Annotated in this window: 49 protein-coding genes (1 of these 49 running past the window's edge); 35 read left to right on the top strand and 14 right to left on the bottom strand. The window is 60.6% G+C overall.

Going from position 1 to position 57,671, the window contains the following annotated elements; genetic code table 11:
* Positions 1-991: the 5' portion of a succinyl-diaminopimelate desuccinylase gene (gene dapE / locus HX821_RS27715; RefSeq protein WP_008430488.1), read on the bottom strand. The gene continues 161 nt to the left of window position 1, outside the view; only the first 991 of its 1,152 coding nucleotides appear in the window; it begins with the start codon at positions 989-991; the stop codon falls past the left edge of the window.
* A 237-nt stretch (positions 992-1,228) separates the two neighbouring features.
* Complete coding sequence (locus HX821_RS27710) at positions 1,229-3,820, bottom strand: glycosyltransferase (RefSeq protein ID WP_003219347.1); 2,592 nt, start codon at positions 3,818-3,820, stop codon at positions 1,229-1,231.
* Positions 3,821-4,039: 219 nt separating this feature from the next.
* On the opposite strand from HX821_RS27710, the gene tcdA reads away from it, so the two are divergent.
* Positions 4,040-4,849: a tRNA cyclic N6-threonylcarbamoyladenosine(37) synthase TcdA gene (gene tcdA / locus HX821_RS27705; RefSeq protein ID WP_003219345.1), complete on the top strand. Its 810-nt coding sequence runs from the start codon at positions 4,040-4,042 to the stop codon at positions 4,847-4,849.
* A gap of 117 nt (positions 4,850-4,966) precedes the next feature.
* Here tcdA and HX821_RS27700 read toward each other — a convergent pair whose 3' ends face one another.
* The 4 genes from HX821_RS27700 to HX821_RS27685 all read right to left on the bottom strand — a co-directional run bounded on the left by HX821_RS27700 (position 4,967) and on the right by HX821_RS27685 (position 8,082).
* A complete protein-coding gene (locus HX821_RS27700) occupies positions 4,967-5,380 on the bottom strand; it encodes a SufE family protein (RefSeq protein ID WP_177036987.1) in 414 nt (137 codons plus the stop codon).
* Entirely contained in the window at positions 5,377-6,582 is a 1,206-nt protein-coding gene (locus HX821_RS27695) for an aminotransferase class V-fold PLP-dependent enzyme (RefSeq protein ID WP_008432246.1), read from the bottom strand. The genes HX821_RS27700 and HX821_RS27695 overlap by 4 nt, the downstream gene beginning before the upstream one ends.
* Before the next feature lie 69 nt (positions 6,583-6,651).
* The gene (gene dapD / locus HX821_RS27690; protein ID WP_003219342.1) at positions 6,652-7,686 is read right to left on the bottom strand and encodes a 2,3,4,5-tetrahydropyridine-2,6-dicarboxylate N-succinyltransferase; all 1,035 of its coding nucleotides are present in this window, start codon (positions 7,684-7,686) and stop codon (positions 6,652-6,654) included.
* 33 nt (positions 7,687-7,719) lie between these two features.
* Positions 7,720-8,082: an ArsC family reductase gene (locus HX821_RS27685; RefSeq protein ID WP_003219341.1), complete on the bottom strand. Its 363-nt coding sequence runs from the start codon at positions 8,080-8,082 to the stop codon at positions 7,720-7,722.
* A 213-nt stretch (positions 8,083-8,295) separates the two neighbouring features.
* Between HX821_RS27685 and HX821_RS27680 the strand changes: the two genes are divergently transcribed.
* The gene (locus HX821_RS27680) at positions 8,296-9,939 is read left to right on the top strand and encodes a Na+/H+ antiporter (protein WP_177036985.1); all 1,644 of its coding nucleotides are present in this window, start codon (positions 8,296-8,298) and stop codon (positions 9,937-9,939) included.
* A 138-nt stretch (positions 9,940-10,077) separates the two neighbouring features.
* On the opposite strand, the gene dapC is transcribed toward HX821_RS27680, so the two are convergent.
* The 3 genes from dapC to map all read right to left on the bottom strand — a co-directional run bounded on the left by dapC (position 10,078) and on the right by map (position 14,870).
* Positions 10,078-11,277, bottom strand: a complete 1,200-nt coding sequence (gene dapC, locus HX821_RS27675) for a succinyldiaminopimelate transaminase (protein ID WP_087694928.1) — start codon at positions 11,275-11,277, stop codon at positions 10,078-10,080.
* A 46-nt stretch (positions 11,278-11,323) separates the two neighbouring features.
* On the bottom strand, positions 11,324-14,026 hold the full coding sequence (locus HX821_RS27670) for a [protein-PII] uridylyltransferase (RefSeq protein WP_003219334.1): 2,703 nt from the start codon (positions 14,024-14,026) through the stop codon (positions 11,324-11,326).
* A 61-nt stretch (positions 14,027-14,087) separates the two neighbouring features.
* On the bottom strand, positions 14,088-14,870 hold the full coding sequence (gene map, locus HX821_RS27665; RefSeq protein WP_003219332.1) for a type I methionyl aminopeptidase: 783 nt from the start codon (positions 14,868-14,870) through the stop codon (positions 14,088-14,090).
* 385 nt (positions 14,871-15,255) lie between these two features.
* On the opposite strand from map, the gene rpsB reads away from it, so the two are divergent.
* The 23 genes from rpsB to ispD all read left to right on the top strand — a co-directional run bounded on the left by rpsB (position 15,256) and on the right by ispD (position 41,434).
* Positions 15,256-15,993, top strand: coding sequence for a 30S ribosomal protein S2 (gene rpsB / locus HX821_RS27660; protein ID WP_003219330.1), 738 nt, complete (start codon positions 15,256-15,258; stop codon positions 15,991-15,993).
* A 192-nt stretch (positions 15,994-16,185) separates the two neighbouring features.
* A complete protein-coding gene (gene tsf / locus HX821_RS27655) occupies positions 16,186-17,049 on the top strand; it encodes a translation elongation factor Ts (RefSeq protein WP_008432237.1) in 864 nt (287 codons plus the stop codon).
* Between the two features lie 211 nt (positions 17,050-17,260).
* The gene (gene pyrH / locus HX821_RS27650) at positions 17,261-18,004 is read left to right on the top strand and encodes a UMP kinase (protein WP_003219327.1); all 744 of its coding nucleotides are present in this window, start codon (positions 17,261-17,263) and stop codon (positions 18,002-18,004) included.
* The gene (frr, locus tag HX821_RS27645; protein ID WP_003219325.1) at positions 18,001-18,558 is read left to right on the top strand and encodes a ribosome recycling factor; all 558 of its coding nucleotides are present in this window, start codon (positions 18,001-18,003) and stop codon (positions 18,556-18,558) included. The genes pyrH and frr overlap by 4 nt, the downstream gene beginning before the upstream one ends.
* A gap of 17 nt (positions 18,559-18,575) precedes the next feature.
* The gene (uppS, locus tag HX821_RS27640; RefSeq protein ID WP_003219323.1) at positions 18,576-19,331 is read left to right on the top strand and encodes a polyprenyl diphosphate synthase; all 756 of its coding nucleotides are present in this window, start codon (positions 18,576-18,578) and stop codon (positions 19,329-19,331) included.
* Positions 19,331-20,137, top strand: a complete 807-nt coding sequence (locus HX821_RS27635; protein WP_008432232.1) for a phosphatidate cytidylyltransferase — start codon at positions 19,331-19,333, stop codon at positions 20,135-20,137. Before uppS ends, HX821_RS27635 begins: the two co-directional genes overlap by 1 nt.
* Entirely contained in the window at positions 20,134-21,324 is a 1,191-nt protein-coding gene (ispC, locus tag HX821_RS27630; protein WP_087694925.1) for a 1-deoxy-D-xylulose-5-phosphate reductoisomerase, read from the top strand. Before HX821_RS27635 ends, ispC begins: the two co-directional genes overlap by 4 nt.
* A gap of 53 nt (positions 21,325-21,377) precedes the next feature.
* On the top strand, positions 21,378-22,730 hold the full coding sequence (rseP, locus tag HX821_RS27625) for a sigma E protease regulator RseP (RefSeq protein WP_177036983.1): 1,353 nt from the start codon (positions 21,378-21,380) through the stop codon (positions 22,728-22,730).
* Positions 22,731-22,804: 74 nt separating this feature from the next.
* Entirely contained in the window at positions 22,805-25,192 is a 2,388-nt protein-coding gene (gene bamA, locus HX821_RS27620; RefSeq protein ID WP_008432225.1) for an outer membrane protein assembly factor BamA, read from the top strand.
* A 45-nt stretch (positions 25,193-25,237) separates the two neighbouring features.
* Positions 25,238-25,741 carry an OmpH family outer membrane protein gene (locus HX821_RS27615; protein ID WP_003219314.1) on the top strand — a complete coding sequence of 168 codons (504 nt, stop codon included), beginning with the start codon at positions 25,238-25,240 and terminating at the stop codon, positions 25,739-25,741.
* Between the two features lie 3 nt (positions 25,742-25,744).
* Positions 25,745-26,800: a UDP-3-O-(3-hydroxymyristoyl)glucosamine N-acyltransferase gene (gene lpxD, locus HX821_RS27610; RefSeq protein ID WP_102368229.1), complete on the top strand. Its 1,056-nt coding sequence runs from the start codon at positions 25,745-25,747 to the stop codon at positions 26,798-26,800.
* A 110-nt stretch (positions 26,801-26,910) separates the two neighbouring features.
* Positions 26,911-27,351, top strand: coding sequence for a 3-hydroxyacyl-ACP dehydratase FabZ (gene fabZ, locus HX821_RS27605; protein ID WP_003219309.1), 441 nt, complete (start codon positions 26,911-26,913; stop codon positions 27,349-27,351).
* A complete protein-coding gene (gene lpxA, locus HX821_RS27600; protein WP_003219308.1) occupies positions 27,348-28,124 on the top strand; it encodes an acyl-ACP--UDP-N-acetylglucosamine O-acyltransferase in 777 nt (258 codons plus the stop codon). The genes fabZ and lpxA overlap by 4 nt, the downstream gene beginning before the upstream one ends.
* Before the next feature lie 2 nt (positions 28,125-28,126).
* Entirely contained in the window at positions 28,127-29,266 is a 1,140-nt protein-coding gene (gene lpxB, locus HX821_RS27595; protein ID WP_218168064.1) for a lipid-A-disaccharide synthase, read from the top strand.
* The gene (rnhB, locus tag HX821_RS27590; RefSeq protein WP_177008895.1) at positions 29,263-29,895 is read left to right on the top strand and encodes a ribonuclease HII; all 633 of its coding nucleotides are present in this window, start codon (positions 29,263-29,265) and stop codon (positions 29,893-29,895) included. The genes lpxB and rnhB overlap by 4 nt, the downstream gene beginning before the upstream one ends.
* Before the next feature lie 75 nt (positions 29,896-29,970).
* Positions 29,971-33,492, top strand: coding sequence for a DNA polymerase III subunit alpha (gene dnaE / locus HX821_RS27585; RefSeq protein ID WP_177036980.1), 3,522 nt, complete (start codon positions 29,971-29,973; stop codon positions 33,490-33,492).
* A gap of 139 nt (positions 33,493-33,631) precedes the next feature.
* A complete protein-coding gene (locus tag HX821_RS27580; RefSeq protein WP_003219302.1) occupies positions 33,632-34,579 on the top strand; it encodes an acetyl-CoA carboxylase carboxyltransferase subunit alpha in 948 nt (315 codons plus the stop codon).
* Positions 34,580-34,755: 176 nt separating this feature from the next.
* The gene (gene tilS / locus HX821_RS27575) at positions 34,756-36,075 is read left to right on the top strand and encodes a tRNA lysidine(34) synthetase TilS (protein ID WP_177036978.1); all 1,320 of its coding nucleotides are present in this window, start codon (positions 34,756-34,758) and stop codon (positions 36,073-36,075) included.
* A gap of 273 nt (positions 36,076-36,348) precedes the next feature.
* Positions 36,349-37,980 carry a CTP synthase gene (locus HX821_RS27570; protein ID WP_003219298.1) on the top strand — a complete coding sequence of 544 codons (1,632 nt, stop codon included), beginning with the start codon at positions 36,349-36,351 and terminating at the stop codon, positions 37,978-37,980.
* A gap of 5 nt (positions 37,981-37,985) precedes the next feature.
* On the top strand, positions 37,986-38,831 hold the full coding sequence (gene kdsA / locus HX821_RS27565; protein WP_003219295.1) for a 3-deoxy-8-phosphooctulonate synthase: 846 nt from the start codon (positions 37,986-37,988) through the stop codon (positions 38,829-38,831).
* Between the two features lie 156 nt (positions 38,832-38,987).
* The gene (gene eno / locus HX821_RS27560; protein ID WP_003219294.1) at positions 38,988-40,277 is read left to right on the top strand and encodes a phosphopyruvate hydratase; all 1,290 of its coding nucleotides are present in this window, start codon (positions 38,988-38,990) and stop codon (positions 40,275-40,277) included.
* A gap of 171 nt (positions 40,278-40,448) precedes the next feature.
* Positions 40,449-40,727, top strand: a complete 279-nt coding sequence (gene ftsB, locus HX821_RS27555; RefSeq protein WP_003219292.1) for a cell division protein FtsB — start codon at positions 40,449-40,451, stop codon at positions 40,725-40,727.
* Positions 40,724-41,434, top strand: coding sequence for a 2-C-methyl-D-erythritol 4-phosphate cytidylyltransferase (gene ispD / locus HX821_RS27550; protein WP_177020599.1), 711 nt, complete (start codon positions 40,724-40,726; stop codon positions 41,432-41,434). The genes ftsB and ispD overlap by 4 nt, the downstream gene beginning before the upstream one ends.
* 3 nt (positions 41,435-41,437) lie before the next feature.
* Here the strand turns inward: ispD and HX821_RS27545 are convergent, their stop codons facing one another.
* Both HX821_RS27545 and HX821_RS27540 read right to left on the bottom strand, forming a co-directional pair.
* Positions 41,438-44,476, bottom strand: coding sequence for a dermonecrotic toxin domain-containing protein (locus HX821_RS27545; RefSeq protein WP_177036976.1), 3,039 nt, complete (start codon positions 44,474-44,476; stop codon positions 41,438-41,440).
* Between the two features lie 69 nt (positions 44,477-44,545).
* Positions 44,546-45,442, bottom strand: a complete 897-nt coding sequence (locus HX821_RS27540) for a LysR substrate-binding domain-containing protein (RefSeq protein ID WP_003219287.1) — start codon at positions 45,440-45,442, stop codon at positions 44,546-44,548.
* A 109-nt stretch (positions 45,443-45,551) separates the two neighbouring features.
* On the opposite strand from HX821_RS27540, the gene HX821_RS27535 reads away from it, so the two are divergent.
* The 8 genes from HX821_RS27535 to rpoS all read left to right on the top strand — a co-directional run bounded on the left by HX821_RS27535 (position 45,552) and on the right by rpoS (position 52,672).
* The gene (locus HX821_RS27535; RefSeq protein WP_008432216.1) at positions 45,552-46,664 is read left to right on the top strand and encodes an S-(hydroxymethyl)glutathione dehydrogenase/class III alcohol dehydrogenase; all 1,113 of its coding nucleotides are present in this window, start codon (positions 45,552-45,554) and stop codon (positions 46,662-46,664) included.
* Between the two features lie 8 nt (positions 46,665-46,672).
* Positions 46,673-47,518 (top strand): S-formylglutathione hydrolase, encoded by an 846-nt coding sequence (fghA, locus tag HX821_RS27530; protein WP_003219284.1) that lies wholly within the window; start codon positions 46,673-46,675, stop codon positions 47,516-47,518.
* Positions 47,519-47,572: 54 nt separating this feature from the next.
* Positions 47,573-48,046, top strand: a complete 474-nt coding sequence (ispF, locus tag HX821_RS27525; protein WP_003219282.1) for a 2-C-methyl-D-erythritol 2,4-cyclodiphosphate synthase — start codon at positions 47,573-47,575, stop codon at positions 48,044-48,046.
* Positions 48,043-49,101, top strand: a complete 1,059-nt coding sequence (gene truD / locus HX821_RS27520) for a tRNA pseudouridine(13) synthase TruD (protein ID WP_177036974.1) — start codon at positions 48,043-48,045, stop codon at positions 49,099-49,101. Before ispF ends, truD begins: the two co-directional genes overlap by 4 nt.
* Complete coding sequence (gene surE / locus HX821_RS27515; RefSeq protein ID WP_003219278.1) at positions 49,089-49,838, top strand: 5'/3'-nucleotidase SurE; 750 nt, start codon at positions 49,089-49,091, stop codon at positions 49,836-49,838. The genes truD and surE overlap by 13 nt, the downstream gene beginning before the upstream one ends.
* 41 nt (positions 49,839-49,879) lie before the next feature.
* A complete protein-coding gene (locus HX821_RS27510; protein ID WP_010176736.1) occupies positions 49,880-50,515 on the top strand; it encodes a protein-L-isoaspartate(D-aspartate) O-methyltransferase in 636 nt (211 codons plus the stop codon).
* Between the two features lie 210 nt (positions 50,516-50,725).
* Positions 50,726-51,562, top strand: coding sequence for a peptidoglycan DD-metalloendopeptidase family protein (locus tag HX821_RS27505; RefSeq protein ID WP_032898924.1), 837 nt, complete (start codon positions 50,726-50,728; stop codon positions 51,560-51,562).
* Between the two features lie 105 nt (positions 51,563-51,667).
* Positions 51,668-52,672, top strand: a complete 1,005-nt coding sequence (gene rpoS / locus HX821_RS27500) for an RNA polymerase sigma factor RpoS (RefSeq protein ID WP_003219274.1) — start codon at positions 51,668-51,670, stop codon at positions 52,670-52,672.
* Positions 52,673-52,877: 205 nt separating this feature from the next.
* Here the strand turns inward: rpoS and HX821_RS27495 are convergent, their stop codons facing one another.
* Complete coding sequence (locus HX821_RS27495; RefSeq protein WP_002554837.1) at positions 52,878-53,087, bottom strand: cold-shock protein; 210 nt, start codon at positions 53,085-53,087, stop codon at positions 52,878-52,880.
* A 378-nt stretch (positions 53,088-53,465) separates the two neighbouring features.
* On the opposite strand from HX821_RS27495, the gene dcd reads away from it, so the two are divergent.
* Positions 53,466-54,032, top strand: coding sequence for a dCTP deaminase (gene dcd / locus HX821_RS27490; RefSeq protein ID WP_003219273.1), 567 nt, complete (start codon positions 53,466-53,468; stop codon positions 54,030-54,032).
* A 107-nt stretch (positions 54,033-54,139) separates the two neighbouring features.
* Entirely contained in the window at positions 54,140-54,343 is a 204-nt protein-coding gene (locus HX821_RS27485; protein WP_003219272.1) for a hypothetical protein, read from the top strand.
* A gap of 31 nt (positions 54,344-54,374) precedes the next feature.
* Here HX821_RS27485 and pdeM read toward each other — a convergent pair whose 3' ends face one another.
* Together pdeM and HX821_RS27475 are read right to left on the bottom strand one after the other, a co-directional pair.
* The gene (gene pdeM, locus HX821_RS27480) at positions 54,375-55,031 is read right to left on the bottom strand and encodes a ligase-associated DNA damage response endonuclease PdeM (protein WP_177036972.1); all 657 of its coding nucleotides are present in this window, start codon (positions 55,029-55,031) and stop codon (positions 54,375-54,377) included.
* On the bottom strand, positions 55,031-57,508 hold the full coding sequence (locus HX821_RS27475; protein ID WP_177036970.1) for a ligase-associated DNA damage response DEXH box helicase: 2,478 nt from the start codon (positions 57,506-57,508) through the stop codon (positions 55,031-55,033). The genes pdeM and HX821_RS27475 overlap by 1 nt, the downstream gene beginning before the upstream one ends.
* Positions 57,509-57,671 lie beyond the last annotated feature (163 nt).

The raw sequence follows: 57,671 nt of genomic DNA, 5'->3' as shown, positions 1-57,671 counted from the left end.
CGCCGCTGGTGGACGCCTGGGTCTCGCGACCGGTGACGGCCTTGATGCTGGCGGAGACCGCATCGAGCAACGCGCCCGGTTCGGTGAGGAACGGCAGGCCCGACAGCGCCCACTCCACATGCCAGTCCAGGCCATGCTTGTCGAGAATCGCCGCGACCCGCTGCTGCAGGCCTTCGACGGTGGACTCGGTGGAGAAGCGGAAGTTGAACACCGCCGTCAGGTCGCCCGGGATCACGTTGGTGGCGCCGGTGCCGGAGTTGAGGTTGGAAATCTGGAAGCTGGTAGGCGGGAAGAAGGTGTTGCCATCGTCCCAGTGCTCGGCGGCCAGTTCGGCCAGGGCCGGAGCCGCCAGGTGGATTGGGTTCTTCGCCAGGTGCGGGTAGGCCACATGGCCTTGCACGCCGCGCACGGTCAGGGTGGCGCCGAGGGAGCCGCGACGGCCGTTCTTGACCACGTCGCCCACCAGGGTGGTGCTCGACGGTTCGCCGACGATGCACCAGTCCAGGCGCTCCTTGCGGGCTGCCAGGCGTTCGATCACGGCCTTGGTGCCGTGGTGCGCCGGGCCTTCTTCGTCACTGGTGATCAGGAATGCGACCGAACCCTTGTGGTCCGGGTAGTCGGTCACAAAGCGCTCGGAAGCGACCAGCATCGCCGCCAGGCTGCCTTTCATGTCGGCTGCGCCACGGCCGCAGAGCATGCCGTTTTCATCGATCAGCGCGTCGAACGGGTCGTTCTGCCAGGCCTTGACCGGGCCGGTCGGCACCACGTCGGTGTGGCCGGCGAAGCACAATACCGGGCCTTCGTGTTTGCCGTGGGTGGCCCAGAAGTTATCCACATCCTCGATGCGCATCGGCTCAAGCGCAAAACCGGCGTCGCCCAGGCGCTGCATCATCAGCTTCTGGCAATCGGCGTCGACCGGCGTCACCGACGGGCGGCGGATCAGGTCGATAGCGAGTTGGAGGGTCGGCGAAAGGTCGGCGTGGGCCGTCATGTAAAAACTCCAGAAGCATGTCAGGGCGCAAGGCTTATGTGGGAGGGGGGCTTGTGTGGGAGCGGGCTTGCTCGCGAATACGGAGTGTCAGTCAACAATGTATGAACTGACCCGGCGCATTCGCGAGCAAGCCCGCTCCCACACAAAGCAATGGCCTGGGCCAAGTCTCACAAAATGGCCGTTATCTTATAGCAAAACGGCGGCCAGAGGCCGCCGTTTAGTGCATTGCGCAGGATTTTAAGCAGCGGCCACAGGCTCTTGCTTCGGTGCCGGTTTCGGCAGCGACGACAGGAACGCCATGATCAGCGCCGCCACATACGGCAGCGACTGCACCAGCAACATCACCACCCAGAAGCGCATGTCATTGCTCGGCAGGCCCTGCACCAGGTAAATCCCCAGTGCCGCACCCCACAACAGCAGCATGATGAACATCTCTTCCCGGGCTTCGGAGATCGCCACCCAGAAACCGTGGTTATCGGCGTTCTTCGGTGTACGGAAGAACGGAATGCTGGTGGTGAAGAACCCGTACAGCACCGCCTTGGCGATGGTGTGCGACAACGCCAGCCCGGCCAGTGCCGCGCAGAACGCATCTTTCAGGTTCACACCCACCGCACGACGGTAGAGGAAGATGATCTTGCCGACCTTGAACACGAACAACGCCAGTGGCGGGATCGCGAAAATCAGCAGCGGCGGGTCAACCCGCGTCGGCACGATAATCATCGCCGCCGACCACAACAAGGCGCCCACGGTGAAGAAGATGTTCATGCCGTCGGCCACCCACGGCAACCACCCCGCGAGGAAGTGGTAGCGCTGGCCACGGGTCAGCTCGGTGTCCTTGCCGCGCAAGAGGCTCGCAGTGTGGCGCTTGATGATCTGGATCGCGCCGTAGGCCCAGCGGAAACGCTGTTTCTTGAAGTCGATAAAGGTATCGGGCATCAGGCCCTTGCCGTAGCTGTCGTGGTAGTACGCCGCCGACAGGCCCTTCTCGAAGACCCGCAGGCCCAGCTCGGCATCCTCACAGATGCACCAGTCGGCCCAGCCCAGCTCTTCCAGCACCGAGCGACGGGTCATGGTCATGGTGCCGTGCTGGATGATCGCGTCACGGTCGTTGCGGGTGACCATGCCGATATGGAAGAAGCCTTTGTATTCCGCGTAGCAGAGCTTCTTGAAGGTGCTTTCGTTCTGGTCGCGATAATCCTGTGGCGACTGCACCACGGCGATTTTCGGGTCGGCGAAGTGCGGCACCATGTGCTTGAGCCAGTTTGGCGACACGCAGTAATCGGAGTCGATCACCGCGATCACTTCGGCATCCTTAGCGGTGTGCGGGATCAGGTAGTTCAGTGCGCCGCCCTTGAAACCGGCCAGGGGCGAGACGTGGAAGAACTTGAAGCGCGGGCCGAGGGTTTCGCAGTAGTCGCGCACCGGCTCCCACACGGCCGGGTCCTTGGTGTTGTTGTCGATGATCAGGACTTCGTAGTCCGGATAATCGAGGGCGGCCAGGGCGTCGAGGGTCTGTTTGACCATCTCCGGCGGCTCGTTGTAGCACGGCACGTGGATCGAGACTTTCGGGCGGTAGTCCGAATCCCCTTCAACCGGCAGGAATTCACGCCGGCGTTTGTGGGTCCAGACTGCTTCGGCCAGCTCATGGGCTTCGGTCAGCAACACGATAAATACGCCCAGGGCGCCGAGTGCCAGCAGGAAGCCCACCGTCAAGCTGAACCAGGTGCTGTATTGCTGACTGTAGTCATAACCGATCCACACCAATACCGACCCGCACAGGAACGCGATAAAGGTCAGGAACGTACGGCCGCGCTGGCGCAGGGCCGAGCCGTCGATCATCAGCAGGGTCAGGGACAGCAGCGCAAGCACCACCGAGCCGATCGCCAGCACTCGCCATTGCGGAATCGCGACCACCGGGCCATCAAAGTTGAATTTCTGCTGGCGTGCGGCGTTGAACACGCCCCAATAGGCCCCTACAGAGCCTTCGTCGCTGGCTTTCCATGGCTGGTCAAACGCTTCGATCACGAAGTAGTTGTAGCCCTGGCGGTTCAGCGTGTTAACCAGCGTGCGCAGGTAAATCGCCTGGTCGGCGGGGGAGGCGTCAGCACCGCCACGCATCCGGCCGTTGCTCGGCCAGCCAACCTCCGACAGCAACAGCGGCTTTTTCGGGAAGGTCTTCTTCAGGTCCCGTGCGCGATCGAGTACGAACTGGCCGGCCTTGTCCACCGGGATATGTTCCCAGTACGGCAGGATGTGCGCGGCGATCAGGTCGACGTGCTTGGCCAGTTGCGGGTTGTGTTCCCAGATGTGCCATTGCTCGGAGGTGGTTACGGGCACCTTGACGGCGGCCCGTACCCGATCCAGCAGCACGATCAGCGCTTCCGGGGTGATTTCCTCGCGGAACAGCGCCTCGTTGCCCACCACTACCCGCACTACGCTGCGGGAGCTGTTGGCGATTTCGATGGCGCGCTGGATCTCGCGCTCGTTGCGCTCAAGGTCCGGACTGATCCAGATCCCCAGGGTCACCCGCAGGCCGAATTCTTCCGCCAGCTTGGGGATATCCCCCAGGGTGCCGTCGACCGAGTAGGTACGGATGTTGTCCGTCAGCTTGCTCATGATCGCAAGGTCCTGACGCATTTGATCGTCGGTCGGATACTGGTCTTTCTGTGGGTACTGGCCTTGCTGGAACGGCGAGTACGAAAAACCGGAGATCTGCTCGGGCCAGTTAGGGGCATTGACCGGGCGGTTGATCAGCGCCCAGAAGCCGGTGAACAGCGCGGCAATTGCCAGCACCACCACCAGGTTGAGTCCAAATTTACGCGATGACATGGCTATTTCGGGTTCCAAAGGGTGTGGAACGAAAAGAGGTGTCGGCCTGCGCCGAACGGCGCGCATCCTACACTGGCCTTTCACCGACCGTACAGCAAGCCGGGAAAAACCGGACATTGGGCAGTGCAACTCGTCGTAAGTTCTCTTACTTGTAGCTTGTAGTTTAAAACTTGTCGCTGTGTAGCCCTATAATGCGCGCCGGTTTTTGGGGTAATGGTCATGAGTACAGAAGATCCACGGTTTGCCGGCGTCGCCCGCTTGTATGGCATTGAAGGCCTGGAGCGCCTGAAGGCGGCCCATGTGGCCATCGTCGGCGTGGGCGGGGTGGGTTCGTGGGCGGCGGAAGCCATCGCTCGCTGCGGCGTGGGCGAGATTTCGCTGTTTGACCTCGATGATGTGTGCGTCAGCAACAGCAACCGTCAGCTGCATGCGCTGGACAGCACGGTGGGCAAGGCCAAGGTCGAGGTCATGGCCGAGCGCCTGAAAGGCATCAACCCGGATTGCACCGTGCACGCGGTGGCGGATTTCGTGACCCGCGAGACGATGGCCGAGTACATCACGCCGAACATCGACTGTGTGATCGACTGCATCGACAGTGTGAACGCCAAGGCCGCACTGATTGCCTGGTGCAAGCGGCGCAAGATCCAGATCATCACCACCGGCGGCGCGGGCGGGCAGATTGATCCGACGTTGATTCAGGTGTGTGACTTGAACCGTACGTTCAATGACCCGCTGGCGTCGAAGGTGCGCTCCACGTTGCGTCGCGACTATGGCTTCTCCCGCACTGTGACCCGCCACTACAGCGTGCCCTGCGTGTTCTCCACCGAACAGCTGCGTTACCCGAAGCCGGACGGCAGCATCTGTTTGCAGAAGAGTTTTGTCGGGGATGGCGTGAAGCTGGACTGCGCCGGCGGGTTTGGCGCGGTGATGATGGTGACTGCGACCTTCGGCATGGTGGCCGCGACCAAGGCGGTGGACAAGATAGTGGCCGGGGTGCGCCGGCCTGCTGACAGGGTCAAGGCCCCTTAGATCTCAGTCTGGAATGAAGATCAAAATGTGGGAGCGGGCTTGCTCGCGAAAGCGGTGTATCAGTCGACATCTCCGGTGACTGACACGCCGCCTTCGCGAGCAAGCCCGCTCCCACATTTAGTTTTGTGTGAGGCTCAGATGCCGCATGCGCTGCAGCACCGCATTCAACCCATTGCTGCGCGACGGCGATAACTGCCGCGACAGGCCCAGTTGCTCAAACCAGCCGGGCAAGTCGACGGCTTGCAGTTCGGCGGCAGACACACCGTTGACCCGCGCCAGCAACAACGCCACCAGCCCGCGTATCAGCCGTGCATCGCTGCTGGCGGCAAACTGCCAATGCCCATCCTGCAAGCGCCCCACCAGCCACACCAGGCTTTCACAGCCCTGCACCAGGTTGACGTCTACCTTGTCTTCGTCCGGCAAGGCGGGCAGCCGCTCGCCCCATTGCATCAGCAGGCGGGCCCGTTGCTCCCAACTGCCGACTGCCTGGAACGCTTCCAGCGCGACAACGGCCTCCGGCGGCAAGCTCATCGCAACATATCCAGGGCTTGATCCAGCGCTTCAAAAAAGCGCTCCAGGTCATCGGAGTCGTTGTACAGCGCCAATGACACCCGAATCGCCCCCGACAATCCCATCTGCTTGAGCAGCGGCATCGCACAATGATGGCCGGCGCGCACCGCAATCCCTTGTTCGGTCAGCAAGTGGGCGAGGTCGGCGTTGTGCACGCCTTCCACCACGAAGCTGGCCAGGGCGACGTGCGGCGACCCCAGCAAGCGCACGCCATTGCGCGCTTGCAAGCCACGCAACAGGTAGTCGTGCAGGGCTGCTTCGTGAGCCGTCACCGCCTGCTGGTCCAGGGAACTCAGGTAATCCAGGGTTGCCCCCAGGCCGATCACGCTGGCGATCGGCGGAGTCCCGGCTTCGAAGCCGAGGGGCGCCGGGCGGAAACTGGCGCTTTGATAATCAGCCTGCTGCACCATCTCGCCCCCAAACTGCCAATGGCGCAGGTGATGCAGGGCTTCGGTGCGGCCATACAGCACGCCGACGCCGTCCGGCCCGTAGAGTTTATGGCTGGAAAACACGTAGAAGTCGCAGCCCAGGGCCTGCATATCATGGCGACCATGCACGATGCCCTGGGCGCCATCGACCACCGTCAGTGCATCGTGGGCCTTGGCCAGCGCCAGCAGTTGCGGCAACGGCTGCCAGGCGCCAAGTACGTTGGACAGTTGGCTCACCGCCAACAGGCGGGTGCGCGGGCCGATCAGTTGGGCGGCGGCTTGCAGGTCGATCAAGCCGCCAGCGTCAAGCGGCAGTACCACCAGCGCCAGCTCGCGACGCTTGGCCAGTTGCTGCCACGGCAGCAGGTTGGCGTGGTGCTCCAGGGCGCTGATGACAATCTCGTCGCCCGGGTTGAATAGGTGCTCAAGGCCATAAGCCAGGAGGTTCAGCGCCGATGTCGCGCCGTGGGTGAAGATGATTTGCCCCTCGTCACCGACGTTCAGCCACTGTGCCACCTTGCTGCGACTGTCCTCGAAAGCCTGGGTCGCATGGGCGCCCGGCAAATGCTGGGCACGGTGCACATTGGCTGCGCCATTGGCGTAGTAATGGCTGATGGCGTCCAGCAGGGCTTGAGGTTTTTGCGTGGTGGCGGCGTTGTCCAGATAGGTCTGGTCTTGCCGTTGCAGGGTGGCGATGGCCGGAAAATCGGCGCGCCAGGGAGAGGGCACAAGCATGGTGATCAAGACTCGTATAAACGGCCCGCACCGGTCAGGCGCGGGCCGTTAGTGGCATCGAGTCGCTGCTTAGTTGTGAGCGTGCAGCGCTGCGTTCAGTTCGATGGCCGATTTGTGGGTTTTGCACTCCACGGCACCGGTCTCGGAGTTGCGGCGGAACAGCAGGTCCGGTTGGCCGGCCAGCTCGCGGGCCTTGACCACCTTGACCAGCTGGTTCTGCTCGTCCAGCAGCGCAACCTTGGTGCCGGCGGTCACGTACAGGCCCGACTCCACGGTGTTGCGGTCGCCCAACGGGATACCGATACCGGCGTTGGCGCCGATCAGGCAGCCTTCGCCGACCTTGATCACGATGTTGCCGCCACCCGACAGGGTGCCCATGGTGGAGCAACCGCCGCCCAGGTCCGAACCCTTGCCGACGAACACGCCAGCCGACACGCGGCCTTCGATCATGCCCGGGCCTTCGGTACCGGCGTTGAAGTTGACGAAACCTTCGTGCATCACGGTGGTGCCTTCGCCTACGTAGGCGCCCAGGCGGATGCGCGCGGCATCAGCGATACGCACGCCGCTCGGCACCACGTAGTCGGTCATCTTCGGGAACTTGTCCACCGAGAACACTTCCAGCAGGTCGCCACGCAGGCGCGCTTCCAGTTGACGCTCGGCCAGCTCATTGATGTCGATTGCGCCCTGGCTGGTCCAGGCCACGTTCGGCAACTGCGGGAACACACCGGCCAGGCTCAGGCCGTGAGGCTTGACCAGGCGATGGGACAGCAGGTGCAGCTTGAGGTAGGCCTCAGGCGTGGAGGTCAGTGCGGCGTCTTCGGCCAGCAGGGTGGCGACCAGCGGCGTGTGGCTTTCAGCCAGGCGGCTCAACAGGGCGGCTTGGGCAGCGTCGACGCCCTTGAGCGCGTCAGCCAGTTGCAGGGCCTGGGTGACGGTGAAAGTGATCGCCTGGTTGCCTTCGGTGTAACCGAGGATCGGCGCGATGGCCGCGATGATTTCAGCCGATGGATTGAGCAGCGGTTGTGCGTAAAACACTTCCAGCCAAGCACCTTGGCGGTTCTGAGTGCCGACGCCGAAGCCCAGGCTGAACAGGGAATTGGACATGCTGTTACCTCTACAAAAATGGAGTGGGCTGGCCTACTTGAGGGCCGCCGAATAGCTATCTGGCTTGAAGCCAATCAGGGTTTTGTCACCGAGATCAAGCACCGGGCGCTTGATCATCGAGGGTTGCGCGAGCATCAATTCAATGGCTTTCGCTTGGTCGAGATCGGCTTTGCGTTCGTCTTCGAGTTTGCGAAAGGTGGTGCCCGCACGGTTCAAAACCACCTGCCAACCGTGCTCATTGCACCATTGGGTCAAGTGTTCGCGGTCGATACCGGCCGTCTTGTAGTCATGAAACTCATACTGGATAGCGTGCTCATCGAGCCAGGTGCGCGCCTTTTTCATGGTGTCGCAGGCTTTGATGCCGAAAAGGTGCAACGTTTTGCTTGAAGCGGTCAAGGAATTGCCCCCCTTTGGGCTCACGCAGATTAAAGGTCACGGATTATGCCATGGCCAGCGGCTTTCGGCGCCGCTCGTCACACTTACGTTTTGCTCGTGTGCGACTTTTGTGCAAAGGCCATCGCGCAGCATAGGCGGCTAATATGGCACTTCAACGGCGAGTTGTTGCCTGATGTGTGTTGTTGCAAGTTGATTGTCTGGGAATCCCGCGTTATGCAAACCGCCTACACCGTACTTATCCTGCTGATGCTGGTCAGCGTTTCGCGCCTTGTCGGGCGTGTGATCCCACTGCCGTTGCCACTGGTGCAGATCGCCGCCGGTGCGTTGCTGGCCTGGCCGACCCTGGGGCTGCATGTCGCCCTGGACCCTGAGTTGTTTCTTTTCCTGTTTCTGCCGCCGCTGCTGTTCTCCGATGGCTGGCGCATGCCCAAGCGTGAATTGTGGCGCCTGCGCGGGCCGATCCTGACGCTGGCGGTGGGGTTGGTGCTGTTTACGGTGGTGGGGGCCGGTTACTTCATTCACTGGTTGTTGCCGAGTATTCCCCTGCCGGTGGCCTTCGCCCTGGCGGCCGTGTTGTCGCCGACGGATGCCGTGGCGGTGTCGGCCATTTCCCAGAACCGCTTGCCGACGCCACTGATGCACATGCTCCAGGGCGAGGCGTTGATGAATGATGCCTCGGGCCTGGTGACCTTCAAGTTCGCCCTGGCGGCGGCGCTGACCGGCGTGTTCTCGCTGGCGGATGCGAGCCTCACCTTTGTGCTGGTGGCCGTGGGTGGGCTGGCGGTCGGTGTGGTGTTGAGCTGGCTGGTCGGCCGCCTGCGTGCCTGGATGATCGCCCGGGGCTGGGACGACCCGGCGACGCACGTGGTGTTCATGTTGTTGCTGCCATTCGCCGCCTACGTGCTGGCCGAACGCCTTGGCGCCTCGGGCATCCTGTCGGCGGTGGCTGCGGGCATGATGCAAAGCTGGCTCGACCTGCTGCCGCGCCAGACCAGCACCCGGTTGCTCAACCGCAGCGTCTGGTCGCTGCTGGAGTTTGCGTTCAACGGCTTGATCTTCCTGCTGCTGGGCCTGCAACTGCCGGACATCATCAAGGCGGTGGTCAGCCATGAGCCGACGCTGTGGCCGACCTTGTTGTATCGCTGCCTGGACGTGATCGCGATTTTCCTGGTGCTGGTGGTGTTGCGGTTTATCTGGGTGCAAAGCATCTGGCGACTGTCGGGTTTATTGCGCCGGATTCGTGGGAAAAGTGAGCTGACGCTGGTGCCCACCGCGCGGTCCTGCTGGTTGCTGACCGTCGGTGGCGTACGCGGTGCCGTGACCCTGGCGGGTGTGATGTCGGTACCGTTACTGCTTGCGCCGGGGCAGGATTTTCCCGAGCGCGACCTGCTGATCTTCATCGCCGCTGGTGTGATCCTGCTGTCGTTGGTCGCGGCCTGCATCGCTTTGCCGCTGCTGTTGCGCGGCATCGAGAAGAGCCCGGATGAGAAACGCCACAATGAAGTGCGCGATGCCTGGAAGAAGACCGCCGTGGCTGCTATCCATGCCCTGGAAGCCGAAGAACCCGCTGAAGCTGCACCCCAGGATGCCGCCCAGGCAGCCTTGGCCACCGAGCTCAAGGCGCGGTTGATGTCGGAGTATCGTCATCAACTGGAAGTGTTCAACGATTCGGCCGAAGCCCAGGCGCTGGCGTTGCAGATGGATCAACTGGAGCGCAAGTTGCGGCTCAAGGCCCTGCGGGCGCAGCGTCTGGAACTGTATAGCCTGAGCCGTCACCATCAGATTGGTGATGATGTGCTACGGGAGGTGTTGGCGGATCTGGATATGAGCGAGGCGAATCTGGGTCATATCAAATAACACCGCGGTGCTTGCTTGTGGCGAGGGAGCTTGCTCCCGCTGGGCTGCGTAGCGGCCCCAAAAAAGCGGGAGCGCTGCGCACTCCAGCGGGAGCAAGCTCCCTCGCCACAGCAAGCCCCCTCGCCACATTCAGCGCAGTTATTTATTGCGGGTAATAAAGTCGCGAATCCGCGTCGCCGCTTCCACGCACTCCGCCAACGGCGCGACCAGCGCCAGGCGCACACGCCCGGCGCCCGGGTTGACCCCGTCCACTTCCCGCGACAGGTACGAGCCCGGTACCACGGTCACGTGTTCTTCCACGAACAAGTCCCGGCAGAACGCCGCATCGTCGCCCTTCACATTCGGCCACAGGTAGAAGCCGCCGTCCGGGTTTTGCACGTCCAGCACCGGCTTCAGGATCGCCAGCACCGCATCGAACTTCTCCCGGTACAGGTCACGGTTGGCCTGCACGTGGGCTTCGTCCTGCCAGGCAGCAATGCTCGCCAGTTGGGTTTGCACCGGCATCGCGCAACCGTGGTAGGTGCGGTACAGCAGGAAGCCCTTGAGGATATCGGCGTCGCCGGCTACAAAGCCCGAACGCAGGCCCGGCAGGTTGGAGCGCTTGGACAGGCTGTGGAACACCACGCAACGCTTGAAGTCCTGGCGGCCCAGTTCCACGCAGGCGCTGAGCAGGCCTGGCGGCGGGGTTTGTTCGTCGAAGTACAGCTCGCTGTAGCACTCGTCGGCGGCGATCACGAAGTCGTATTCGTCGGCCAGGGCGATCAGCTTTTTCAGGGTGTCGACGGGAATCAGTGCACCGGTGGGGTTGCCTGGCGAGCACAGGAACAGGATCTGGCAGCGTTTCCAGATGTCCGGCGATACCGCGTCGAAATCCGGGTTGAAGCCGTTTTCATCCAGGCACGGCAGGTAATGCGGCTTGGCCCCGGCGAGGAACGCCGCCCCTTCGTAGATCTGGTAGAACGGGTTCGGGCTGACCACCAGCGCGTCGTCGCCGCGGTTGACCACGGTCTGGGTGAAGGCGAACAGCGCTTCACGGGTGCCGTTCACCGGCAGGATGTTGCGCGCCGGGTCAAGCCAGCCCTTGGGCACGCTGAAACGGCGTTCACACCAGGCGCCAATGGCTTCGCGCAGGGCGGGAATGCCCAGGGTGGTGGGGTACACCGCCATCTGGTCCAGGTTGTTGGCCAGCGCCTCGGCGACAAACTGCGGGGATTTGTGCTTCGGCTCACCGATGGACAGGGCGATGGGGCGTTTGTCCGGGTTCGGCGTGACGCTGCCCAGCAGGACGCGCAATTTCTCGAACGGGTAGGGCTGCAGCTGGTTCAGGGCGTTGTTCATCGATAAATCTCGTTCAATTCATTGGAAGCTGAAAATGGGCGGTCGGTCAGATGCTCAAGCGTGACATCTCGACGCCGGTCTCCTGATTGACGCTCAACTGCTGGACGATGGCTTCCTGCAAGCGTCGGCACAGTTCAGGGTCGGAAAGCGGCTGGTTGTCGGCATCGGTAATGAAGAACACGTCTTCCACCCGCTCGCCCAGGGTCGCAATCTTGGCGTTCTGCAACGACAGGTCGAACTCCAGGAATATCGTGCCGATCCGTGCCAGCAGGCCCGGGCGGTCCGGCGCGCTGAGTTCCAGCACCGTCACCGGGCGCTGGGCGTCGTTGTGGATGGTCACCTCGGGGGCAAAAGCAAAGTGCTTGAGCTGGCGCGGCACCCGGCGCTGGATGATGGTCGGGTAGTCGTCAGGATTGCGCAGCGCGTCGGTCAGGCCTTTGCGGATCTTTTTCACCCGCTCCGGGTTGTCGCCGATGGACTCGCCTTCTGTGTCGAGCACGATGTAGGTGTCGAGGGTGAACTGGCTGCTGGAGGTGATGACCCGGGCGTCGTGAATGTTCAGGTTGAGCTGGTCCATCGCCGCCACGGTCACGGCGAAGAAGTCGTGCTGGTCGGGTGCGTAGATGAAGATCTGCGTGCCACCCTCGAACTCGCGCTGGGTGGTTTCCTTGATCAGCACCAGCGGCCCGCCATCGGCCGGCTGCTGCAGAATCGCGTCGCTGTGCCAGGCCACGTCGCCGGCGGTGTGGCGCAGGAAGTAGTCGTCTCCCAGTTGCGACCAGAGTTGCTCGACGTCGTCCGGGTCATTGCCGCCACGCACCAGAATATCCAGGGCCGCGCTTTGGGTGCGGCGGATCTGTTCTTCGCGGTCCACCGGGTTCTCGAGGCCGCGACGCAGCGCGCGCTTGGTCTCGGTGTAGAGCTGGCGCAACAGGCTGGCGCGCCAGGAGTTCCACAGCGTCGGGTTGGTGGCGTTGATGTCGGACACGGTGAGCACGTACAGGTAGTCGAGGCGGGTTTCATCGCCGACGGCCTGGGCAAAATCGTGGATCACCTGCGGGTCGGACAAGTCCTTGCGCTGGGCGGTGGTGGACATCACCAGGTGGTTCTGCACCAGCCACACGATCAGGCGGCTGTCCCACAGCGGCAACTGGTGACGCTGGCAGAACGCTTCGGCGTCCACTGCGCCAATTTCCGAGTGATCGCCATGCCGGCCCTTGCCGATGTCGTGGTACAGGCCGGCGAGGTAGATCAATTCCGGCTTGGGCAGACGCGCCATGAGCTTGCTGGCCAGCGGGAATTTCTCTGACACCTGGGTGTACTGCAACTTACGCAGGTGCTTGATCAGGTTCAGGGTGTGGGCGTCCACCGTGTAGATGTGGAACAGGTCGTGCTGCATCTGCCCGACGATAAAACCGAACTCCGGCAGGTAGCGCCCCAGGATCCCGTAGCGGTTCATGCGCCGCAGGTTGCGGTGGATGCCGATCTTGCACTTGAACAGCTCGATAAACAGGCTGGTATTGCGGATGTCGTGGCGGAAATCGTCGTCGATCAGGTGACGGTTTTCCCGCAGCAGGCGAATGGTGTCGGCGCGTACGCCCTTGATTTCCGGCTGCTGGGCCATCAACACGAAGATTTCCAGCATGGCGAACGGCGTGCGTTTGAATACGTTGTCGTTGCGTGCCTCGATGTAGCCATCGTGGAGCTGGAAGCGCGCGTTGATCGGCTGCGGCGGTGCTTCGTCTTCCGGGGCCAGGATCACTTCTTCGAAGTGCTGGATGATCAGGTCGCTGAGCTGGGCAATGCTCATCACCACGCGGTAGTACTGCTGCATGAAGCTTTCGATGCTGGTCTTCGCGTCTTCGCCTTCAAACCCCAGCAGGGTGGCGATGGAGCGCTGGTGGTCGAACAGCAGGCGGTCTTCGGAGCGCCCGGCCAGCATGTGCAGCGCGTAGCGCACTTTCCAGAGGAATTCCTGGGAGGAGGCCAGCAGGGCGTTTTCGCTCTCCACCAGGAAGCCTTCCCCGGCCAGGGCGCGCAGGTTCAGGGTGCCGTACTGGCGACGGGCGACCCACAAAATCGTCTGGATGTCCCGCAGCCCGCCCGGGGAGCCTTTGACGTTGGGTTCCAGGTTGTATTCGGTGTCGTTGTACTTGTGGTGCCGGGCTTTCTGCTCGGCACGCTTGGCCAGGAAGAAGTCCTTGCTTGGCCACATGTGCGCGGTGCTGGTGACTTCCAGCATGCGCTGGCGCAGGCGCTCGGGGCCGGCGATGGTGCGGCTTTCCATCAGGTTGGTGATCACCGTCAGGTCGGCGCGGGCTTCCTGGGCACACTCGTCCACCGAGCGTACGCTTTGGCCGACTTCCAGGCCGATGTCCCACAACAGCGTCAGAAAACGCTCGATGGAGTCGCGAAAGATCTCGTGATCGGCGCTGTCCAGCAAGATCAGCAGGTCGATGTCGGAGTAGGGGTGCAGTTCGCCACGGCCGTAGCCGCCGACCGCCACCAGGGCGATATCGGCGTCTTCACTCCAGCTGAACTGTTCCCAGGCCTTTTGCAGGATGTTGTCGACGAACCAGGCGCGGTCCTCGATCAGCCGGCGGATATCGCGGCCGGTACGAAAGCGCCCGTCGAGCACCTCGCGGGCCTGACGAATGGCCTTCTTGAAGGCGGCGATGGGGCTGGCCTTCAGTGCCAGTTCCGCCTGGAACTGGCCACGGTCGAAGAGTTCGGGATCCACCTGGGGCATCGATCGGTTTTCCTTTCTATCTATGGGTCACAGCGTCGCTATTAGAAAACCGGTGCAAACATTACGCCGAAACGCGGGGAATCGTGTCGTCGGCACGCAGGGTGAAGATCTCGTAGCCGGTGTCGGTCACCAGCAGGGTGTGTTCCCACTGCGCCGAGAGCTTGCGGTCCTTGGTGATGGCGGTCCAGCCGTCGCCCAGCACCTTGGTATCGGCCTTGCCCTGGTTGATCATCGGCTCGATGGTGAAGGTCATGCCTGCCTTGAGCTCCATGCCGGTGCCGGCGCGGCCGTAGTGCAGGATCTGTGGCTCTTCGTGGAACACCTTGCCGATGCCGTGGCCGCAGAACTCGCGCACCACCGAGAAGCCGTTCTTTTCAGCGTGCTTCTGGATGATTTCACCGATGTCGCCCAGGCGGCAGCCAGGCTTGACGATCTCGATGGCCTTGTACATGCATTCCTGGGTGACTTGCGACAGGCGCTCGGCCCAGACCGGCACGGTGCCGACGTGGAACATGCGGCTGGTGTCGCCGTGGTAGCCGTCCTTGATGACGGTGACGTCGATGTTCAGGGTGTCGCCGTCCTTCAGCGGCTTGTCGCCGGGAATCCCGTGGCACACCACGTGGTTGATCGAGGTGCAGATCGACTTGGGGAAACCCTTGTAGTTCAGCGGCGCAGGGATGGCCTTTTGCACGTCGACGATATAGTCGTGGCAAATGCGGTCCAGCGCTTCGGTGGTGACGCCGGGCTTGACGTGTTCGGCAATCATTTCCAGGACGTCGGCAGCCAGTTTGCCGGCAACACGCATGCCAGCGATATCTTCGGCGGTTTTGAGGGTGACGGTCATACAGGCTCTCTCTAGCGCGACGCGCTGAAATCAATACGGTTTACGGGTGTGCGACAAAAGGTTGCAGAATTCGCACAAGCCCAAAAAACGCGATTCTAGCAGACGCAAGGGTGAAACCATGAGCGTCTGGCGATCGCTTCTGTCTATAAGGATGGGGGCATTCTGGCTCTATTCAAAGGCTTAGGCAAAAGCGACTGACGGCAAATGTGATTGCGGGTTTCGTTTTTGCAAGCTCTGTGGTATAAAATGCGCCGCTTTCCGGGGATACCCCGCAAAGCTTAAATCCACACACGTGTCGACACGATGACCTGGGTGCCGGAGGCGAATGCCGCTGGTTGGTCATTGGGATACGTGGAGGCCAAACCCGACTTATTAAGGAACTATCATGTCCCAAGTCAACATGCGCGATATGCTGAAGGCCGGTGTGCACTTCGGTCACCAGACCCGTTACTGGAACCCGAAAATGGGTAAATACATTTTCGGCGCGCGTAACAAGATCCACATCATCAACCTTGAAAAAACCCTGCCAATGTTCAACGAAGCTCTGACTTTCGTAGAGCGCCTGGCCCAGGGCAAAAACAAGATTCTGTTCGTCGGCACCAAGCGTTCCGCTGGCAAGATCGTTGCTGAAGAAGCAGCACGTTGCGGTTCGCCGTACGTCGATCACCGCTGGTTGGGCGGCATGCTGACCAACTTCAAAACCATCCGTGCTTCCATCAAGCGTCTGCGTGACCTTGAAGTGCAAGCCGAAGACGGTACTTTCGCCAAGCTGACCAAGAAAGAGGCGCTGATGCGCACTCGCGACCTGGAAAAGCTCGATCGTTCCCTGGGTGGTATCAAGGACATGGGCGGTCTGCCTGACGCACTGTTCGTTATCGACGTTGATCACGAGCGCATCGCGATCACCGAAGCCAACAAGCTGGGCATCCCGGTTATCGGCGTAGTCGATACCAACAGCAGCCCGGAAGGCGTTGACTACATCATCCCAGGCAACGATGACGCAATCCGCGCTATCCAGCTGTACATGGGTTCGATGGCTGACGCTGTAATCCGTGGTCGCAACCACGTTGCTGGCGGTACCGAGCAGTTCGTTGAAGAAGCTCCGGTAGCTGCAGCTGAGTAACTGACGCCTTGGCGTTGACTCAGTAAGCAAAAAGGGGGCTTGGCCCCCTTTTTGCCACCTCGAAAACCATTTGTCGGCAGCGCAGCTACAACATTTGTAACGTGCAGCGGCCTACAAGGGTGGTTCGGGAAGAATTGATCGCCCGTTCAATCGGGTGGAATGGTTGAAAACCTATCCAAGAGGATTTTGAAAATGGCAGAGATTACTGCAGCGTTGGTTAAAGAACTGCGTGAGCGTACCGGCGAAGGCATGATGGATTGCAAAAAGGCCTTGACCAAGGCCGGCGGCGACATCGAAAAAGCCATTGATGACATGCGTGCTTCGGGCGCCATCAAGGCTGCCAAGAAAGCAGGCAACGTCGCTGCTGAAGGCGCCATCGCAATCAAGGAAGACGGCAAATCGGCCGTTATCCTGGAAGTTAACTCGCAGACCGACTTCCTGGCCCTGCAAGACGACTTCAAGAACTTCGTCGCTGCCAGCGTTGAAAAAGCATTCGCTGACAAGCTGACCGACGCCGCTCCGCTGATCGAAGCTCAAGAAGCTGATCGTCTGGTTCTGGTGGGTAAAGTGGGCGAGAACGTTAACATTCGTCGCCTGACCCGCGTTGAAGGTGACGTTGTGGGTGCTTACCTGCACGGCAACAAGATCGGTGTTGTGGTTGCCCTGAAAGGCGGCAACGTTGAACTGGCCAAAGACATCGCTATGCACGTAGCGGCCAGCAACCCTGAATTCCTGCTGCCATCGGAAGTTTCTGCTGAAGCCATCGAACGCGAGAAAGCCGTGTTCCTGCAGCTGAACGAAGAGAAAATCAAAGGCAAGCCTGAAAACATCGTTGAAAACATGGTCAAGGGCCGTATCAGCAAGTTCCTGGCTGAGGCTTCCCTGGTTGAGCAGGCGTTCGTCAAGAACCCTGAAATCAAGGTTGGCGAACTGGCCAAGAAAGCCGGTGCTGAAATCGTTTCCTTCACCTACTACAAAGTAGGCGACGGCATCGAGAAGCCGGTCGACAACTTCGCTGAAGAAGTTGCTGCCCAGCTGGCTGCCACCAAGAAGTAAGACAGTTTTTAACTGTCGCCCAAAAGAGGCTGCCCGCTTACGCGCGCAGCCTCTTTTCAAATGGGGTGATCGATTTTTATTGGTTTCCCTTTGGAACTGGCTTACAAAGCCGTGTTCCGATGGCGCTGTGACAGCGTCAAGCTAGAGTGAACGCAGGCCGTAAACGGCTTGCCAAGAATTTTCAAAAAATACGCCGCAGGAGAGATTCGCAATGGCTCAGCAGGGCAGTGGTCATCAGGCTCGCTATAAACGCATTCTACTCAAGCTTAGCGGCGAGGCCCTGATGGGCTCGGAAGAGTTTGGGATCGATCCCAAAGTACTCGATCGCATGGCGCTGGAAGTCGGCCAACTGGTCGGTATCGGTGTCCAGGTCGGTCTGGTGATCGGCGGCGGCAACCTGTTCCGTGGCGCGGCACTCAGCGCTGCCGGCATGGATCGGGTGACAGGCGACCACATGGGCATGCTGGCCACTGTGATGAACGCCCTGGCCATGCGTGATGCGCTGGAACGCGCCAATATCACCGCGATCGTGATGTCGGCTATTTCCATGGTTGGCGTAACGGATCACTATGATCGTCGCAAGGCCATGCGTCACCTGGATGCCAAGGAAGTCGTGATTTTTGCGGCCGGTACCGGCAACCCATTCTTTACCACCGATTCGGCAGCTTGCCTGCGTGGTATCGAGATCAACGCGGACGTGGTGCTCAAGGCCACCAAGGTTGACGGTGTCTACACTGCAGACCCATTCAAAGACCCGCATGCCGAGAAGTTCGATCATCTGACTTATGATGAAGTACTGGATCGCAAGCTGGGCGTGATGGACCTGACGGCAATTTGCTTGTGCCGCGACCACAAGATGCCGCTGCGCGTATTTAACATGAACAAGCCCGGCGCCCTGCTGAACATCGTACACGGCGGCGCGGAAGGGACTCTGATCGAGGAAATCGAACAATGATCAACGAAATCAAAAAAGACGCTCAAGAGCGCATGCAAAAATCCCTGGAATCCCTGAACCATGCGTTTGGCCAGATTCGTACCGGCAAGGCCCACCCAAGCATCCTGGGCAGCGTGATGGTGCCTTACTACGGCGCTGATACCTCGATCACCCAAGTGGCCAACATCACTGTAAAAGATTCGCGCACCCTGCAAGTCGTTGCTTTCGAGCGCAACATGCTCGGCGCCGTCGACAAGGCCATCCAGAGCGCCGGTTTGAACCTCAATCCGACCAACCTGGGCGAGTTGCTGCTGATCTCCATGCCTGCCCTGACCGAAGAAACCCGCAAGGGCTTCACCAAGCAGGCGCGCAGTGCAGCAGAAGACGCACGTGTTGCCGTGCGCAACATCCGTCGTGATGCCTTGGGTGACCTGAAGAAGCTGGTCAAGGACAAGGAAATCAGCGAAGACGAAGAGCGCCGTGCCGTTGCTGATATCGACAAGCTGACTAAAGATGCCGAGGCCCAGATCACCAAGGCCACGGAAGATAAAGAAAAGGACCTGATGGCCGTATAAGGGGTCAGGACGCCTTCATGGAAAAGACCAAGCAGACTGTGCCCTCCGTGGTGCCGCGCCATGTCGCGATCATCATGGACGGGAATAATCGCTGGGCGAAGAAGCGCTTTATGCCGGGCGTTGCCGGGCATAAGGCGGGTGTCGACGCTGTACGAGCCGTGATCGAGGTGTGCGCCGAGGCCAAGGTCGAAGTATTGACCCTGTTCGCGTTCTCCAGTGAAAACTGGCAGCGCCCGGCCGAGGAGGTCAGTGCCTTGATGGACCTGTTCTTCAAGGCCCTGCGCCGCGAGGCCAAGCGCCTGAACGAGAACAACATCAGCCTGCGTATCATCGGTGACCGTTCGCGGTTTCATCCGGAGCTGCAGGCGGCCATGCGCGAAGCCGAGGCGATCACTGCCGGCAGCAACCGTTTTGTGCTGCAGATCGCAGCCAACTACGGCGGCCAGTGGGATATTGCCCAGGCCGCGCAGCGTCTGGCGCGGGAAGTGCAGGCCGGCCATCTGCGCCCGGAAGACATCACCCCCGAACTCTTGCAAACCTGCCTGGTGACCGGCGACCTGCCGTTGCCGGACCTGTGCATTCGTACCGGTGGCGACCATCGCATCAGCAACTTCCTGTTGTGGCAGTTGGCCTATACCGAGCTGTACTTCTCCGACCTGTTCTGGCCGGACTTCAAACACGATGCCATGCGCAATGCGCTGGCCGATTTCGCTTCCCGTCAGCGTCGCTTCGGTAAAACGAGCGAGCAGATCGAAGCTGGAGCCCGGGTTTAATGCTTAAACAACGAATCATCACGGCGCTGATCCTGCTGCCTATTGCCCTGTGCGGGTTTTTCCTGCTTGAAGGTGCGAACTTCGCGCTGTTCATCGGCCTGGTTGTGACCCTGGGTGCCTGGGAATGGGCGCGCCTGGCGGGTTTCGCCGCGCAGTTGCCTCGTGTGGTGTATGCCGCTGTCGTGGCGTTGTTGATGTTCCTGATGTACATCCTGCCGGACGTGGCGCCCTGGGTGCTGGGTGCGGCGGTGTTGTGGTGGGCGTTGGCGACCTATCTGGTGCTGACCTATCCGGGCACCAGCAGTCATTGGTCCAGTGTCGCCTGCAAGCTGGTGATTGGCCTTTTGATTCTGTTGCCTGCCTGGCAAGGCCTGGTCTACATCAAGCACATGCAACTGGGTAACTGGCTGATCATGGCGGTGATGGTCCTGGTGTGGGGTGCCGATATCGGCGCCTATTTCTCCGGGCGTGCCTTCGGCAAGCGCAAGCTGGCGCCGGCGGTCAGTCCGGGCAAAAGCTGGGAAGGCGTGTATGGCGGCCTGGCGTTGACCCTGGTGATTACCGTGGTGGTCGGTGTGGTGCGTGGCTGGACCGTCAAGGAAATGCTACTGGGCCTGGTGGGCGCAGCCGTGGTGGTGTTCATCTCGGTGGTCGGTGACCTGACCGAAAGCATGTTCAAGCGCCAGGCCGGGATCAAGGACAGCAGTAACCTGCTGCCGGGTCACGGTGGCGTGCTGGACCGTATCGACAGCCTGACTGCCGCGATCCCGATCTTTGCCGTACTGCTGTGGATGGCTGCCTCGTGAGCCGCCTGCAACAGGTAACCGTGCTGGGCGCTACCGGCTCGGTGGGGCTAAGCACCCTGGATGTGATTGCCCGTCATCCCGAGCGTTATCAAGTATTCGCCTTGACCGGTTTCAGTCGCCTGAGTGAACTGCTGGCACTGTGTGTGCGGCACGCGCCGCAATACGCAGTAGTGCCCGAAGCGGCAGTTGCACGTGGTTTGCAGGATGACTTGCGCGCTGCGGGCCTGGCGACTCAGGTATTGGTGGGGGAGGAGGGGTTGTGCCAGGTTTCGGCAGACCCTGAGGTCGACACCGTGGTTGCGGCGATTGTCGGCGCTGCCGGCTTGCGCCCGACCCTGGCGGCCGTTGATGCGGGCAAGAAGATTCTGCTGGCCAACAAAGAAGCCCTGGTGATGTCCGGGGCACTCTTCATGCAGGCGGTGCGCAAGAGCGGCGCCGTGCTGTTGCCGCTCGACAGCGAGCACAACGCGATTTTCCAATGCATGCCTGGTGATTTCGCCCGCGGGTTGAGCCAGGTCGGCGTGCGCCGGATTCTGCTGACAGCCTCCGGTGGCCCGTTCCGGCAGACGCCGCTGGCCGATCTGGAACATGTTTCTCCCGATCAGGCGTGCGCTCACCCGAACTGGTCCATGGGGCGCAAGATCTCGGTGGATTCAGCGAGCATGATGAACAAGGGCCTGGAGCTGATTGAGGCCTGCTGGTTGTTCGATGCCCGGCCGGACCAGGTCGAGGTGGTGATCCACCCGCAAAGTGTGATTCATTCCCTGGTGGACTATGTGGATGGCTCGGTATTGGCCCAACTGGGCAATCCGGACATGCGTACGCCGATCGCCAATGCCCTGGCATGGCCTGAGCGGATTGACTCGGGTGTTGCGCCGTTGGATCTGTTTGCCATTGCCCGTCTGGACTTCGAAGCGCCCGACGAGCAACGCTTCCCTTGCCTGCGTCTTGCGCGGCAAGCTGCGGAGGCGGGTAACAGTGCCCCGGCGATGCTGAATGCGGCCAATGAAGTGGCTGTGGCGGCGTTTCTGGACCGGCGCATCCGCTTTCCGCAGATCGCGGGTATCATCGAGGACGTTTTGAGCCTTGAGCCCGTCGTCCCGGTGAATGATCTGGGCGCGGTGTTCGAAGCGGATGCAAAGGCCCGGGCCTTGACCGAGCAGTGGTTGAGCCGCAATACGCGTTAGCCTCTGGGTGTGTTCAAGCCTTCAGGCACTGGATTGAAATGCGGAGAAATTAGATGAGTGCGCTCTACATGATTGTCGGCACCCTGGTTGCTCTGGGTGTGCTGGTTACCTTCCACGAGTTCGGCCATTTCTGGGTCGCGCGTCGTTGCGGCGTCAAGGTACTGCGCTTTTCCGTAGGCTTCGGCATGCCGTTGCTGCGCTGGCACGACCGTCGTGGCACCGAGTTCGTAATTGCGGCCATTCCATTGGGCGGCTACGTCAAGATGCTCGACGAGCGCGAAGGCGAAGTGCCGGCTGATCAGTTGGATCAATCCTTCAACCGCAAGACCGTTCGTCAGCGCATCGCCATCGTCGCGGCAGGCCCGATCGCGAATTTCCTGTTGGCGATGGTGTTCTTCTGGGTCCTGGCCATGTTGGGCAGCCAGCAGGTGCGTCCGGTGATCGGTGCCGTCGAGGCCGACAGCATGGCGGCGAAGGCCGGCCTGACTGCCGGGCAAGAAATTGTTGCAGTTGATGGCGAGCCAACCACCGGCTGGGGTGCCGTCAATTTGCAGTTGGTGCGTCGCCTGGGTGAAAGCGGCATCGTGAAACTGGTGGTGCGCGATCAGGATTCCACCACCGAAACCTCGCGCGAGCTGGCCCTGGATCACTGGCTGAAAGGCTCCGATGAGCCTGACCCGATCAAATCCCTGGGCATTCGCCCATGGCGTCCGGCCTTGCCGCCGGTGCTGGCGGAGCTGGATCCGAAGGGGCCAGCCCAGGCCGCGGGTCTGAAAACCGGCGATCGCCTGCTGGCCCTCGATGGCCAGGTGCTGGGTGACTGGCAGCAGGTGGTCGACCTGGTGCGTGTACGCCCTGATACCAAAATTGTGCTGAAAGTTGAGCGTGATGGTGCTCAAATCGACGTCCCTGTGACCCTGGCGGTTCGTGGGGAAGCCAAGGCAGCCGGGGGTTACCTGGGGGCCGGCGTCAAAGGTGTCGATTGGCCACCTTCGATGGTTCGAGAGGTCAGCTTCGGGCCGTTGGCGGCGATTGGCGAGGGTGCGAGACGCACCTGGACCATGAGTGTGCTGACCCTCGATTCCCTCAAGAAAATGTTGTTCGGCGAGCTCTCGGTAAAAAACTTGAGTGGACCGATAACCATTGCTAAAGTGGCGGGCGCTTCTGCCCAGTCGGGCGTTGTAGATTTCCTGAATTTCCTGGCTTATCTGAGTATTAGCCTTGGGGTTCTGAATTTGTTGCCCATTCCAGTATTGGATGGGGGGCATCTGTTGTTTTATCTGGTCGAGTGGGCGCGTGGTCGCCCCTTGTCGGATCGGGTGCAGGGTTGGGGGATACAGATCGGTATCAGTTTGGTGGTCGGGGTGATGTTATTAGCCCTGGTCAACGATCTGGGACGACTGTAACGCTTCGCTGAATTGCGAATCTGCCGCATTTTGCGGCAGTTTGTTTATTGCCAGTTGGAATAAGAAAGGACTTCATGAAACGTCTGCTGCTAACTGCGGTTCTCACCGTATTGATGATCGCCGAAGTTCACGCCGAGTCCTTCACCATCTCCGATATTCGCGTCAACGGCCTCCAGCGGGTTTCCGCGGGTAGCGTCTTTGGTGCCTTGCCGTTGAACGTCGGGGAACAGGCTGATGACCGTCGCCTGGTGGAATCCACTCGTGCGCTGTTCAAAACCGGGTTCTTTCAAGATATCCAACTGGGTCGCGAAGGTAACGTCCTCGTCATTACTGTCGTCGAGCGACCTTCTGTCGCCAGTATCGAGATCGAAGGCAACAAGGCGATCTCCACTGAAGACTTGATGAAAGGCCTCAAGCAATCCGGCCTTGCCGAAGGCGAGATCTTCCAGCGTGCCACCCTCGAAGGCGTGCGTAACGAACTGCAACGCCAGTACGTTGCCCAGGGTCGTTACTCGGCTACCGTCGAGACCGAAGTGGTGCCGCAACCGCGTAACCGCGTCGGCCTGAAGGTCAACATCAACGAAGGCACCGTGGCGGCCATCCAGCACATCAACGTGGTGGGTAACACCAAGTTTGCTGATGACGACCTGATCGACCTGTTCGAACTCAAGACCACCAACTGGCTGTCGTTCTTCAAGAACGATGACAAGTATGCCCGTGAAAAACTCTCCGGTGACCTGGAGCGCCTGCGTTCCTACTACCTGGACCGCGGCTATATCAACATGGATATCGCTTCGACCCAGGTGTCCATCACCCCGGACAAGAAGCACGTCTATATCACTGTCAACGTCAACGAAGGCGAGAAGTACAAGGTTCGTGACGTCAAGCTCAGCGGCGACTTGAAAGTGCCTGAAGACCAGGTCAAGTCCCTGTTGCTGGTGCAGAAGGACCAGGTGTTCTCGCGCAAGCTGATGACCACCACCTCCGAGCTGATCACCCGTCGCCTGGGTAACGAAGGCTATACCTTCGCCAACGTCAACGGCGTACCGACCCCGCACGACGAAGACCACACCGTGGACATCACCTTCGTTGTAGACCCGGGCAAGCGTGCCTACGTGAACCGCATCAACTTCCGTGGCAACACCAAGTCTGCCGACGAAGTGCTGCGCCGCGAAATGCGTCAGATGGAAGGTGGCTGGGCGTCGACTTACCTGATCGACCAGTCCAAGGTTCGCCTCGAGCGCCTGGGCTTCTTTAAGGAAGTCAACGTTGAAACCCCGGCTGTACCGGGTGTGGATGACCAGGTTGACGTGAACTACGCCGTAGAAGAGCAAGCCTCCGGTTCGATTACCGCCAGTGTCGGTTTCGCCCAGAGTGCCGGCCTGATCCTCGGTGGTTCGATCACCCAGAACAACTTCCTCGGTACCGGTAACAAGGTTTCCATCGGCCTGACCCGAAGCGAATACCAGAGCCGCTATAACTTCGGTTATGTCGACCCCTACTGGACTGCTGACGGCGTGAGCCTGGGCTACAACGCCTTCTATCGCACAACCGACTACAAAGACCTCGACGTTGACGTTGCAAGCTATGCAATCGACAGCTTCGGTGTTGGTGCCAACATTGGTTACCCGATCAGTGAGACCTCGCGTCTGACCTTTGGCCTGACCGCGCAGCAGGACAAGATCAAGACCGGTGTGTACACCGTGGATGAGATCTTCAACTTCGTGCGTAAAGAAGGCGACCAGTTCCTGAACTTCAAGGCTTCGGCCGGTTGGTCGGAATCGACCCTGAACAAAGGCGTACTCGCGACCCGCGGCCATTCCCAGAGCCTGACCCTGGAAGCCACCACGCCGGGCAGCGACCTGTCGTTCTTCAAACTCGACTACCGTGGCCAGTTGTTCCAGCCATTGAGCGAAAACTACACCATGCGCCTGCACACCGAGCTGGGTTATGGCGACGGTTACGGTTCGACCAGCGGCTTGCCGTTCTATGAGAACTACTATGCGGGTGGTTTCAACTCGGTACGTGGTTTCAAAGACAGCACCTTGGGTCCTCGTGGTACCCCAAGCCGTGGCGTGGGTGTGACCGGTAACCAGGGGACTGTGGCTGACTCGGACAACGACCCGCTGCCATTCGGTGGTAACGTGCTGATCCAGGGTGGTGCTGAGATTCTGTTCCCGCTGCCATTCGTTAAAGATCAACGTTCCCTGCGTACTTCGGTCTTCTGGGATGTGGGTAACGTGTTCGACTCCAAGTGCGAACAGGTCACCAACCCGAATGGCTCGAAGTCCAACACGCAGTGCAACGACGTGAGCTTCAGCAACCTGGCAAGCTCTGTCGGTGTCGGTGTGACCTGGGTTACCGCGCTTGGCCCATTGAGCTTTGCTCTGGCCATGCCGGTCAAGAAACCGGATAACGCTGAAACCCAGATTTTCCAATTCTCCCTCGGCCAGACGTTCTAAGCGTCTGACCCAAGATAACGACAACGGATTCTGTAGGAGTGCATCGTGCGTAAGTTGACTCAATTGGTTCTCCTGGCGACTGTCCTGGTAGCGACCCCGGCCTTTGCCGAAATGAAAATTGCCGTTCTGAACTATCAGATGGCGCTGCTGGAATCCGATGCGGCCAAGAAATATGCCGTAGATGCCGAGAAGAAATTCGGTCCTCAACTGACCAAGCTCAAGACGCTGGAAAGCAGCGCCAAGGGCATCCAGGATCGTCTGGTAGCCGGTGGCGACAAGATGCAGCAAGGCGAGCGAGAGCGTCTGGAGCTTGAATTCAAGCAAAAGGCCCGTGACTACCAGTTCCAGTCCAAGGAGCTGAACGAAGCCAAGGCTGTTGCCGACCGCGAAATGCTCAAGCAGCTGAAGCCGAAACTCGACAGCGCTGTGGAAGAAGTCATCAAGAAAGGTGCCTTTGACCTGGTATTCGAACGCGGTGCAGTCATCGACGTTAAACCTCAGTACGACATCACCCGTCAGGTGATCGAGCGCATGAATCAGCTGAAGTAAGCCATGACTGCGACTATCAAGCTCGGCCAATTGGCCGAGTTCCTGGGAGCCACCTTGCGTGGCTCCGCGGAGAAGGAAATCACTGGGCTAGCCACCTTGCAGGAGGCTGGCCCAGCTCAGTTGAGCTTCCTGGCAAACCCCCAATACCGTAAATACCTGGGCGAAAGCCGCGCCGCAGCCGTGCTGCTGAAGGCCGCTGACGCCGAAGGTTTTGCCGGGGACGCGCTGGTTGTTGCCGATCCGTACCTGGCGTATGCCCGGGTGTCGCACCTGTTCGATCCGAAACCCAAGGCCCCCGCCGGTATCCATCCGACGGCGGTGATCGCCGATGACGCTCAGGTTGACCCTGCCGCGAGCATCGGTGCTTTTGTGGTGATTGAAAGCGGTGCACGCATCGGGGCGGGTGTAACGCTGGGTGCCCAGTGTTTTATCGGCGCGCGCAGCGAGATTGGTGCCGGTGGCTGGCTGGCTCCGCGTGTAACCCTGTACCACGACGTGCGTATCGGTGAGCGTGTGGTGATTCAGTCCGGTGCCGTGATTGGCGGCGAGGGCTTCGGCTTCGCCAACTCGAAGGGTGTCTGGCACAAGATTGCCCAAGTGGGCGGCGTGTTGATTGGCGATGACGTTGAAATTGGCGTCAACACTGCCGTTGACCGCGGGGCCCTGGCCGATACCGTCATTGGTAACGGCGTGAAACTGGATAACCAGATTCAGATCGCCCACAACGTGCAGATTGGCGATCACACCGCCATGGCCGCCTGCGTGGGGATCTCCGGCAGCACCAGGATCGGCAAGCATTGCATGCTCGCCGGGGGTGTTGGCCTGGTGGGCCATATCGAAGTGTGCGACAACGTATTCATCACCGGCATGACCATGGTGACCCATTCGATTACCGAGCCTGGGTCCTATTCATCCGGTACGGCCATGCAGCCTGCGGCCGAATGGCGCAAGAGCGCGGCGCGTCTGAGGCAGCTCGACGATATCGCTCGGCGCCTGAAACATCTGGAAAAGCGTGTTGGGGACGTGACCCCTGGCGGTAATGCTTCATCAGATGGCTGATACCATTTCCATATCAAGTGTGCACAGCCGCTAGACTGCCTCCTTGATTTGCTAGAGGGGCGTGCCTTAGTCCGCACGCTCCCAATCTTTATTACAGGCTTCCCCCCGAAATGATGGACATCAACGAGATTCGCGAATACCTGCCTCACCGTTACCCATTCCTGCTGGTGGACCGGGTCACGGACCTCAATGTTGAGGAAAAGCGCATTCGTGCCTACAAGAATGTCAGCATCAACGAACCGTTCTTCAACGGTCACTTCCCTGCGCATCCCATCATGCCAGGCGTATTGATCATCGAAGCGATGGCCCAGGCTGCCGGTATCCTTGGTTTCAAAATGCTCGACCTGAAGCCTGCCGATGGCACGCTCTACTATTTCGTGGGCTCTGACAAACTGCGCTTCCGCAACCCGGTAACTCCGGGTGACCAGTTGATCCTTGAAGCCAAGTTCATCAGCTGCAAGCGCCAGATCTGGAAGTTCGAATGCCAGGCCTCGGTCGACGGCAAGCCGGTGTGCTCGGCTGAAATCATCTGTGCGGAACGCAAACTATGAGTTTGATTGACCCTCGCGCAATCATCGATCCGACGGCCGTACTGGCCGCCGACGTTGAGGTCGGCCCTTGGTCGATCGTCGGCGCAGGTGTGGAAATCGGCGAGGGGACAGTCATCGGGCCGCATGTGATCCTCAAAGGCCCGACGAGGATTGGCAAACACAATCGTATCTATCAGTTCTCATCGATAGGCGAAGACACCCCGGACATGAAGTACAAGGGTGAAGAAACACGTCTGGTAATCGGTGATCACAACATCATCCGTGAAGGCGTGACCATTCACCGCGGTACTGTCCAGGACCGTGCCGAGACTACCCTCGGTGACCACAACCTGGTGATGGCTTATGCCCATATCGGTCATGACAGCGTAATCGGCAACCATTGCATCCTGGTCAACAACACTGCGTTGGCCGGCCATGTGCACGTTGACGATTGGGCGATCCTGTCCGGTTTTACCCTGGTGCATCAGTACTGCCATATCGGCGCCCACAGCTTTTCCGGCATGGGTACCGCCATCGGCAAGGACGTTCCGGCGTTCGTCACCGTGTTCGGCAACCCGGCCGAGGCCCGCAGCATGAACTTCGAAGGCATGCGCCGTCGGGGCTTCAGCGAAGACGCGATCCACGCCCTGCGCCGCGCCTACAAGGTGGTTTACCGCCAGGGGCTGACGGTCGACCAGGCCTTGATCGAGCTGACGGAGCCAGCCGCATTGTTTCCGGAAGTCGCGATATTCCGTGACTCTATCCAGTCGTCGACTCGCGGCATCACCCGCTGATCATGGCCAGGCTGCGTATAGCGTTGGTGGCCGGAGAAGCTTCCGGCGATATTCTCGGTGCAGGCCTGATGCGGGCCCTCAAGCTCCAGCATCCGGCGGTTGAATTCATCGGTGTCGGCGGTCCGTTGATGCAGGCTGAAGGCCTGACGTCCTACTTCCCTATGGAACGCTTGTCGGTCATGGGGCTGGTGGAGGTGCTGGGCCGTTTGCGCGAGCTGCTGGCCCGTCGCAAAAAGCTGATCCAGACCCTGATCGAAGAAAAGCCCGACGTCTTTATCGGAATCGACGCGCCGGACTTCACCCTCAATATCGAACTCAAATTGCGTCAGGCCGGGATCAAGACCGTGCATTACGTCAGCCCGTCCGTATGGGCGTGGCGGCAAAAGCGCGTGCTCAAGATTCGCGAAGGCTGCGACCTGATGCTGACCCTGCTGCCCTTCGAGGCCAGGTTCTACGAAGAGAAGGGCGTGCCGGTGCGGTTTGTCGGGCACACCCTGGCCGATACCATTCCTCTGCAGGCCGACCGTGCTGCCGCGCGTGCCGAACTGGGTTTGCCCGAAGGTCCGCTGGTGGCCTTGATGCCGGGGAGCCGTGGCGGCGAAGTCGGTCGTCTCGGCGCGCTGTTTTTTGATGCAGCCGAACGCCTGCAGGCGCTGAAGCCGGGTGTGCGCTTCGTATTGCCATGCGCCAGTCCTCAGCGCCGTGCACAAATTGAAGAATTGCTGGTAGGGCGCAACTTGCCGTTGACCCTGCTCGACGGCGGCTCGCACCTGGCACTGGCGGCGTGCGATGCGGTGCTGATCGCCTCCGGCACTGCGACCCTGGAGGCCTTGCTCTACAAGCGCCCGATGGTTGTGGCCTATCGCCTGGCGCCGCTGACCTACTGGATTCTCAAGCGTATGGTCAAAAGCCCCTACATCTCCCTGCCGAATTTGCTGGCCCAGCGTCTGTTGGTGCCCGAGTTGTTGCAGGACGATGCGACGCCTGAGGCGTTGGCGCAAACCATGCTTCCGTTGATCGATGGCGGCGAAGAGCAGACCCGTGGTTTCGACGAGATCCACCGCACCTTGCGCCGTGATGCGTCGAACCAGGCGGCGGACGCTGTGCTGACCTTGATCGGCCATAAACAGGAAACCCTATGAAGACGCAAATGGGCCTGGATTTCAGCCTGGTCGCCGATGCCCTTGATCTGGTTGCCGGTGTTGACGAAGTCGGTCGCGGCCCGCTGTGCGGCGCAGTCGTCACCGCCGCAGTGATTCTCGACCCGAACCGCCCGATCCTCGGCCTGAACGATTCGAAGAAACTTACCGAGGCCCGTCGTGAAAAGCTCTATGACGAGATCTGTGAGAAAGCCCTGAGCTGGCACATCGCCCGGGCTGAGGTCGAAGAAATCGACGAACTGAACATCCTGCACGCCACCATGCTGGCCATGCAGCGCGCTATTGAAGGCCTGCACATCACGCCCAAAATGGCGATGATCGACGGCAACCGCTGCCCGAAGCTGACGATGCCCGCAGAAGCGGTGGTCAAGGGTGATAGCAAAGTGCCGGCGATTGCCGCTGCATCGATCCTGGCCAAGGTCAGCCGTGACCGTGAAATGGCGGCTTTCGAATTGATCTATCCCGGCTACGGCATCGGCGGGCACAAAGGCTATCCAACGCCCGTTCATCTGGAAGCTTTGGCTCGCCTGGGCCCGACCCCGATCCACCGCCGCTCGTTTGCCCCGGTTCGCCAGGCTTTCGAGGCTCGGGAAAGCCTGATCGAGGTTTAGCAGCAAGGCTGATGTTTTTGCCAAGGCCCGGTACAATCCGGGCCTTGTTGTCTCCACGTTTTGTACAGGATCACTATGCCGGCTTCATTCGTTCACCTGCGCCTGCACACTGAATACTCCCTGGTCGACGGCCTGGTACGGATCAAACCCCTGGTCAAAACGCTGGTGGGCATGAACATGCCTGCCGTGGCGGTGACCGACCAGAACAACATGTGTTCCCTGGTCAAGTTCTACAAGGCCGCCATGGGCGCCGGCATCAAGCCGATCTGCGGTGCCGACCTGTGGCTGTCGAACAAGGACCCGGATAACCCACTGAGCCGCATCAGCCTGTTGGCGATGAACGGCGTGGGTTATCGCAACCTCACCGAACTGATTTCCCGTGGCTTTATCGATGGCCAGCGCAATGGCTCGATCATCATCGAGCGCGAGTGGGTGGCCGAAGCCAGCGAAGGGCTGATCATGCTCTCGGCGGCCAAAGAGGGTGAAATCGGTATCGCGCTGTTGGGCGGTAATCCTCATGAGGCTGAAGTGCTCGCCCGTGAGTGGATGGAGGTGTTCCCCAACCGTTTCTACCTGGAAATCCAGCGCACCAACCGCCCCAACGATGAAGAGCAGTTGCACGCCGCTGTGGCCCTGGCTGAAAAGCTTGGCGCGCCGCTGGTGGCGACCAACGATGTGCGCTTTATCAAGAAGGAAGACTTCGAGGCCCACGAAACCCGCGTATGCATCGGCGAAGGCCGGGCGCTGGACGATCCGCGCCGCTCGAAGAACTACAGCGAAGAGCAGTACCTCAAAAGCGCCGATGAAATGGCCGAGCTGTTCAGTGACCTGCCCGAGGCCCTGGAAAACTCCGTCGAAATCGCCAAGCGCTGCAATATTGAAGTGAAGCTGGGCAAGCACTTCCTGCCCAACTTCCCGATTCCCGATGGCATGACCATCGACGAGTATTTCCGCAAGGTGTCCTTCGACGGCCTCGAAGAACGCCTGAGCGTCCTGTTGCCCAAGGACACCACGCAAGATTACGAGGCCAAGCGCCAGGTCTACGTCGACCGGCTGAATTTCGAGCTGGATATCATTATCCAGATGGGGTTCCCCGGTTACTTCCTGATCGTAATGGACTTTATCCAGTGGGCCAAAAGCAACGGCGTGCCAGTGGGCCCAGGCCGTGGATCGGGTGCCGGGTCGCTGGTGGCCTATGTGCAGAAGATCACCGACCTCGACCCGCTGGAATATGACCTGCTGTTCGAACGTTTCCTTAACCCGGAACGGGTATCGATGCCCGACTTCGACGTTGACTTCTGCATGGATGGTCGCGACCGGGTTATTGAATACGTGGCCGAGAAATACGGGCGCAACGCGGTAAGCCAGATCATCACCTTCGGTTCCATGGCGGCGAAAGCGGTAATCCGCGACGTGGCCCGGGTGCAGGGCAAGTCCTACGGCCTGGCTGACCGCCTGTCGAAGATGATTCCGTTTGAAGTCGGCATGACCCTGGAAAAAGCCTACGAGCAGGAAGAAATCCTGCGGGACTTCATCAAGGTCGATGAAGAAGCGGCTGAAATCTGGGACATGGCGCGCAAGCTCGAAGGCGTGGTGCGTAACGTCGGTAAACACGCCGGTGGTGTAGTAATCGCGCCTACCAAGCTGACCGACTTTTCGCCGATCTATTGCGACGAAGAAGGCGACGGCCTGGTAACCCAGTTCGACAAGGACGACGTGGAGGCGGCCGGCCTGGTGAAGTTCGACTTCCTCGGCCTGCGTACCCTGACGATCATCGACTGGGCGCTGAAGACCATCAACCGCGACCGCGCCAAGGTCAATGAGCCACCGCTGGATATCGCGTTTATCCCGCTGGATGACAAGCCGACCTACAGCCTGCTGCAAAAAGCCGAAACCACGGCCGTGTTCCAGCTTGAATCCCGCGGCATGAAAGAGCTGATCAAAAAGCTCAAGCCCGACTGCCTGGAAGACTTGATCGCACTGGTGGCCCTGTTCCGTCCGGGCCCGCTGCAATCGGGCATGGTGGATGACTTCATCAACCGTAAGCACGGGCGTGCCGAGCTGGCTTACCCGCACTCCGACTACCAGTACGAAGGTCTCAAGCCGGTACTGGCACCGACCTACGGCATCATCCTGTATCAAGAACAGGTGATGCAGATTGCCCAGGTCATGGCCGGCTACACCCTTGGCGGTGCGGACATGCTGCGTCGAGCCATGGGTAAGAAAAAGCCCGAGGAAATGGCCAAGCAGCGCGGTGGCTTCATTGAAGGTTGCGCCACCAACAACATCGATGCCGACCTGGCCGGTAACATCTTCGACCTGGTGGAAAAGTTCGCCGGTTACGGCTTCAACAAATCCCACTCTGCCGCCTATGGCCTGGTGTCTTACCAGACTGCGTGGCTGAAGGCTCACTACCCGGCGCCGTTCATGGCGGCGGTACTGTCTGCGGATATGCACAACACCGACAAGGTCGTGACCTTGATCGAGGAAGTGCGCACCATGAAGCTGCGCCTCGACGCGCCGGACGTGAACACTTCCGAGTTCAAGTTCACGGTGAACGACGAAGGCCGCATCATCTATGGCCTCGGCGCGATCAAGGGCGTGGGCGAAGGCCCGGTGGAGGCGATTACCGAAGCGCGTCAGGACGGGCCGTTCAAGGACCTGTTCGATTTCTGCGCCCGGGTCGACCTCAAGCGCATCAACAAACGTACTCTGGATGGCTTGATCCGCAGCGGCGCCCTGGATCGCCTGGGCCCGTACTTCCACGATGAGCCGAAGGCGTACCAGGCCAATATCGACCGCAACCGCGCGGTATTGCTGACCGCCATGGAAGAAGCGATCAAGGCCGCCGAGCAGACCGCACGCACCCACGACAGCGGCCACGCCGACCTGTTTGGGGGGCTGTTCGTCGAAGAAGATGCCGACGTCTACGCCAACCATCGCAAGGCCAAGGACCTGACCCTCAAGGAGCGCCTCAAGGGTGAGAAAGACACCCTGGGCCTGTACCTCACCGGTCACCCGATTGACGAATATGAAGGTGAAATCCGGCGTTTCGCCCGCCAGCGCATCATCGACCTGAAGCCGGCGCGGGATACCCAGACCGTCGCAGGCATGATCATCGCGCTGCGGGTGATGAAGAATAAAAAGGGCGACAAGATGGGTTTCATCACCCTCGACGACCGCTCGGGCCGGATCGAAGCCTCGCTGTTTGCCGATGCCTTCCATTCCGCCCAGTCGCTGTTGCAGACCGACGCGATGGTGGTGGTGGAAGGGGAGGTCAGCAACGACGACTTCTCCGGCGGCCTGCGCCTGCGGATCAAGCGCGTGATGAGCATGGAAGATGCTCGCACCAACCTGGCCGAAAGCCTGCGCCTGAAGGTCAAGACCGATGCGCTCAAAGGTGATCAGCTACGCTGGTTGGGTGACTTGCTTAAACGCCACCGTGGCGCCTGCCCGGTGACCATGGAGTACACCGGCAACGACGCCAAGGCGATGTTGCAGTTTGGCGAGACGTGGCGAATTGACCCCGCCGATGGCTTGATTCAAGCATTGCGTGACCAGTTCGGGCGTGACAACGTCTTCCTCCAATACCGTTGACGGTCAGGCAGTACGAAGATCGCCTGATCTCGACCGAACATTTAATCTCGACCTAACCGCGCCTCTCCCTTAAGGTAGGGCGCGAATAGACAACCGGCTGGCCAGGCACTCCTTGGCCGTCGACCCAAGACGGACGCTTATGAACCCGAATTTTCTTGATTTCGAACAGCCGATCGCTGACCTGCAAGCCAAGATCGAAGAGCTGCGCCTGGTCGGCAATGACAATTCGCTGAATATCGGCGATGAAATCGCTCGCCTGCAAGACAAGAGCAGCACGCTTACCGAAGACATCTTCGGCAAGCTGACCAGCTGGCAGATCGCGCGCCTGGCCCGCCACCCGCGCCGTCCGTACACCCTGGACTACATCGACCATATCTTTACCGAGTTCGATGAGCTGCACGGCGATCGTCACTTCTCCGACGATGCCGCCATCGTGGGCGGTATCGCTCGCCTGGACGACCAGCCAGTGATGGTCATCGGTCACCAGAAAGGCCGTGAAGTGCGCGAGAAAGTCCGCCGCAACTTCGGCATGCCGCGCCCTGAAGGCTACCGCAAGGCCTGTCGCCTGATGGAAATGGCCGAGCGCTTCAAGATGCCGATCCTGACCTTCATCGACACCCCGGGCGCCTACCCGGGTATCGACGCTGAAGAGCGCAACCAGAGCGAAGCGATTGCCTGGAACCTGCGGGTGATGGCTCGCCTGAAGACGCCAATCATCGCTACCGTGATCGGCGAAGGCGGTTCCGGCGGCGCATTGGCGATTGGCGTCTGCGACCAGCTGAACATGCTGCAATATTCCACCTACGCGGTGATCTCGCCGGAAGGTTGCGCCTCGATCCTGTGGAAAACCGCCGAGAAGGCACCGGATGCCGCGGAAGCCATGGGCATCACTGCCGATCGCCTGAAAGGCCTGGGTATCGTGGATAAAGTGATCGCCGAGCCATTGGGCGGCGCCCACCGTGACCCGGCTGCCGCTGCCGCGACCATTCGTGCCGAACTCAGCTCGCAGCTGGCGATGCTCAAGAAGTTCGACAACGAGGCGCTGCTGGCCCGTCGTTACGAGCGCCTGATGAGCTACGGTCTCTAAGCCGACGCGTTACTAAATGTGGGAGCTGGCTTGTGTGGGAGCGGGCTTGCTCGCGAAGGCGGTGATTCAGTCAATATAGTTGGCGACTGACACACTGCATTCGCGAGCAAGCCCGCTCCCACATTTGCTTTGTGTATGCTGGGTTATCGCATTCCAGATTGATGGCGTACTTTGCTATGAAGCCCACGTTAACCGCCAAGCTCCTGCAAGCCGTCGCGCCCTGGCGCAACGCCCCGGCCTGGCACATCGCCTTCTCCGGCGGCCTCGACTCCACCGTCCTGCTGCACCTCCTGGCCACTCTGGCCAAAACCGACAAGCTTCCGCCACTCAGTGCGCTTCATGTTCATCATGGGCTGCAGGCTGCGGCTGACGCGTGGCCGGCCCATTGCCAGTCCGTGTGCGACGCCTTGTGCGTGCCTCTGCGGGTGATCCGCGTGCAAGTGCAACAAGGTGCAAGCCTGGAGCGCGCGGCCCGTGACGCGCGGTATCAGGCGTTTGCCGAGGTCACCGGAGCAGGGGAGTTGCTGGTCACGGGCCAGCACCGTGACGATCAGGCAGAAACCTTACTGTTTCGGCTGTTGCGTGGGGCTGGCGTGCGTGGCCTGGCGGCAATGCCCGCGCAGCGCCCTTTGGCAGATGGCTATCTGGTGCGACCCTTGCTGGATGTGTCTCGCGCCGAGCTTGAAGCCTACGCCCGTGAACATCAATTGACCTGGATCGAAGACCCGTCGAACGCTGATCCGCGTTTCTCCCGCAATTACCTGCGCCACCATGTTTTCCCACGCCTGACCGAACGTTGGCCCCAAGCCGTCAGCACCATGGCCCGCAGCGCCGAACATCTGAGCGAAGCCCACGGCTTGCTCGACGAACTGGCGCAGATGGACCTGCTGGCCGCCAGCCAGCACCCGGTGTTTCCCTGGCTGGCATTGCCTTCGCTGACCCTTGAACCGCTTGCCGCGCTCTCCGAGGCCCGCCAGCGCAACGCACTTAGGCACTGGCTGACACCGCTGACACGCTTGCCCGACAGTGACCACTGGACCGGCTGGGCGACCTTGCGCGACGCCAAACACGATGCACAGCCACTGTGGCGCCTGGCCGACGGTCAATTGCACCGTTGTGGTGGGCTTATCTGGTGGTTACCTGCCAGTTGGTCGGAATTTTCTGACGCATCGGTGAGCTGGCCGCACCCGCAAAACCCACTACAGTTACCCGGTAACGGCCAAGTGCGCTTCAGCGGCAGTGCACCCGAAGGCCCCCTGAGCATCCGTTATCGCCAGGGCGGTGAAATCATGGAATTGCCAGGCCGGGGCCGGCGCGACCTGAAGCGCTTGCTTAACGAAAGTGCGGTGCCAGGCTTCATCCGTGGCAGATTGCCGCTGCTGTATCAGGGCCAGCAATTGCTGGCTGTGGCCAACCTGCCGGGGCTTGCGGCGGGTGGCGGTACCGGCTGGCAATTACATTGGATGCCACCAACCTGCGATCAAGGTTTGAGCTGATAGAGCCTTTCCGGTAGACTACGCTCCCTTCTTGATACAACTTCTGTGGATTCGCCTGAATCGCAGCAGTTGCCGATTACCAAGCAGTCTTTGCTGGGCGATTCCAAAAAATGTGTAGCGATCAACGTACCGGTGTTTCATTGCTGGTCTGTCACAACGCGGCGGTTTTTTTGAAAGGTGCACTGTGATTAATGCAGGTGATCGGGGGCTTCGGCCTTCCTTCGCTTTCCCCGGCGGCTCGGACCGCTTTAACGCAGACTTCTAGGGTTTTTCATGACGCGCTACATATTCGTCACGGGCGGTGTTGTTTCTTCATTGGGGAAAGGCATTGCCTCCGCTTCATTGGCGGCCATCCTGGAGGCGCGGGGACTTAAGGTCACCATGCTCAAGCTGGACCCGTACATCAACGTTGACCCGGGCACCATGAGCCCGTTCCAGCACGGTGAAGTGTTCGTCACCCACGACGGCGCCGAGACCGACCTGGACCTGGGCCACTACGAGCGGTTCATCCGCACGACCATGACCCAGAACAACAACTTCACCACCGGCCGTGTCTACGAGCACGTGCTGCGCAAGGAGCGCCGTGGTGACTACCTGGGTGCAACCATCCAGGTGATCCCGCACATCACCGACGAAATCAAGCGCCGCATCATCAAGGGTGCAGGCGATGCCGACGTGGCAATGGTCGAGATCGGTGGCACCGTCGGTGACATCGAATCCCAACCGTTCCTCGAAGCCATCCGCCAGTTGCGTTTCGAAGTCGGCGCCAAGCGCGCGATGCTGATGCACCTGACGCTGGTGCCGTACATCGCCACCGCCGGCGAAACCAAAACCAAGCCTACCCAGCACTCGGTCAAGGAACTGCGTTCCATCGGCCTGCAGCCGGACGTGCTGGTGTGCCGCTCCGACCACGCGATCGACATCGCGTCCCGTCGCAAGATCGCCCAGTTCACCAACGTTGAAGAACGTGCGGTAATCGCCCTGGAAGACGCCGACACCATCTACAAGATCCCGGGCATCCTGCATTCCCAGGGCCTGGATGATTTTGTCGTCGAGCGCTTCGGCCTGCAATGTGGCGGCGCCGATCTGTCCGAGTGGGAAGCCGTGGTCGACGCCAAGCTCAACCCTGAGCATGAAGTCACCATCGCCATGGTCGGCAAGTACATGGAGCTGCTGGACGCCTACAAGTCGCTGATCGAGGCGATGAGCCACGCGGGCATCAGCAACCGTACCAAGGTCAACCTGCGCTACATCGACTCCGAAGACATCGAGAACCAGGGCACCGCGCTGCTGGAAGGCGTTGATGCCATCCTGGTTCCGGGCGGCTTCGGTCTGCGTGGCGTGGAAGGCAAGATCACTGCCGTCCAGTACGCTCGTGAGAACAAGGTGCCGTACCTGGGTATCTGCCTGGGCATGCAAGTGGCGGTCATCGAGTTCGCCCGTAACGTAATGGGCTGGAAAGACGCCAACTCCACCGAGTTCGATCGCACCAGCGGCCATCCGGTCGTGGGCCTGATCACCGAGTGGGAAGATGCCACCGGCGCCGTCGAAACCCGTACCGAAGCCTCCGACCTGGGCGGCACCATGCGCCTCGGCGCGCAGGATTGCCTGCTGGAGCCGGGGTCCCTGGTTCACGATTGCTACGGCAAGGACGTGATTGTCGAGCGTCACCGTCACCGCTACGAAGTGAACAACAACCTGCTGCCGAAAATCATGGAAGCCGGCCTGAAAATCTCCGGTCGTTCCGGTGATGGCGCGCTGGTTGAAGTGGTTGAAGCACCGGATCATCCATGGTTCGTGGCTTGCCAGTTCCACCCGGAGTTCACCTCGACCCCGCGCGACGGTCACCCGTTGTTCAGCGGCTTCGTTAAAGCAGCACTGACGCAACATCAGAAGAAGGCGTAAACCTGATGGCCCAGAAGATCATTCGCGTAGGCGACATCGAGATTGCCAACGACAAGCCCATGGTGCTGTTCGGCGGCATGAACGTGCTGGAAAGCCGCGACATGGCGATGCAGGTCTGTGAAGAGTACGTGAAGGTGACCGAGAAACTCGGTATCCCCTACGTATTCAAGGCCAGCTTCGACAAGGCCAACCGTTCGTCCGTGACCTCCTACCGCGGCCCGGGCCTTGAAGAAGGCATGCGGATCTTCCAGGACATCAAGCAAGCCTTCGGCGTGCCGATCATCACCGACGTCCACGAGCCTGAGCAGGCTGCCGTGGTTGCCGAGGTGTGCGACATCATCCAGTTGCCGGCCTTCCTGTCGCGCCAGACCGACCTCGTGGTCGCGATGGCCAAGACCGGCGCTGTGATCAATATCAAGAAAGCCCAGTTCCTCGCGCCTCAGGAAATGAAACATATCCTGAACAAGTGCGTGGAAGCGGGTAACGACCAGTTGATCCTCTGCGAGCGTGGTTCGAGCTTCGGCTACAACAACCTCGTGGTGGACATGCTCGGTTTCGGCATCATGAAACAGTTCGAATACCCAGTGTTCTTCGACGTGACCCACGCGCTGCAAATGCCCGGTGGTCGCGCCGATTCCGCTGGCGGGCGCCGTGCCCAGGTACTGGACCTGGCCAAGGCCGGCATCAGCCAGTCCCTGGCAGGTTTGTTCCTGGAAGCCCACCCGGACCCGGACAACGCCAAGTGCGACGGCCCATGCGCCCTGCGCCTGGACAAGCTGGAGCCATTCCTGGCCCAGTTGAAGCAGTTGGACGACCTGGTCAAGAGTTTTCCGACGGTAGAGACCGCGTAAGCGCCATTTCTCCGGTAGACTTTCCCTCGCTTTACGCTCAGGCCCGCAGGCCTGAGCCTTGTCGCCTGCAAGCCTGCCCGTTGTTCCACCCTTGCGGTCGGTCAAAAGATTTCCTTCAGCTGCGTCGTTTTCGTCAACTTTGGAGTGTTTACAACAATGGCAAAAATCGTCGACATCAAAGGTCGTGAAGTTCTCGACTCCCGTGGCAACCCTACCGTCGAAGCCGACGTGCTTCTCGATAACGGCATCATCGGCAGCGCCTGCGCGCCGTCCGGTGCTTCCACAGGTTCCCGCGAAGCACTGGAACTGCGTGATGGCGACAAGAGCCGTTACCTGGGCAAGGGTGTACTCAAGGCGGTGGCCAACATCAATGGCCCGATCCGCGACCTGCTGCTGGGCAAGGATCCACTTGACCAGAAAGCCCTCGATCACGCGATGATCAAGCTCGACGGTACCGAAAACAAAGGCAGCCTGGGCGCCAACGCCATCCTCGCCGTGTCCCTGGCCGCTGCCAAGGCCGCTGCACAGGACCAGGACCTGCCGCTGTACGCCCACATCGCCAACCTGAACGGCACTCCGGGTGTCTACTCGATGCCGGTTCCGATGATGAACATCATCAACGGTGGCGAGCACGCTGATAACAACGTCGACATCCAGGAATTCATGGTGCAGCCGGTTGGCGCCAAGACCTTCTCCGAAGGCCTGCGCATGGGCACCGAGATTTTCCATCACCTCAAGGCTGTGCTGAAGGCCCGTGGCCTGAGCACTGCAGTGGGTGACGAAGGTGGTTTCGCGCCGAACCTGGCGTCCAACGAAGATGCACTGAAAGTGATCTCCGAAGCCGTGGCCAACGCTGGCTACAAGCTGGGCACCGACGTGACCCTGGCCCTGGACTGCGCGGCCAGCGAATTCTACGAAGACGGCAAGTACAACCTGTCCGGCGAAGGCCACGTCTTCACCTCGGAAGGTTTTGCTGACTACCTCAAGGGCCTGACCGAGCGCTACCCGATCATCTCGATCGAAGACGGCCTGGACGAGTCCGACTGGGCTGGCTGGAAAGTGTTGACCGACAAGATCGGCGAGAAGATCCAGCTGGTGGGCGACGACCTGTTCGTGACCAACACCAAGATCCTGAAAGAAGGCATCGACAAAAAGATCGCCAACTCGATCCTGATCAAGTTCAACCAGATCGGCACCCTGACAGAAACCCTGGAAGCCATCCAGATGGCCAAGGCTGCGGGCTACACCGCCGTGATCTCCCACCGCTCCGGCGAAACCGAAGACTCGACCATTGCCGACCTGGCCGTGGGCACTTCGGCTGGGCAGATCAAGACCGGTTCCCTGTGCCGTTCCGATCGCGTTTCCAAGTACAACCAATTGCTGCGTATCGAAGAGCAACTGGGCGGCAAAGCCAAGTACAACGGTCGCAGCGAGTTTCGCGGCTGATTGTTAAATGGTAAAAGGTCAGCGGATTACGTCGGAAAAATCACGGCAGCGTGAATTTCGGCGCTAATCTCATGACTAACAAGCACAAGCCTGGTTTTTCCAGGCTTCGTGCTATCAGTTGCTGCAAAAGTTTTGCATGGCTGTCTTTTTTCACTGGATACCCGATATTCGATGCGCAGTCCCAATTGGTTGTTCCTCGTCTTGCTCTTGCTGCTGGCTGGCCTGCAGTACCGCCTTTGGGTGGGGAATGGCAGCTTGGCGCAGGTCACCGAACTGACTCAGCAAATTGCCGCACAGCACGCCGAAAACGAGGTGTTGCTGGAGCGCAATCGCGTGCTCGATGCCGAAGTACTTGAATTGAAAAAAGGCATGGAGACCGTTGAAGAGCGGGCTCGCCATGAGTTGGGCATGGTCAAGGAGGGCGAAACCCTCTACCAGTTGGCCCAATGAGCATTTCGTCACCGGCCTTCTGGGCCGTGATTCCTGCCGCGGGCGTGGGTGCCCGTATGGCCGCGGACCGTCCCAAGCAGTACTTGCAATTGGGTGGGCGCACTATTCTCGAACACAGCCTTGGCTGTTTCCTCGATCATCCGGGCCTCAAGGGGCTGGTGGTCAGCGTTGCGATGGATGACCCTTACTGGCCGACCCTGGCTTGCGCCGCCGACCCACGCATTGTGCGCGTTGACGGCGGCGAAGAGCGCTCGGGTTCGGTGCTCAATGCCTTGCTTTACCTGCACGGCCAGGGCGCCAGCGATGACGATTGGGTGCTGGTGCATGACGCCGCCCGGCCGAACCTCAGCCGCGATGACCTGGACAAGTTGCTCTTTGAACTGGCCGACGACAGCGTGGGTGGGCTGCTGGCCGTGCCGGCGCGGGACACCCTCAAGCGCGCCGACAAGCACGGGCGTGTGTTGGAAACGGTTGATCGCACGCCGATCTGGCAGGCCTACACCCCGCAGATGTTCCACCTTGGCGCGCTGCACCGGGCCTTGGCCGACAGCCTGGTCTCGGACGTGGTCATCACCGACGAAGCCTCGGCCATGGAATGGGCCGGGCATGCGCCTCGCCTGATCGAAGGCCGTTCCGACAACCTCAAGGTCACGCGCCCGGAAGACCTTGAATGGCTGCGCCAGCGTCGGACTTTCCAGTCTTCCTGACGCTCACACCGTCATCTGTTCAACCCCGGCCGGGGTCTTGAACTCATCCACCAGCGCCTGAATGCTGTCGAACGGTTTGCCGTCCACGGCCCAACCGGGCGCGCTGATGGCGTATCGGCTGCCCTGTTGATCGATCCTGAAATGGCGTACGTCGCCTCGCCGTGAACGGTAGTGAAGGTGTGCCGGTGTCGTGACGGTGGCCGGGGTCAGCATGAACTGGCCTGGCTTGGTCAGCAGCGTCTGTGGCGTCCTCGCTTGGGGCTGGGAGGGGGCGGGCGCCGGTTGCGCCGGGCGTTGCAAGCTGGCGCGGTCCACCCGCAGGACCAGGTTGGCCTTGACCGTTCCCTCACCCTTGCCGATGCCCAGGCTGGCGGTGCGTCCCGTGTCCACTTCGACGCCGAGGTGCCCGCCAGCCGCTGCATCCTCGATCCGCAGGCCGATGCTGCCGGTGAGTTCGGCGATTCCCGGAATCCCTTTGTAGGTATTGGTATGGCTGTCGCCCACCAGTGCGACCCATTTGCCCGGGCGCAGCTTGGTGGTCTGGATCCATTGAATCACCTCGGTGGCGTAGAAGTTCATCATGCGCTGGCGCAAGTTGTCGGCGGTGTCGGGCAGGTCGCGCAGCATGTAGCTGACAGTGCAGTCGATCGGCTGGATTTTGATCCCGGCGTCACGGGCTGCGGTGACGATGTTGACGAACGAGTAGTGCCGGTCGCGCAACGGCGGGTAGATGTTGTTGAGGAAGCCCTTGAGTTCCTCGGGCATCACCGCGCTTCGGGTACGGTAGAACGCCTTGAGCAAGGGCATGTGTACATCCGTCAGCAGATGCTCGAAATAGAGGCGTTTGACCCCCTCGCTGGCCAACAGCGGCATGTTGTTGATCAGGAACGCCTTGCTCGACAGGGCTCCATGGCTTTCGCCGATCACCAGGCCGTCGCTGGCGTGCAGCAGTTTTTGAATGATGGTCGGCTGCGATTCATTCAGGCTGAGCCTTGGAAGCACGGGCCGCATCGGTGAAAACGACAAATTGGCAAAGAATATCGTGGCATCTTCAGACAGCTTGGTTCTTTTCTCGAAAAACAACTTGCGGGTGTCTTTCACCGGCTGGGCACCGCTGCCCACGGGTTCAAGGTTTTCCGAAAACGAACTGGTGTCGGTGAGCATCTCCGAAACGGTCTCGCGTGCGGGGGGTGGCATCTCGTAGGCACTGTAGAACGTCGAGTGTTGCGGGCCGCCGAACAGCGTGTAGACCCTTTGCCAGGCATTGCGAAATGCGCCTCCGCCGGCCAGCCCGGCCGTGCGCCACTTCAGGTCGGCGCTCTGGATGGCATACAGGCCGGTGGATTGCAGCGTGTTTGGCGCGTTGGGAGCCATTACGAACAGTTCGAAGAAGCCTGATTCATTGGGGGTCTTGTAGGTCAGGTACAGGTCGCCGTGAATCCGGATGGTCTGCAGGCCGCCGGGAGTCATCCGTGGGCTCAGGGTGCGCGTCTCGGTGTTGGCCGCCATGGAGGTTTCGTTGATGGCGCTGACGCTGATCCGGCCCGCATCCTGGCGTACTGCCGGGCCCAGGGTGGGGCGCAGGCTTTCGAGGCCCTTGAGCCCCTTGGACACGCCATGGGCGACCACCGGCAGCGCGTTAAGGGCGCCGAATACAATGCGCTCCTTCGCGTGGGGTTTGCCGCGCAGCATGTCGTCGGCACCCACCACCATTTCAGTCGCGCCGGAGGTCAGGAAGCAAAATTCCGCCAGTAGTGCGTTGCCCATGGCCAGTGCTACGGGAACCGCCAGGATGCAGGCTTTTTCCAGGGCATCCAGGGTGTCGGCCTTGAGCGTATCCAGGGGCGAAATAAAGCTTCGCGCCGCTACTTTTGCAAGGCGTACCCTGATCTGCCGGGCGATGAACTCAAACGGGTTACTGCCCAGTGCCGGATACATCGGGTTATTGATGTACTGCTCGGGATCCCAGTAGTTATCGGCCCGCAGGCTGTTGAACAAACCCGGGGAGGTTGCCGGCTTCGGAAACACCGCCATCCCCACCAGTGCCTCCTCCACGCCGCTGTAGATCAGGCCGGAGTCGATGGCGTCCTCGTCGAAGTGTTGGGTCAGCGCCTTGCGTTGAGTGGCGTCCCTTGCCGTTTCCACCAGCCAACTGCGCATGTCTGCCGGGTTATTGAACCCATGGAAGGGCGAGGAGTTGCCCGGGATATAGAGCAGGGTCACCTGGCTTTGGTTATCGGTGATGGTCAGGATGTCGGTGGATTCGCTGTTGTGAACGCGCAATAGCCGCAGGGACAGGTTTGGGTCGAGGCGATAGGGCTCCTGGAAATCCTCCAGGGTGAGGTTGTCGTGGTTCTTGTCCATGCCGATTCCCGCCGCCCGTGCCGCCAGCTGTCTCTCTGCCACGGTCAGGGTGAACTCATGGAACTGTTCCAGATAGGCTTTGGTGAACGCGATGCGCATCAGGGTGTTGTAGTTTTCCCGGTGGTTGTTCCAGAACTTGCCGATCGCCTCGTCGTAGGTTTGTTCGAAATGGCTTGAGTTAACGATGAGCCTGAAGGTTTTTGGTGAAATCTGCAGCTGCGTGCTCGGGTCGTAAACCTGGGGCTGGCTTTGCAGATACAGCGCCTCATAACGCCTTGGCGGGATCCAGCCCGAGACGATGAACTCTTCGTTGAACATTGCCGGAATCCGGTTATCCATCAAGCGCGGCAGCTCGCTGACAATATTGAAATAAGGTGCAGTGGTGGAAAACCCGGTGGTATTGAGCATGCCGCCCGGGGGCTGGGGCGCATTGCAGATCATGGCCTCGGTCAGCGACATCGACTGGATCACCACGGCGGTGAAGGCCGCATTGGGATTGTCGGTGTTGTATTCGAGGGTGGCGAGGAGGGTGGTATCCGGGTCGAACTCGACCTGGCTGAGGGGCTGTACCCGCTCGCGGATCAACTGGGCGGCGATTTGCGAAGGTACGGGGAAATCCGCCAGGACCTTGCGAACGAAATGACTGATGCGCTGGAGTTGCGGGCCGTTGGTTATCATGGAAGTGCCTGGTTACGCAGTAAAAAAGGCTATTTACCGGCACTCAGGCGCTGCATGGGCGGTAGCTGTCTATCGCAGGTAGACGGGATGGTTGCCCAGGCCCTCCTTGAGAAAGTCCACCAGTTTTCGCACCTTGGGCGAAAGGTGGCGTTGTTGCGGGTACAGCGCCCAAACCGCGGTGTTGGGCGGTTGATGGGCTTCGAGTAACGACACCAGTGCGCCGCTGTGCAAATGCTCCAGCACGTAATAGTCCGGCAACTGGCAAAGACCGACACCTTGCAGGGCCGCATCCAGCACCGCTTGCCCGCTATTGCAGCGCCAGTTTCCCTGTACCCGCTGGGAAAATTCGCGCCCGTCTTGGGCCAGTTGCCAAATATCCGAGCTGCCGATCAGGCAGTTATGCCGGCTTAACTCCGACAAGCTATGTGGCCGCCCGTACCTGGCCAGGTAGGACGGTGACGCGCACAGGTACATACGCCGCGGCGCGAGGCGGCTGGCAACCATGCGCGAATCCGCCAGGCGCCCGAGGCGAATCGCCAGGTCCAGGCCTTCGTGCACCAGGTCCAGCTGGCGGTTGGTCAATTCCACGTCCACGCGCAATTGCGGATAAAGCGCCATGAACCGCGTCACCAGCGGCACGATAAAACGCTCGCCGTAAGCCACTGCGCAGGTCATGCGCAACATTCCCTTGGGCTCGCTGGCCAGGTCGCCCACGGCGCGCAAGGCTTCTTCGCGACCGTCCTGCAATCGCTGGCAATGTTGCAGGAAGGTCTGGCCGGCTTCGGTCAGTGTCACCTTGCGCGTGCTGCGATACAGCAAGCGTGTTTGCAGGCGCTCTTCCAGTCGCGCGACCTGGCGGCTGATATGGGACGACGACACGCCCAGGCGCTCGGCGGCCGCGGTGAATTGGCTGCATTCGGCCACGGCGACGAACTCGTCGATGCCCTCCCAGCGGTTTTCCAGCATGCTGATTGTCCCTGTACGGCAATAATGTTTTGCTTTTGTCTGGATTATTAATCAGATGAGCATGTTTTACACTGCCGGCCTTACGTTTTTAACCCGATGGAGAAACCGGATGATCAAGTCCCGCGCGGCCGTAGCCTTCGAAGCCAAGAAACCCCTCGAGATCGTTGAAGTGGATGTGGCCATGCCCAAGGCGGGCGAGGTGCTGTTGCGGGTGGTGGCGTCCGGTGTGTGCCATACCGATGCCTACACCCTGTCGGGCGCGGACCCGGAAGGCATTTTCCCGTCGATCCTCGGCCACGAAGGCGGCGCCGTGGTTGAAGCCATCGGCGAAGGCGTGACCTCGGTGGCGGTGGGCGACCACGTGATCCCGCTGTACACCCCGGAATGCGGCAAGTGCAAATTCTGCCTGTCGGGCAAGACCAACCTCTGCCAGGCGATTCGCGCCACCCAGGGCAAAGGCCTGATGCCAGATGGCACCTCGCGCTTTTCCTACAAGGGCCAGCCGATTTTCCACTACATGGGCACTTCGACCTTCTCCGAATACACCGTGCTGCCGGAAATCTCCGTAGCGAAGATTCCCAAAGAAGCGCCGCTGGAAAAAGTCTGCCTGCTGGGCTGTGGCGTCACCACCGGTATCGGTGCAGTGATCAACACCGCCAAGGTCAAGCCAGGCGACACCGTGGCCATCTTCGGCCTGGGCGGCATCGGCCTGTCGGCGGTGATCGGCGCGGTGAAAGCCAAGGCCGGCCGCATCATTGCCATCGACATCAACCCGGCCAAGTTTGAAATCGCCAGGCAGCTGGGTGCCACCGACTGCATCAACCCGAAAGACTACGACCGCCCGATCCAGGACGTGATCGTCGATTTGACCGACGGCGGCGTCGACTTTTCCTTCGAGTGCATCGGCAATGTCCAACTGATGCGTGCGGCCCTTGAGTGCTGCCACAAAGGTTGGGGCGAGTCGGTGATCATCGGTGTGGCCGGTGCCGGCCAGGAAATCGCGACCCGTCCGTTCCAACTGGTCACCGGCCGCGTCTGGCGCGGTTCGGCGTTCGGCGGCGTGCGCGGTCGCAGCGAGTTGCCAAGCTATGTGGAAATGGCCCAGGCCGGTGAAATCCCGCTGGATACGTTCATCACCCACACCATGGGCCTGGAAGATATCAACAAGGCGTTTGACCTGATGCATGAAGGCAAGAGCATCCGCACCGTCATTCACTTCTGAGGTCGGCCATGAGTCTGGAAAACCTGTCGTGCCAGAAAAGCTTCGGCGGCTGGCATAAACGCTACAAGCATCATTCCGACGTGCTGGGTTGCGACATGACCTTCGCCGTGTACCTGCCGCCGCAAGCGGAGCAGGGCGGCAAATTGCCGGTGCTGTACTGGCTATCGGGCCTAACCTGCACCGATGAGAACTTCATGCAGAAGGCCGGCGCGCAACGCATGGCAGCCGAGCTGGGGTTGATCATTGTTGCGCCGGACACCAGCCCGCGCGGCCCCGGTGTGCCGGGTGATCCGGACAACGCCTGGGACTTTGGCCTGGGCGCCGGTTTCTACCTGAACGCCACCCAGGAGCCTTGGGCCCAGCACTATCGGATGCATGACTACGTGGTGCAGGAGTTGCCTGCATTGGTCGAGGCGCATTTCCCGGCGTCGGCCAAACGCGGGATCAGCGGCCACTCCATGGGCGGCCACGGCGCGCTGGTGTGTGCCTTGCGCAACCCGGGGCGTTATCAGTCGGTGTCGGCGTTCTCGCCGATCAACAACCCGATGGATTGCCCGTGGGGCCAGAAGGCATTCTCCCGCTACCTCGGCGAAGAGCGCTCGAAATGGCGCGAATGGGATGCCTGCGTGTTGATCAGCGAAGCCTCGGAAAAGCTGCCATTGCTGGTGGACCAGGGCGACCGCGACGATTTCCTCGCGGTGCAGCTCAAGCCTGAAGCGTTGCAACAAGCGGCCAGGGCGGCGAACCATCCGCTGGAGCTGCGCCTGCAACCGGGCTATGACCACAGCTACTTCTTTATCGCCAGCTTCATCGAAGACCATTTACGCCATCACGCGCGCGCTTTGCTCGGTTAATGTGAGGCAAAAGTAGGTAGAATCACGCCCTGAATTAAATCGGGGCGTTTTTTTATGCGTATTGGCCACGGCTATGATGTGCACCGTTTCGCCGAAGGCGATTTCATCACCCTGGGCGGCGTGCGGATCGCGCACCACCACGGGTTGCTGGCTCATTCCGACGGCGACGTGGTGCTGCATGCCTTGAGCGATGCCTTGCTCGGCGCAGCTGCGTTGGGCGACATCGGCAAGCACTTTCCGGACACCGACCCGACCTTCAAGGGCGCGGACAGCCGTGTGCTGTTGCGTCACGTGGTCGGCTTGATCCATGCCAAGGGCTGGAAGGTCGGCAACGTCGACAACACCATCGTCGCCCAGGCGCCCAAGATGGCCCCGCATATCGAAACGATGCGCGCGCTGATTGCCGCGGATCTTCAAGTTGAGTTGGATCAAGTGAACGTAAAAGCCACCACCACCGAAAAGCTCGGGTTTACCGGTCGCGAAGAGGGCATTGCCGTGCACTCCGTTGCCTTGTTGCTGCGCGCATGAATGATCTGCAACTGCTGGGCCCGCGTGCCTATGGCGAGGCCTTGGGCAGCGCTGTTCTAAAGGCCACCGCTGAAGACTTCCAGGTGGATGAAGTGCTGGATATCCCGCTGACCGGCGAGGGTGAACACCTGTGGTTGTGGGTGGAAAAGCGCGGCCTGAATACCGAAGAGGCGGCGCGGCGGATTGCCAAGGCGGCGGGCGTGCCGTTGCGTACCGTCAGCTACGCCGGGCTCAAGGACCGCCAGGCGCTGACACGCCAGTGGTTCAGCGTGCAGTTGCCGGGCAAGGCGGACCCGGACCTGAGCGCGGCTGAAAACGACACCCTGAAGATCCTCAAGACCGGCCGTCACAAGCGCAAGCTGCAGCGCGGCGCGCATTCGGCCAACGGCTTTACCTTGCGCCTGACCCAGTTTGCCGGGGATGCGGCGGCCATCGACGCCCGCCTGCAACTGATCGCCCGGCAAGGCATTCCCAACTATTTCGGCGCCCAGCGTTTCGGCCATAACGGCGGCAACGTCGTCGATGCCCGTGACTGGGCGGCGCGCAAGGCCTCGCCGGAGCAGCGCAATGTGCGTTCGCGCTTGCTCTCGACGGCCCGCAGCTTCCTGTTCAATAAAGTGCTGGCGGCGCGGGTGGCCGACGGTTCCTGGCAGCGCGCCCAGGTCGGTGACTTGCTGGCGTTTACCGACAGCCGCAGCTTTTTCCCGGCGGGGGAGGCTGAATGCAGCGACCCGCGCCTGGCAATCCTCGACCTGCATCCCACCGGCCCGCAGTGGGGCGAAGGTGATTCGCCGGCGGCGGGAGCAACCTTCGCGCTGGAACAGGCGATTGCCGACGGTGAAGCCGAACTGCGGGATTGGCTGGTGAATGCCGGCATGAGCCAGGAACGTCGCATTCTTCGACTGCCCATTGGCGGGTTGACGTGGCATTATCCCGAACCTGACATTCTGCAATTGGAATTCGTCCTGCCGGCTGGATGCTTCGCCACTGTCTTGGTGCGCGAGCTTGTAGATCTGGTGCCGGTGGGGCAGACGGACAGCCCATGCGTATTCTGATATCTAACGACGACGGGGTCACTGCACCCGGCCTTGCCGCGCTTCATGCTGCGCTGGCGGATTACGCCGAGTGCGTGGTGGTTGCCCCGGACCAGGACAAAAGCGGCGCCAGCAGCTCGCTGACGCTCGACCGTCCGTTGCATACACAGACGTTGCCCAACGGCTTTATCAGCGTGAATGGCACGCCGACCGACTGCGTGCACCTGGCGATCAACAGCCTGCTGGACCGCGAGCCGGACCTGGTGGTTTCCGGGATCAACCTGGGCGCCAACCTGGGTGACGACGTGCTGTATTCCGGTACGGTGGCGGCAGCCCTTGAAGGGCGCTTCCTCGGTCGGACCTCGTTCGCTTTTTCGTTTGCGTCCCGTCAACTGGACAACCTGGCGACTGCGGCGTATTTCGCCCGCAAGCTGGTGGAGGCCCATGACACCCTGGTCCTGCCGCCGCGCACGGTGCTCAACGTCAATATTCCCAATCTGCCCCTGGACCACATTCGCGGTATCCAGCTGACCCGCCTCGGCCACCGTGCCCGTGCGGCAGCGCCGCTGAAGGTGGTCGACCCGCGTGGCAGGGAAGGGTACTGGATTGCCGCTGCCGGCGATGCCGAGGACGGTGGCGAGGGCACGGACTTTCATGCGGTGATGCAAGGTTATGTCTCGATTACCCCGTTGCAACTCGATCGCACCTTCAGTGATGCCTTCAGTAGCCTCGATGGCTGGCTGGAGGGGCTGCGCTGATGGCTCGTGAACAAGACGACCTGCTGCGCCGGGGCATCGGGATGACCTCCCAGCGCACCCGCGAGCGATTGATCCAGCGCCTGTATGAAGAAGGGCTGTCCAATGCCCAGGTGCTGGAAGTCATCCGCCGTACCCCGCGGCATCTGTTTGTCGATGAAGCCCTGGCGCACCGCGCCTATGAAGACACAGCCTTGCCCATCGGCCACAACCAGACCATCTCCCAGCCCTATATGGTGGCGCGGATGAGTGAGTTGCTGCTGGCGGCGGGCCCGCTGGACAAGGTGCTGGAAATCGGCACCGGCTCCGGCTACCAGACGGCCGTGTTGTCGCAGCTGGTGGAGCGGGTGTTTTCCGTGGAGCGCATCAAGGTGTTGCAAGACCGGGCCAAGGAACGCCTGGTGGAGTTGAACCTGCGCAACGTGGTGTTCCGTTGGGGTGATGGCTGGGAAGGCTGGCCGGCACTGGCGCCATACAACGGCATTATCGTCACCGCGGTGGCGACCGACGTGCCCCAGGCCTTGCTCGATCAACTGGCTCCCGGCGGGCGCCTGGTGATTCCGGTGGGCTCCGGCGAAGTGCAACAATTAATGTTGATCATTCGCGAGGAAGAGGGCTTTTCCCGGCATGTGCTCGGCGCCGTGCGTTTTGTCCCGCTGCTCAACGGTCCGCTGGCCTGATCAATTATTTCTGCGTACTGAATTCTATTGCCGGGTATGTGTCTTACAGCGGGGTCTGTTGAGTCCACATGATCAGCCGTAGGAGCTAAACATGATGAAATTTTCTTTAGAATCGTGTTTCCAGTAAAAACCCAACGGCCAGTTATACTTGCGTCATATTTCAAGCCTGATACAGGCGTTCATAGTCAGCCACCACAAAGGGAGCGGCGGGTGAGTCTCACGGTCATTGCACAGCGTATGAGTCAAACAAGCTTTCAGCGACTGGTGATTGGCCTTGTCTTGAGTTCCTTGCTGGCGGCTTGTTCAAGCACGCCATCCGGTGGCGCGCGGGTGGTCGACCGCAATAATGCGGTACCGCAGAAACCTACCGTTACCACTGGCCAATACGTCGTGCGCAAGGGCGATACGATGTTCTCGATCGCCTTTCGTTATGGCTGGGACTACAAGGCGCTCGCCGCCCGTAACAACATCCCTGTGCCATACACGATACATCCAGGTCAGACCATTCGTTTCGATGGACGAACCGGTTCAACACCGACCGCGGTTGTCACAAACACGGCTTCTTCGCCGTCGTCTTCGAGCAAGACCACCATCATCACCCGGCCTGCAGGCACCGCCGCGCCTAGCGTTGCGAGCAAGCCGGCACCTGCGCCGATGCCGCCGGCGGGGCCCGCACCGACCGGCTGGGGATGGCCCTCAAATGGCATCCTTATTGGAAAATTCTCTTCAAACGGTAGTTTGAATAAAGGCATTGATATCGCCGGGGATTTGGGACAGCCTGTTTTAGCTGCGTCTGATGGGACAGTGGTGTACGCCGGGAGTGGTTTACGGGGCTACGGCGAGCTGGTCATCATCAAACACAGCGATACCTACGTCAGTGCCTACGGTCACAACCGCAGGCTGTTGGTTCGGGAGGGGCAGCAGGTCAAAGTCGGACAGACAATTGCCGAAATGGGGTCAACTGGTACAGACCGGGTGAAACTGCACTTTGAGATTCGCCGCCAAGGGAAGCCTGTTGATCCGCTGCAATTCCTTCCCCGTCGTTGATGTGTTGCACAGCCTGTTCCTCACGTAGTAGGAACAGGCTCCAGCGTTGCCAAGGATAAAGGCGTCGCTTGAGCTTGAGGTCGAACTCACCAAAGGACTATAACAATGGCTCTCAGTAAAGAAGCGCCGGAGTTTGACATCGACGATGAGGTTCTCCTTATGGAGACTGTCATCGATACGGAATCGATGTCGAATGAGGGACCTGCTGTACCTTCAGTTCGCACCAAATCCAAGAACTCCACCGCGTTAAAGCAACACAAGTACATTGATTACACACGGGCGCTCGACGCGACTCAGTTGTACCTCAATGAAATCGGCTTTTCCCCTCTGCTCACTCCCGAAGAAGAAGTCCATTTTGCGCGCTTGTCGCAAAAGGGCGATCCGGCTGGGCGCAAGCGCATGATTGAGAGCAACCTGCGACTGGTGGTGAAAATCGCCCGACGCTACGTCAATCGTGGGCTGTCCCTGTTGGACTTGATCGAGGAAGGCAATCTCGGCCTGATCCGGGCGGTGGAAAAGTTCGACCCTGAGCGGGGCTTCCGCTTTTCGACCTACGCCACCTGGTGGATTCGTCAGACCATCGAACGGGCGATCATGAATCAGACCCGTACGATCCGGTTGCCGATCCATGTGGTCAAGGAGCTCAACGTCTACCTGCGGGCGGCGCGTGAGCTGACACAGAAACTCGATCATGAACCTTCGCCTGAAGAAATCGCCAACCTGCTGGAAAAACCGGTGGGAGAGGTCAAGCGCATGCTCGGTCTCAATGAGCGGGTGTCTTCCGTCGATGTCTCGCTGGGTCCGGATTCGGATAAAACCCTGTTGGACACCCTGACCGATGATCGTCCTACGGACCCATGTGAGTTGCTGCAGGACGACGATCTGTCGCAAAGCATCGACCAGTGGCTTTCGGAGCTGACGGACAAACAGCGTGAGGTGGTGATTCGCCGCTTCGGGCTGCGCGGCCACGAAAGCAGCACCCTGGAAGATGTTGGCCTGGAGATTGGCTTGACCCGTGAGCGGGTGCGGCAGATCCAGGTCGAGGGCCTCAAGCGCTTGCGCGAGATCCTCGAGAAGAATGGCTTGTCGAGTGAGTCGTTGTTTCAATAAGCGGCGCAGGATGAAATGTGGGGGCGGGCTTGCTCGCGAATACGGTGTTTCAGTCAGCCTATCTGGCGACTGATTCACCGCTTTCGCGAGCAAGCCCGCTCCCACATTTTTTTGTGCATGGAATTACATCGTGTGATTGGCAAATCCCGAGCACAAAAAAAGCCCCGCTTTTGAGGGCGGGGCTTTTCGACTAAATCAGTACAAGTTAGATAACTTGAACTTCTTCAGCTTGCATGCCTTTCTGACCGCGGGTAGCGATGAAAGAAACCTGTTGGCCTTCTTTCAGGCTTTTGAAGCCGTCGGATTGGATAGCTTTGAAGTGAACGAACAGGTCGTCACCGGATTGTGGAGTGATGAAGCCGAAGCCTTTTTCATCGTTGAACCACTTAACGGTACCAGTTTGGCGATTAGACATGGTGTATCTCCTTGGACAAAGTTAACTGCGACTCAGGAAAAGCCCTGGCCGAGACTGAGTGCAAAGAGCAGGAAAAATTCTTGGAGATGGTTGGATCGAAATTCAACATATCGTGTAGAGATTCTCAGTGACACAAGCAGCACAGTGGCGCCACCTTAACCCTTTTTCCGGAACGTGCCAATGGTATTTCCGAAGGTTTCTCTATTTTCGTGACTGGCGGCACCCTGATACCGCACCAACACCCCACAATTGAAGGTGCGCCCCGCCCAGCAGGGGCTGCGCGGCGCCAAGAAAAACAGCCGCCCCTTTGAACCACGGGGCCAGCCCCGGTAAGATGCCCAACAGAATTTTTTCACCTCGCTATTCAGGACACCCGCCATGAGCATCAAATCGGACAAGTGGATTCGCCGCATGGCGCAAGAGCACGGCATGATCGAGCCCTTCGTGGAGCGCCAGATGCGTGGCGAAGGCGCTGAGCGGCTGATCTCGTTCGGGGTTTCCAGCTACGGCTACGACGTACGCTGCGCCGATGAGTTCAAGGTGTTCACCAACATCAACTCGGCAACCGTCGATCCGAAAAACTTCGACGAAAAAAGCTTCGTCGACGTCAAGAGCGACGTCTGCATCATCCCGCCAAACTCCTTTGCCCTGGCGCGCACCGTCGAATTCTTCCGTATCCCGCGTAATGTCCTGACTATCTGCCTGGGCAAAAGCACCTACGCGCGCTGCGGCATCATCGTCAACGTGACGCCGCTGGAGCCGGAATGGGAAGGGCACGTCACCCTGGAGTTCTCCAACACCACCACCTTGCCGGCAAAAATCTACGCCAACGAAGGCGTGGCGCAGATGCTGTTCTTCGAATCCGACGAAGAGTGCGAAGTGTCCTATAAGGACCGTGGCGGCAAGTATCAGGGCCAGCGCGGCGTCACTCTCCCACGCACTTGATCGAATCGTCTTACAGGCTAAGGGAATTTGTCAGCGGGCATGCACTCTATTGGGTGTACTGCCCCGACGCGTGCACAACGCGCCGGGCCACGCTTGAGGAGTCCCCTATGAAGCTCGATCCGCGAATCAGCGCCGAACTCGCCCGGCTTGAACCCAACCAGATTGGTGTGATGGCCTGGTCCTTGATGGCCGATCCCGCCGCAGGCGGCATTCCCGGCCAGCCAGGTCCCGATGATCCCTGGCCCAACCAGCCTGAAGAGCCTGGCGAACCCACTCTCCCTGACGAACCGCCTCCCGCCCCTGTGGCCTGATTTCCTGCACGTGTCGCCAATGGTCAGTTGCTCAACGCACTGGCCATACTTCCTGGTCTCCGATCACGAAGATCCGGCCGCCTTCTTCCTGCGTCACTGAATAACCCCCGGTAAAAGCGCCGAACGCCGGTAGCAGGCTGACTTGGTTGCCGATCAGGAAGCACGGCAGGCGCAAGCTTTGCCGGCCCTTGCCCCGCAGGCGATACACCGGATGCACGTGCCCGGCCAGCACATGGTGGCTGGCATGGGGGGCGGGCTCGTGCTGCAAGGCAAACGGGCCCATCAGCAAGGGTTCGGTCACCACCTCAATGTTCAGATCGCCGGGCGGGTCGCCAGCGCGTTTGTCGTGGTTGCCGCGAATCAGCGTGAGCGCCACGCCTGCATGACGCTCACGCCAGGCTCTCAGGGCGTTCAGGGTGCCGCTGGCGTGAGAGCCGGGCCCGTGGAGAAAGTCGCCGAGAAAGATCACCTGCGCGCCGGGGAAAGCCGCCAACAACCGGTCCAGGCGCTGCAGGTTGGCCGTCGTCGTGCCCTGTGGCACTGGCTGGCCCAGGCTGCGATAGGCCGACGCCTTGCCAAAATGCGCGTCGGCGATCAGCAGGCACTTTCTCGCAGGCCAGTACACCGCCTTGTCCGCCAGCAACCACAGCGCTTCTTCCGCCAGATGTATCGGGTAATGAGCGGGCATCAAGGCTTCCCGTTATCGGCGACTTTTTCCAGATCCTTGACCATCCGCGCAATCCGCTCCGAGAGTTTTTCCGAGCTCAGGCTTTCCCGAAAACGTTCCACCAGCAGCGGAAAGGCCAACGGCGTAGGCCGTTTGATGCGATGCAGGTCCAGCTTCAACCCAGACAGGTGGCGCAAGGTCTCTTCCAGGCGACGAATATCCAGCTCATCCCGCAGGACTTCTTCCCCGGCCTGGGTCAGCAGCAGGTTCTGCGGGTCATATTGCTTGAACACTTCAAAGAACAAACCGCTGGAAGCCTGGACCTGACGCGTACTTTTCGGCGCGCCCGGATAGCCTGCGAACACCAGCCCGGCGATCCGCGCGATCTCGCGAAAACGTCGCAGGGCCAGCTCACCGGCATTCAGGCTGGCTACCACGTCATCCAGCAGATGATCCGCGCTCAGCAGTTCGCCGCCCAATAACTCAGGCCAATCCACTTCGGTGGCACTCAGCAGTTCCAGCCCATAGTCATTGACCGCAATCGAGAACGTCACCGCCTGCCGCCGGCTGACGCGCCAGGCCAGCAGGCTCGCCAGCCCCAGATGCACCTGGCGCCCGGCAAACGGATACAGGAACAGATGCCAGCCTTCCCGGGACTTGAGGGCCTCGGCCAGCAAGTGATCGCGGGTCGGCAGTCCGGACCAGCGCAGTTGGGTTTCCAGCAAGGGTTGCACCGCTTGCATCTCCGGGCCGAGATAGTGACCGTGGGCAGCCGCATCAAAGCGCTCGACCACCGCCTGGGCCAGCTCGTTGGAAAGAGGCATGCGCCCGCCGTTCCAGCGTGGCACGGCAGCCTTTTTCGCGGTGCTGCGCTTCACATAAGCAGTCATGTTTTCCACCCGTACCAACTCCAGCAAGCGGCCGGCGAACAGGAAACCATCCCCTGGCTTAAGTCGTGCAATAAAGCCTTCCTCGACACTGCCCAGGGTCTTGCCACCGCCGCCTTTGCTCCAGAATTTCAGCTGGATGCTGGCGTCGCTGACGATCGTACCCACGCTCATGCGATGGCGCCGCGCCAGGCGTGCGTCGGGGACGCGCCAGATGCCGTGTTCGTCCGGCTCGACGCGGCGGTAATCCGGGTAGGCCGTCAGTGACAGGCCACCATGGCGCACGAAACCCAGGGCCCAGGCCCAATCTGCTGCGCTCAGGTCACGATAGGCCCACGCGGTGCGCACCTCCGCCAGCAGCTCATCCGGCACAAAGCCGCCGCCCAGCGCCATGCTCACCAGATGCTGCACCAGCACATCCAACGGCTTGTGAGGCGACTGGCGCGCTTCTATGCGCCGTTCAGCGATGGCGTCCTGCGCGGCAGCGGCTTCCACCATTTCCAGGCTGTGGGTTGGCACCAGCGTGACCCGCGACGGCCGGCCCGGTGCGTGGCCGGAGCGCCCTGCGCGCTGCATCAGCCGGGCTACGCCCTTGGCGGAGCCAATCTGCAGTACCCGTTCCACCGGCAGGAAATCTACCCCCAGGTCCAGGCTCGACGTACACACCACGGCCTTCAGTTGCCCCTCCTTCAGGGCTCGCTCCACCCAGTCCCGGGTTTCCCGGGACAGCGAGCCGTGGTGCAGGGCAATCACTCCGGCCCAGTCGGGGCGCGCGTCGAGCAGGGCCTGGTACCAGATTTCCGATTGTGCCCGTGTGTTGGTAAACACCAGGCAACTGCTGCTGGCATCAACTTCGGCCACCACTTGCGGGAGCATTTTCAGGCCGATATGGCCGGCCCACGGAAAGCGCTCGATAACCGGTGGCAACAGGGTGTCTACTCGCAACTGTTTGGTGGTTTGGCCTTGGACGTTGATCCCGCCGCCTTGTGGGATCAACACCTCCAACGCGTGGGCCTGATTACCCAGGGTTGCGGAAATGCCCCACACAATCAGCTCGGGGTGCCATTGCCGCAGGCGGGCGAGGGCCAGTTGCAATTGCACGCCGCGTTTGTTGCCGATCAGTTCGTGCCATTCGTCCACTACCACCATGCGCAGGTGCGACAGGCTGGGCTGGCTGTCGGCGCGGGCGAGCATCAGCGTGAGGCTTTCCGGGGTGGTGATCAGGGTGGTGGGCAGACGGCGGGTTTGGCGGGCGCGTTCGCTGCTGCTGGTGTCGCCGGTGCGCAGGCCGACGGTCCAGGGGATTTTCAGTGACTCGAGCGGGGCCTCAAGGGCGCGGGCGGTGTCGGCGGCCAGGGCGCGCATTGGGGTGATCCACAGGACGGCCAGCGGTTCGGCGGGGGCTTTGCGTTTGCGGGGTGTGGTTTCGGTGATGGCGAAGCGGTTGAGGGCGGCGAACCACAGGGCGTAGGTTTTCCCGGCGCCGGTGCTGGCGTGGAGCAGTCCCGACTGGCCTTCCTTGACTGCGTGCCATACGTCTTTTTGGAAGGCGAACGGTTTCCAGCCCTTGGCGGTGAACCAGTCTTTGGCGAAGTTGGGGGATTTGGCCATGCTTGGGGCTCTGGGGGGGTAATTCAGAGACCTTTGGGGTGGGGGAAAGGTTTAACTGCGATTTTTTGGGGGGCGGGGTGTATATCCGTTATTTAGGTAACGGCCGCCTATGGTTCCGCTCTTACAGCGGGTCACTTTTGGCAAACGCCCCAAAAGTAACCAA

The organism is Pseudomonas sp. B6001, from assembly GCF_013386015.1.
In the GTDB taxonomy this organism is placed as follows: domain Bacteria; phylum Pseudomonadota; class Gammaproteobacteria; order Pseudomonadales; family Pseudomonadaceae; genus Aquipseudomonas.
The sequence above is the reverse complement of the archived record's forward strand: the minus strand, read 5'-3'. Positions and strand labels throughout refer to the sequence as shown.

Bases quoted from the DNA above. Each gene is read 5' to 3' on its own strand.
- dapC (WP_087694928.1), bottom strand. From the start codon at position 11,277: ATGAACAACGCCCTGAACCAGCTGCAGCCCTACCCGTTCGAGAAATTG.
- HX821_RS27670 (WP_003219334.1), bottom strand. From the start codon at position 14,026: ATGCCCCAGGTGGATCCCGAACTCTTCGACCGTGGCCAGTTCCAGGCG.
- ispD (WP_177020599.1), top strand. From the start codon at position 40,724: ATGAGCATTTCGTCACCGGCCTTCTGGGCCGTGATTCCTGCCGCGGGC.
- dnaE (WP_177036980.1), top strand. From the start codon at position 29,971: ATGCCGGCTTCATTCGTTCACCTGCGCCTGCACACTGAATACTCCCTG.
- kdsA (WP_003219295.1), top strand. From the start codon at position 37,986: ATGGCCCAGAAGATCATTCGCGTAGGCGACATCGAGATTGCCAACGAC.
- HX821_RS27485 (WP_003219272.1), top strand. From the start codon at position 54,140: ATGAAGCTCGATCCGCGAATCAGCGCCGAACTCGCCCGGCTTGAACCC.
- lpxB (WP_218168064.1), top strand. From the start codon at position 28,127: ATGGCCAGGCTGCGTATAGCGTTGGTGGCCGGAGAAGCTTCCGGCGAT.
- truD (WP_177036974.1), top strand. From the start codon at position 48,043: ATGAATGATCTGCAACTGCTGGGCCCGCGTGCCTATGGCGAGGCCTTG.
- HX821_RS27580 (WP_003219302.1), top strand. From the start codon at position 33,632: ATGAACCCGAATTTTCTTGATTTCGAACAGCCGATCGCTGACCTGCAA.
- uppS (WP_003219323.1), top strand. From the start codon at position 18,576: ATGGAAAAGACCAAGCAGACTGTGCCCTCCGTGGTGCCGCGCCATGTC.
- HX821_RS27475 (WP_177036970.1), bottom strand. From the start codon at position 57,508: ATGGCCAAATCCCCCAACTTCGCCAAAGACTGGTTCACCGCCAAGGGC.
- tilS (WP_177036978.1), top strand. From the start codon at position 34,756: ATGAAGCCCACGTTAACCGCCAAGCTCCTGCAAGCCGTCGCGCCCTGG.
- fghA (WP_003219284.1), top strand. From the start codon at position 46,673: ATGAGTCTGGAAAACCTGTCGTGCCAGAAAAGCTTCGGCGGCTGGCAT.
- dapD (WP_003219342.1), bottom strand. From the start codon at position 7,686: ATGTCCAATTCCCTGTTCAGCCTGGGCTTCGGCGTCGGCACTCAGAAC.
- map (WP_003219332.1), bottom strand. From the start codon at position 14,870: ATGACCGTCACCCTCAAAACCGCCGAAGATATCGCTGGCATGCGTGTT.
- bamA (WP_008432225.1), top strand. From the start codon at position 22,805: ATGAAACGTCTGCTGCTAACTGCGGTTCTCACCGTATTGATGATCGCC.
- eno (WP_003219294.1), top strand. From the start codon at position 38,988: ATGGCAAAAATCGTCGACATCAAAGGTCGTGAAGTTCTCGACTCCCGT.
- rpoS (WP_003219274.1), top strand. From the start codon at position 51,668: ATGGCTCTCAGTAAAGAAGCGCCGGAGTTTGACATCGACGATGAGGTT.
- HX821_RS27535 (WP_008432216.1), top strand. From the start codon at position 45,552: ATGATCAAGTCCCGCGCGGCCGTAGCCTTCGAAGCCAAGAAACCCCTC.
- pyrH (WP_003219327.1), top strand. From the start codon at position 17,261: ATGGCTCAGCAGGGCAGTGGTCATCAGGCTCGCTATAAACGCATTCTA.
- HX821_RS27635 (WP_008432232.1), top strand. From the start codon at position 19,331: ATGCTTAAACAACGAATCATCACGGCGCTGATCCTGCTGCCTATTGCC.
- HX821_RS27540 (WP_003219287.1), bottom strand. From the start codon at position 45,442: ATGCTGGAAAACCGCTGGGAGGGCATCGACGAGTTCGTCGCCGTGGCC.
- tsf (WP_008432237.1), top strand. From the start codon at position 16,186: ATGGCAGAGATTACTGCAGCGTTGGTTAAAGAACTGCGTGAGCGTACC.
- dcd (WP_003219273.1), top strand. From the start codon at position 53,466: ATGAGCATCAAATCGGACAAGTGGATTCGCCGCATGGCGCAAGAGCAC.
- ftsB (WP_003219292.1), top strand. From the start codon at position 40,449: ATGCGCAGTCCCAATTGGTTGTTCCTCGTCTTGCTCTTGCTGCTGGCT.
- surE (WP_003219278.1), top strand. From the start codon at position 49,089: ATGCGTATTCTGATATCTAACGACGACGGGGTCACTGCACCCGGCCTT.
- ispF (WP_003219282.1), top strand. From the start codon at position 47,573: ATGCGTATTGGCCACGGCTATGATGTGCACCGTTTCGCCGAAGGCGAT.
- HX821_RS27680 (WP_177036985.1), top strand. From the start codon at position 8,296: ATGCAAACCGCCTACACCGTACTTATCCTGCTGATGCTGGTCAGCGTT.
- rpsB (WP_003219330.1), top strand. From the start codon at position 15,256: ATGTCCCAAGTCAACATGCGCGATATGCTGAAGGCCGGTGTGCACTTC.
- HX821_RS27570 (WP_003219298.1), top strand. From the start codon at position 36,349: ATGACGCGCTACATATTCGTCACGGGCGGTGTTGTTTCTTCATTGGGG.
- lpxA (WP_003219308.1), top strand. From the start codon at position 27,348: ATGAGTTTGATTGACCCTCGCGCAATCATCGATCCGACGGCCGTACTG.
- pdeM (WP_177036972.1), bottom strand. From the start codon at position 55,031: ATGCCCGCTCATTACCCGATACATCTGGCGGAAGAAGCGCTGTGGTTG.
- HX821_RS27700 (WP_177036987.1), bottom strand. From the start codon at position 5,380: ATGAGCTTGCCGCCGGAGGCCGTTGTCGCGCTGGAAGCGTTCCAGGCA.
- HX821_RS27495 (WP_002554837.1), bottom strand. From the start codon at position 53,087: ATGTCTAATCGCCAAACTGGTACCGTTAAGTGGTTCAACGATGAAAAA.
- rnhB (WP_177008895.1), top strand. From the start codon at position 29,263: ATGAAGACGCAAATGGGCCTGGATTTCAGCCTGGTCGCCGATGCCCTT.
- HX821_RS27710 (WP_003219347.1), bottom strand. From the start codon at position 3,820: ATGTCATCGCGTAAATTTGGACTCAACCTGGTGGTGGTGCTGGCAATT.
- HX821_RS27545 (WP_177036976.1), bottom strand. From the start codon at position 44,476: ATGATAACCAACGGCCCGCAACTCCAGCGCATCAGTCATTTCGTTCGC.
- fabZ (WP_003219309.1), top strand. From the start codon at position 26,911: ATGATGGACATCAACGAGATTCGCGAATACCTGCCTCACCGTTACCCA.
- frr (WP_003219325.1), top strand. From the start codon at position 18,001: ATGATCAACGAAATCAAAAAAGACGCTCAAGAGCGCATGCAAAAATCC.
- rseP (WP_177036983.1), top strand. From the start codon at position 21,378: ATGAGTGCGCTCTACATGATTGTCGGCACCCTGGTTGCTCTGGGTGTG.
- HX821_RS27510 (WP_010176736.1), top strand. From the start codon at position 49,880: ATGACCTCCCAGCGCACCCGCGAGCGATTGATCCAGCGCCTGTATGAA.
- lpxD (WP_102368229.1), top strand. From the start codon at position 25,745: ATGACTGCGACTATCAAGCTCGGCCAATTGGCCGAGTTCCTGGGAGCC.
- HX821_RS27695 (WP_008432246.1), bottom strand. From the start codon at position 6,582: ATGCTTGTGCCCTCTCCCTGGCGCGCCGATTTTCCGGCCATCGCCACC.
- tcdA (WP_003219345.1), top strand. From the start codon at position 4,040: ATGAGTACAGAAGATCCACGGTTTGCCGGCGTCGCCCGCTTGTATGGC.